Annotated in this window: 51 protein-coding genes (1 of these 51 only partly in view); 32 read left to right on the forward strand and 19 right to left on the reverse strand. The window is 62.3% G+C overall.

The features are described 5' to 3' along the window. Positions 1–239: 239 nt before the first annotated feature. Both C6558_RS09560 and C6558_RS09565 read left to right on the forward strand, forming a co-directional pair. Positions 240–1,637, forward strand: a complete 1,398-nt coding sequence (locus C6558_RS09560) for a PLP-dependent aminotransferase family protein (RefSeq protein WP_107027169.1) — start codon at positions 240–242, stop codon at positions 1,635–1,637. A gap of 400 nt (positions 1,638–2,037) precedes the next feature. Beyond that, complete coding sequence (locus C6558_RS09565) at positions 2,038–3,081, forward strand: glutamine synthetase beta-grasp domain-containing protein (protein ID WP_057208895.1); 1,044 nt, start codon at positions 2,038–2,040, stop codon at positions 3,079–3,081. A 185-nt stretch (positions 3,082–3,266) separates the two neighbouring features. Here the strand turns inward: C6558_RS09565 and C6558_RS09570 are convergent, their stop codons facing one another. The 7 genes from C6558_RS09570 to C6558_RS09600 form a co-directional block, all read right to left on the reverse strand. Next, positions 3,267–4,175 carry an ABC transporter ATP-binding protein gene (locus C6558_RS09570; RefSeq protein ID WP_107027170.1) on the reverse strand — a complete coding sequence of 303 codons (909 nt, stop codon included), beginning with the start codon at positions 4,173–4,175 and terminating at the stop codon, positions 3,267–3,269. Beyond that, positions 4,172–4,975: an ABC transporter ATP-binding protein gene (locus tag C6558_RS09575; RefSeq protein ID WP_025428414.1), complete on the reverse strand. Its 804-nt coding sequence runs from the start codon at positions 4,973–4,975 to the stop codon at positions 4,172–4,174. Before C6558_RS09575 ends, C6558_RS09570 begins: the two co-directional genes overlap by 4 nt. Continuing rightward, positions 4,972–5,862 (reverse strand): ABC transporter permease, encoded by an 891-nt coding sequence (locus C6558_RS09580; protein WP_025428415.1) that lies wholly within the window; start codon positions 5,860–5,862, stop codon positions 4,972–4,974. Before C6558_RS09580 ends, C6558_RS09575 begins: the two co-directional genes overlap by 4 nt. 1 nt (position 5,863) lies before the next feature. Continuing rightward, positions 5,864–6,841 carry an ABC transporter permease gene (locus C6558_RS09585; RefSeq protein WP_025428416.1) on the reverse strand — a complete coding sequence of 326 codons (978 nt, stop codon included), beginning with the start codon at positions 6,839–6,841 and terminating at the stop codon, positions 5,864–5,866. A gap of 164 nt (positions 6,842–7,005) precedes the next feature. Next, positions 7,006–8,652, reverse strand: coding sequence for an ABC transporter substrate-binding protein (locus tag C6558_RS09590; RefSeq protein WP_025428417.1), 1,647 nt, complete (start codon positions 8,650–8,652; stop codon positions 7,006–7,008). Between the two features lie 35 nt (positions 8,653–8,687). After that, the gene (locus C6558_RS09595; RefSeq protein WP_107027171.1) at positions 8,688–9,710 is read right to left on the reverse strand and encodes a glycoside hydrolase family 3 N-terminal domain-containing protein; all 1,023 of its coding nucleotides are present in this window, start codon (positions 9,708–9,710) and stop codon (positions 8,688–8,690) included. 24 nt (positions 9,711–9,734) lie between these two features. Continuing rightward, the gene (locus tag C6558_RS09600; protein WP_057208907.1) at positions 9,735–10,214 is read right to left on the reverse strand and encodes a GNAT family N-acetyltransferase; all 480 of its coding nucleotides are present in this window, start codon (positions 10,212–10,214) and stop codon (positions 9,735–9,737) included. Between the two features lie 545 nt (positions 10,215–10,759). Here C6558_RS09600 and napE point away from each other — a divergent pair. The 6 genes from napE to C6558_RS09630 are packed head-to-tail and all read left to right on the forward strand — an operon-like array spanning position 10,760 to position 15,359. Further along, positions 10,760–10,927 carry a periplasmic nitrate reductase, NapE protein gene (napE, locus tag C6558_RS09605; protein ID WP_038577795.1) on the forward strand — a complete coding sequence of 56 codons (168 nt, stop codon included), beginning with the start codon at positions 10,760–10,762 and terminating at the stop codon, positions 10,925–10,927. Between the two features lie 8 nt (positions 10,928–10,935). Further along, positions 10,936–11,430, forward strand: coding sequence for a ferredoxin-type protein NapF (napF, locus tag C6558_RS09610; protein WP_107027172.1), 495 nt, complete (start codon positions 10,936–10,938; stop codon positions 11,428–11,430). Further along, the gene (locus C6558_RS09615) at positions 11,423–11,710 is read left to right on the forward strand and encodes a chaperone NapD (RefSeq protein WP_107027173.1); all 288 of its coding nucleotides are present in this window, start codon (positions 11,423–11,425) and stop codon (positions 11,708–11,710) included. Before napF ends, C6558_RS09615 begins: the two co-directional genes overlap by 8 nt. Continuing rightward, a complete protein-coding gene (napA, locus tag C6558_RS09620) occupies positions 11,685–14,189 on the forward strand; it encodes a periplasmic nitrate reductase subunit alpha (protein WP_107027174.1) in 2,505 nt (834 codons plus the stop codon). Before C6558_RS09615 ends, napA begins: the two co-directional genes overlap by 26 nt. Further along, on the forward strand, positions 14,159–14,659 hold the full coding sequence (locus C6558_RS09625) for a nitrate reductase cytochrome c-type subunit (RefSeq protein WP_038577799.1): 501 nt from the start codon (positions 14,159–14,161) through the stop codon (positions 14,657–14,659). Before napA ends, C6558_RS09625 begins: the two co-directional genes overlap by 31 nt. A gap of 4 nt (positions 14,660–14,663) precedes the next feature. After that, the gene (locus C6558_RS09630; RefSeq protein ID WP_025428425.1) at positions 14,664–15,359 is read left to right on the forward strand and encodes a NapC/NirT family cytochrome c; all 696 of its coding nucleotides are present in this window, start codon (positions 14,664–14,666) and stop codon (positions 15,357–15,359) included. A 40-nt stretch (positions 15,360–15,399) separates the two neighbouring features. On the opposite strand, the gene C6558_RS09635 is transcribed toward C6558_RS09630, so the two are convergent. Together C6558_RS09635 and C6558_RS09640 are read right to left on the reverse strand one after the other, a co-directional pair. After that, complete coding sequence (locus C6558_RS09635) at positions 15,400–15,768, reverse strand: YbaN family protein (RefSeq protein WP_025428426.1); 369 nt, start codon at positions 15,766–15,768, stop codon at positions 15,400–15,402. 19 nt (positions 15,769–15,787) lie between these two features. Continuing rightward, positions 15,788–16,489: a DUF2161 domain-containing phosphodiesterase gene (locus tag C6558_RS09640; protein WP_057208940.1), complete on the reverse strand. Its 702-nt coding sequence runs from the start codon at positions 16,487–16,489 to the stop codon at positions 15,788–15,790. Positions 16,490–16,733: 244 nt separating this feature from the next. Between C6558_RS09640 and C6558_RS09645 the strand changes: the two genes are divergently transcribed. Together C6558_RS09645 and C6558_RS09650 are read left to right on the forward strand one after the other, a co-directional pair. Beyond that, the gene (locus tag C6558_RS09645; protein ID WP_025428428.1) at positions 16,734–18,098 is read left to right on the forward strand and encodes a nodulation protein NfeD; all 1,365 of its coding nucleotides are present in this window, start codon (positions 16,734–16,736) and stop codon (positions 18,096–18,098) included. Between the two features lie 26 nt (positions 18,099–18,124). Next, entirely contained in the window at positions 18,125–18,898 is a 774-nt protein-coding gene (locus C6558_RS09650) for a slipin family protein (RefSeq protein WP_025428429.1), read from the forward strand. Positions 18,899–18,920: 22 nt separating this feature from the next. Here the strand turns inward: C6558_RS09650 and C6558_RS09655 are convergent, their stop codons facing one another. The 4 genes from C6558_RS09655 to C6558_RS09670 form a co-directional block, all read right to left on the reverse strand. Next, positions 18,921–19,733, reverse strand: coding sequence for an inositol monophosphatase family protein (locus tag C6558_RS09655; protein WP_025428430.1), 813 nt, complete (start codon positions 19,731–19,733; stop codon positions 18,921–18,923). A gap of 122 nt (positions 19,734–19,855) precedes the next feature. Further along, positions 19,856–20,917, reverse strand: coding sequence for an ABC transporter ATP-binding protein (locus C6558_RS09660; RefSeq protein ID WP_107027175.1), 1,062 nt, complete (start codon positions 20,915–20,917; stop codon positions 19,856–19,858). Then, positions 20,914–23,151, reverse strand: a complete 2,238-nt coding sequence (locus tag C6558_RS09665; protein ID WP_057208918.1) for an iron ABC transporter permease — start codon at positions 23,149–23,151, stop codon at positions 20,914–20,916. The genes C6558_RS09660 and C6558_RS09665 overlap by 4 nt, the downstream gene beginning before the upstream one ends. A 136-nt stretch (positions 23,152–23,287) precedes the next feature. Next, positions 23,288–24,316 (reverse strand): ABC transporter substrate-binding protein, encoded by a 1,029-nt coding sequence (locus C6558_RS09670; protein WP_025428433.1) that lies wholly within the window; start codon positions 24,314–24,316, stop codon positions 23,288–23,290. A gap of 192 nt (positions 24,317–24,508) precedes the next feature. On the opposite strand from C6558_RS09670, the gene C6558_RS09675 reads away from it, so the two are divergent. After that, the gene (locus tag C6558_RS09675; protein WP_025428434.1) at positions 24,509–25,510 is read left to right on the forward strand and encodes a substrate-binding domain-containing protein; all 1,002 of its coding nucleotides are present in this window, start codon (positions 24,509–24,511) and stop codon (positions 25,508–25,510) included. Positions 25,511–25,549: 39 nt separating this feature from the next. On the opposite strand, the gene C6558_RS09680 is transcribed toward C6558_RS09675, so the two are convergent. Further along, complete coding sequence (locus C6558_RS09680; RefSeq protein ID WP_057208920.1) at positions 25,550–26,347, reverse strand: phosphatase PAP2 family protein; 798 nt, start codon at positions 26,345–26,347, stop codon at positions 25,550–25,552. A 277-nt stretch (positions 26,348–26,624) separates the two neighbouring features. Next, on the reverse strand, positions 26,625–27,113 hold the full coding sequence (gene fabZ, locus C6558_RS09685) for a 3-hydroxyacyl-ACP dehydratase FabZ (protein ID WP_025428436.1): 489 nt from the start codon (positions 27,111–27,113) through the stop codon (positions 26,625–26,627). Between the two features lie 354 nt (positions 27,114–27,467). On the opposite strand from fabZ, the gene C6558_RS09690 reads away from it, so the two are divergent. The 4 genes from C6558_RS09690 to C6558_RS09705 all read left to right on the forward strand — a co-directional run bounded on the left by C6558_RS09690 (position 27,468) and on the right by C6558_RS09705 (position 31,090). Continuing rightward, positions 27,468–28,163, forward strand: a complete 696-nt coding sequence (locus tag C6558_RS09690; RefSeq protein ID WP_025428437.1) for a response regulator — start codon at positions 27,468–27,470, stop codon at positions 28,161–28,163. Further along, positions 28,160–29,332 carry an ATP-binding protein gene (locus C6558_RS09695; protein WP_171521349.1) on the forward strand — a complete coding sequence of 391 codons (1,173 nt, stop codon included), beginning with the start codon at positions 28,160–28,162 and terminating at the stop codon, positions 29,330–29,332. Before C6558_RS09690 ends, C6558_RS09695 begins: the two co-directional genes overlap by 4 nt. Positions 29,333–29,548: 216 nt before the next feature. Continuing rightward, positions 29,549–30,553 carry a DUF535 family protein gene (locus tag C6558_RS09700; RefSeq protein WP_234908102.1) on the forward strand — a complete coding sequence of 335 codons (1,005 nt, stop codon included), beginning with the start codon at positions 29,549–29,551 and terminating at the stop codon, positions 30,551–30,553. 144 nt (positions 30,554–30,697) lie between these two features. Continuing rightward, a complete protein-coding gene (locus C6558_RS09705) occupies positions 30,698–31,090 on the forward strand; it encodes a GFA family protein (RefSeq protein WP_025428440.1) in 393 nt (130 codons plus the stop codon). 25 nt (positions 31,091–31,115) lie between these two features. Here C6558_RS09705 and C6558_RS09710 read toward each other — a convergent pair whose 3' ends face one another. From C6558_RS09710 to C6558_RS09720, 3 genes are all read right to left on the reverse strand, one after another. Further along, a complete protein-coding gene (locus C6558_RS09710) occupies positions 31,116–31,745 on the reverse strand; it encodes a LysE family translocator (RefSeq protein WP_025428441.1) in 630 nt (209 codons plus the stop codon). Positions 31,746–31,748: 3 nt separating this feature from the next. After that, entirely contained in the window at positions 31,749–32,198 is a 450-nt protein-coding gene (locus tag C6558_RS09715) for an Lrp/AsnC family transcriptional regulator (RefSeq protein ID WP_025428442.1), read from the reverse strand. Positions 32,199–32,287: 89 nt separating this feature from the next. Further along, a complete protein-coding gene (locus C6558_RS09720; protein WP_057208922.1) occupies positions 32,288–33,346 on the reverse strand; it encodes a LacI family DNA-binding transcriptional regulator in 1,059 nt (352 codons plus the stop codon). A 242-nt stretch (positions 33,347–33,588) separates the two neighbouring features. On the opposite strand from C6558_RS09720, the gene C6558_RS09725 reads away from it, so the two are divergent. From C6558_RS09725 to C6558_RS09760, 8 genes are all read left to right on the forward strand, one after another. Continuing rightward, on the forward strand, positions 33,589–34,581 hold the full coding sequence (locus C6558_RS09725) for an autoinducer 2 ABC transporter substrate-binding protein (RefSeq protein WP_025428444.1): 993 nt from the start codon (positions 33,589–33,591) through the stop codon (positions 34,579–34,581). Positions 34,582–34,764: 183 nt separating this feature from the next. Beyond that, positions 34,765–36,279, forward strand: coding sequence for a sugar ABC transporter ATP-binding protein (locus tag C6558_RS09730; RefSeq protein WP_025428445.1), 1,515 nt, complete (start codon positions 34,765–34,767; stop codon positions 36,277–36,279). Beyond that, positions 36,272–37,273 carry an ABC transporter permease gene (locus C6558_RS09735; protein ID WP_107027176.1) on the forward strand — a complete coding sequence of 334 codons (1,002 nt, stop codon included), beginning with the start codon at positions 36,272–36,274 and terminating at the stop codon, positions 37,271–37,273. Before C6558_RS09730 ends, C6558_RS09735 begins: the two co-directional genes overlap by 8 nt. Then, positions 37,270–38,268: an ABC transporter permease gene (locus C6558_RS09740; protein WP_025428447.1), complete on the forward strand. Its 999-nt coding sequence runs from the start codon at positions 37,270–37,272 to the stop codon at positions 38,266–38,268. The genes C6558_RS09735 and C6558_RS09740 overlap by 4 nt, the downstream gene beginning before the upstream one ends. A 2-nt stretch (positions 38,269–38,270) precedes the next feature. Then, positions 38,271–39,119 carry a sugar phosphate isomerase/epimerase gene (locus tag C6558_RS09745; protein WP_025428448.1) on the forward strand — a complete coding sequence of 283 codons (849 nt, stop codon included), beginning with the start codon at positions 38,271–38,273 and terminating at the stop codon, positions 39,117–39,119. 93 nt (positions 39,120–39,212) lie between these two features. Further along, a complete protein-coding gene (locus C6558_RS09750) occupies positions 39,213–40,658 on the forward strand; it encodes an FGGY-family carbohydrate kinase (RefSeq protein ID WP_057226875.1) in 1,446 nt (481 codons plus the stop codon). Between the two features lie 20 nt (positions 40,659–40,678). Continuing rightward, a complete protein-coding gene (locus C6558_RS09755; protein ID WP_057208924.1) occupies positions 40,679–41,374 on the forward strand; it encodes a class II aldolase/adducin family protein in 696 nt (231 codons plus the stop codon). A gap of 93 nt (positions 41,375–41,467) precedes the next feature. Next, complete coding sequence (locus C6558_RS09760) at positions 41,468–42,040, forward strand: gluconokinase (RefSeq protein ID WP_162254190.1); 573 nt, start codon at positions 41,468–41,470, stop codon at positions 42,038–42,040. A 370-nt stretch (positions 42,041–42,410) separates the two neighbouring features. Here C6558_RS09760 and C6558_RS41400 read toward each other — a convergent pair whose 3' ends face one another. Continuing rightward, positions 42,411–42,533 carry a hypothetical protein gene (locus C6558_RS41400; protein ID WP_025428452.1) on the reverse strand — a complete coding sequence of 41 codons (123 nt, stop codon included), beginning with the start codon at positions 42,531–42,533 and terminating at the stop codon, positions 42,411–42,413. A gap of 620 nt (positions 42,534–43,153) precedes the next feature. Here C6558_RS41400 and bcsN point away from each other — a divergent pair. The 9 genes from bcsN to C6558_RS09805 all read left to right on the forward strand — a co-directional run. Next, positions 43,154–44,131, forward strand: coding sequence for a cellulose biosynthesis protein BcsN (gene bcsN, locus C6558_RS09765; protein WP_025428453.1), 978 nt, complete (start codon positions 43,154–43,156; stop codon positions 44,129–44,131). A gap of 112 nt (positions 44,132–44,243) precedes the next feature. Further along, complete coding sequence (gene bcsA, locus C6558_RS09770; RefSeq protein WP_107027177.1) at positions 44,244–46,424, forward strand: UDP-forming cellulose synthase catalytic subunit; 2,181 nt, start codon at positions 44,244–44,246, stop codon at positions 46,422–46,424. Continuing rightward, a complete protein-coding gene (locus C6558_RS09775; protein ID WP_025428455.1) occupies positions 46,421–48,769 on the forward strand; it encodes a cellulose biosynthesis cyclic di-GMP-binding regulatory protein BcsB in 2,349 nt (782 codons plus the stop codon). The genes bcsA and C6558_RS09775 overlap by 4 nt, the downstream gene beginning before the upstream one ends. Next, a complete protein-coding gene (locus C6558_RS09780; RefSeq protein ID WP_025428456.1) occupies positions 48,766–49,821 on the forward strand; it encodes a glycosyl hydrolase family 8 in 1,056 nt (351 codons plus the stop codon). The genes C6558_RS09775 and C6558_RS09780 overlap by 4 nt, the downstream gene beginning before the upstream one ends. Continuing rightward, the gene (locus C6558_RS09785; protein ID WP_025428457.1) at positions 49,818–52,028 is read left to right on the forward strand and encodes a hypothetical protein; all 2,211 of its coding nucleotides are present in this window, start codon (positions 49,818–49,820) and stop codon (positions 52,026–52,028) included. Before C6558_RS09780 ends, C6558_RS09785 begins: the two co-directional genes overlap by 4 nt. Before the next feature lie 283 nt (positions 52,029–52,311). Next, positions 52,312–53,475 (forward strand): isovaleryl-CoA dehydrogenase, encoded by a 1,164-nt coding sequence (locus C6558_RS09790; RefSeq protein ID WP_025428458.1) that lies wholly within the window; start codon positions 52,312–52,314, stop codon positions 53,473–53,475. A 53-nt stretch (positions 53,476–53,528) separates the two neighbouring features. After that, positions 53,529–55,136 (forward strand): carboxyl transferase domain-containing protein, encoded by a 1,608-nt coding sequence (locus C6558_RS09795; protein ID WP_025428459.1) that lies wholly within the window; start codon positions 53,529–53,531, stop codon positions 55,134–55,136. A gap of 10 nt (positions 55,137–55,146) precedes the next feature. Then, positions 55,147–55,530 carry a RidA family protein gene (locus C6558_RS09800; protein WP_057208934.1) on the forward strand — a complete coding sequence of 128 codons (384 nt, stop codon included), beginning with the start codon at positions 55,147–55,149 and terminating at the stop codon, positions 55,528–55,530. Between the two features lie 16 nt (positions 55,531–55,546). Further along, a protein-coding gene (locus C6558_RS09805) for an acetyl/propionyl/methylcrotonyl-CoA carboxylase subunit alpha (protein ID WP_107027254.1) crosses the window boundary here: on the forward strand, positions 55,547–56,844 show its 5' portion. The gene runs 691 nt beyond the window's last position; the window shows 1,298 of its 1,989 coding nt (coding positions 1–1,298); its start codon is at positions 55,547–55,549; the stop codon falls past the right edge of the window.

Below are 56,844 nucleotides of genomic sequence, written 5' to 3' on the forward strand. Positions count from 1 at the left end.
GGCAGTCATGCTTCCAACTCCCTTGTTGAGATCTTCGAAACCCCAATAAGGTAAGCCGAAAGGCCGGAAGCGTGACTGTCCCTCGATCATCATTGGCATCTCACTGATCCGTTCTCTCAGCGGGGGCGGCCTCTTTCATGCCACCTCCTTTTCCACCTGTATCGGCTGGGGACGCTGGTTCTTCCAGAGACAATGCGGTACAGTTGCGCCAAACTGTCCTGTGCGAAGGTCCAATACAGATGGCGTTTCAACAAACGGAGATCGGCGGCGAAACCTTGCTCGACGGGGTCATGGGCACGATCCGGCAGCGCATTGCCAGCCGGTCGTTGACGCCGGGCGCCAAGCTTCCGTCCATTCGGGCGCTTGCCAGGACGATGCGGGTTTCCAAATCGACGGTTGTCGAGGCTTACGAGCGTCTGGCGGCCGAAGGCGTGATCCGGTCGCGGCCCGGCTCCGGCTTTTTCGTGTCTGCCCCCCTGGCGCCGTTGTCGCTCACGGAAGTCGGACCGCGGCTCGACCGCGCAGTCGACCCTCTCTGGGTTTCGCGTCAGGCGCTTGAAACGGACGCCCACGTTCTGAAGCCCGGTTGCGGCTGGTTGCCGGCGTCCTGGATGCCGGAAGCAGCGCTCAGGCGGGCGCTGCGCTCGCTCGCGCGCACGGATGCCGCGAGCCTGACGGATTACGGCACGCCGCTCGGCTTGCGACCGCTGCGGCAGTTGCTGTCGCGAAGGCTGGCCGAGCATGGTGTCGAGGCATCGCCCGATCAGATCATCCTGACCGAGTCAGGCACCCAGGCGATCGATCTTCTCTGCCGGTTCCTGCTCGAACCGGGCGACACCGTCATCGTCGACGATCCCTGCTACTTCAATTTCCAGGCGCTGTTGCGGGCGCATCGTGTCAATGTCGTCAGTGTGCCCTATACGCCTGTCGGCCCCGATCTCGAACGTTTTGCCGAGGTCTTGGAGATCCATCGTCCTCGCCTTTACATCACCAATTCCGCCGTCCACAATCCGACCGGCGCGACACTTTCTCCCGTGATTGCGCACCGTCTGCTGCGGCTTGCCGAGCAGGCGGGATTGACTGTTGTCGAGGACGACATCTTCGCCGATTTCGAGCATGTGCCGGCGTCACGGCTTGCCGCCTTCGATGGCCTCGACCGTGTGGTGCAGATCGGCAGCTTTTCCAAGACACTCTCCGCGTCGGTGCGCTGCGGCTATATCGCCGCCCCCCGAGGCTGGATCGAGGGGCTGACCGATCTCAAGATCGCGACCACGTTCGGCGGTCCTGGTCTTGCCGCCGAACTGGTGCTGACTCTTTTGCGCGATGGCAGCTACCGAAAACACATGGAGGCGCTGCGGCTGCGGCTGACGCGGACGATGACCGAGACGGTAGCGCGCCTGGCCACGGTCGGGATCACGCCCTGGATCGAGCCGCAGGCCGGCATGTTCCTCTGGTGTCGGCTCCCGGAAGGTCTTGATGCCTCGGAGCTGGCCCAGAAGGCGCTGGCTCACGATATTGTCCTCGCCCCCGGCAATGCCTTCAGCCATTCGGGTTCGGCGGCAGGATTTCTGCGCTTCAACGTCGCCCAATCGATTGATGAGCGGCTCTATCGCGTGCTGGCTGAGATTGCTCGATAACCACTCATATCCATAGCGGCCGATTATCCATAGCGGCCGATTTGAGCGAGCCGCGAGACGGTGCTTGTTCTTCGAGCAACCCTTTTGACGCAGGTTGTTGTCGACCGCGCGGCCGCGCCGCTTCTATTCGCCGGTGTTTACGGCACTCCGCCGGGCCTATGCCTCAAACCGCGGCGTTCGATGCCTATTTTGTGTGCAATTCGCTTCATCCTTAATCTCGACACGTCTTTCGATCCATCGCGGGGAATGTTGCCGGCATTGATTTTTCGATCTTTGGCGGCGCAAACGCAAACTGGCACGATTAATGCTTTCTTGTGAGTACCGGTTGTTGGGCAGCTGAATTGGGTTGCCGGGCCGCTTCGGAACTTAGCCAGATCATGGCGCCATGTGAGAGAACGCAATGACAAAGTATAAGCTCGAGTACATTTGGCTCGATGGGTACACACCGGCCCCGAACCTCCGCGGAAAAACCTTGATCAAGGAATTCGATGCATTCCCGAAGCTGGATGAGCTTCCTTTCTGGGGCTTCGACGGAAGCTCGACGATGCAGGCGGAAGGCAAGAGCTCGGACTGTGTCCTGAAGCCTGTCGCCGTCTATCCCGACAGCGAGCGTAAGAACGGCGTTCTGGTGCTCTGCGAAGTCATGATGCCCGATGGCAAGACGCCGCATCCGTCCAACACCCGCGCAACCGTCATGGAAGACGATAGCGCCTGGTTCGGCTTCGAGCAGGAATACTTCTTCTACAAGAACGGCCGTCCGCTCGGCTTCCCGGAAACCGGCTTCCCGGCACCGCAGGGCCCGTACTACACCGGTGTCGGCTACAGCAATGTCGGCGATATCGCCCGCCAGATCGTCGAAGAACATCTCGACATCTGCCTGGCGGCCGGCATCAACCACGAAGGCATCAATGCCGAAGTGGCTAAGGGCCAATGGGAGTTCCAGGTCTTCGGCAAGGGTTCCAAGAAGGCCGCCGACGAAATCTGGCTGGCGCGCTACCTGCTGCAGCGCCTGACTGAAAAGTACGGCATCGATATCGAGTATCACTGCAAGCCGCTCGGCGACACCGACTGGAACGGCTCGGGCATGCATGCCAACTTCTCGACCGCCTTCATGCGCGACGTCGGTGGCAAGGACTACTTCGAAAACCTGATGTCGGCTTTCGAGGACGCCCGCGCGGATCACATCGCCGTCTACGGACCCGACAACCATATGCGCCTGACCGGCAAGCACGAGACGCAGTCGATCCACCAGTTCAGCTACGGCGTGGCTGACCGCGGCGCTTCGATCCGCGTCCCGCACAGCTTCGTCAACAACGACTACCGCGGCTACCTCGAAGATCGCCGCCCGAACTCGCAAGGCGACCCCTACCAGATCGCTTCGCAGATCCTGAAGACGATCTCGACGGTTCCGACCGATGTCGAAAACCAGATGAAGGCGGCCTGAGCATGTGTCATGGCGTGCTGTAGCGGCACGCCATGCACGCTCTGTCTCCAAGCATATGCAATCGCTAACGGTTGCAAAGACAAAACGCCCCGCTTTCGAGCGGGGCGTTTTGTCTTTTGCTGTCCTGGGAGGATAGCTTCGGGGAGGGTGGGTGCCGGCGGCAATGCCGGCGGCGGCGCCGCGGTTCAGGCGGTGCGAACGAAGTGGTCCGTATCCACTTCGACGATGCGGTCCTGCGTCATCGCGGATTTGCGCCGGATCTCTTCGACATCCTCCGGACGCAGCCGAACGCTCGGGTCGTCGAAGCGGATATCCGGGTCAGGCACGGCAGAGAGCAGCAGCTTGGTGTAGAGGTGAGCGGGGTTGTCGATCACCTTGCCGACATTGCCCCATTCGACGATCTGGCCGGCATACATGACGGCGATATCCTCGGCGACATAACGGGCGGTGGCGATGTCGTGGGTGATGTAGAGCAGACCGAGCTTCATCTGCTGCTTCATCTCGCTCAAGAGATTGAGCACGCCGAGGCGAACAGAGACGTCGAGCATCGACGTCGGCTCGTCGGCGACGATCACTTCCGGCTTGGCGGCAAGCGCGCGGGCGATATTGACGCGCTGGCGCTGGCCGCCGGAAAGCTCGTGCGGATATTTGGGCGCGACGAGGTCGGGGTCGAGTTTCACCTGTTGCAGCAGCGCACGAACCGTCGCGTCGATCTCGGAACGCTTGATATCCGGGCGGTGCAGCAGCAGCGGCCGCTTCAAATGATAGGCGATGGTATGAGCCGGGTTGAGCGAGGCGAACGGGTCCTGGAAGATCATCTGCACCGCGCGTCGGTAGAGGACCGTCTCGGCCGGGCTGGCGCCGTCGACCGGCTCGCCCCTGAAGAGGATCTTTCCCTCCGTCGGCATATATTCGCGCATCGCCATACGGGCGCAGGTGGTCTTGCCGCTGCCTGACTCGCCGACGAGGGCGAGTGCGCGGCCTGCATGCAGCGAAAACGAGATCGAGCGGGCCGCATGGACTGCGCCCGGACCGTGGCCGAATGTCTTGGTGACCCTGTCAAGCGCAAGGATCGGGGTTGGCTGGGCGGTCATAGCAGGACACCTCCATGGAGCGACGGGAAGGAGGTCCAAAGTTGTTTTGTGTAGTCGTGCTGCGGCGATCCGTAGATCGCCTCCGCCGTGTTCTGCTCGACGAGCTTGCCGGCGAGCATGATGCCGATCCGGTCGCAGAACTGCACCATCAGCCCGAGATCGTGGGTGATGAACAGAACGGCGAAGCCGAGGGTTCGCCGCAATTCGTTGATTCGCTGGAGGATTTCACGCTGGACGACGACGTCGAGCGCCGTCGTCGGTTCATCCATGACCACCAGCCTCGGATCGAGCGCCAGGCAAATGGCGATGACGATGCGCTGGCGCATGCCGCCGGAAAACTGATGCGGGTAGTCGCGCATGCGGTCGGGCGCGATATCGACGAGTTTCAGCATTTCGGCGGTGCGGTCGCGCGCCTGCGCACGGCTCATGCCTTTGTGGGTCTTCAGCACGTCGTAGAATTGCTGCTCGATGCGCAGCACCGGATTGAGCGAGTTCATCGCGCTCTGGAACACCATGGCGACCTCGCGCCAGCGAAAATCGCGCAAGGCCTTGTCATCTAGGTCGAGCACGTTGCGGCCATTGAGCAGAATGGTGCTTTCCCTCCTGATCAGCGCTGGTGGCTTGTGTAGCCGGCTGATGGCAAAGGCAATGGTGCTCTTGCCGCAACCGGATTCGCCGGCAAGGCCGAAGACCTCGCCGGGAGCGACGTCGAAGCTGACATTGTCGACGGCGCGAAAGTCCTTTTCCTCGCCGATATAGTCGATCGTCAGGTTTTTGACGGATAGCAGTGGCGCGGTCACAGGCGACCCTCCCCGGATCGGATGAGTGCGGACCAGCGACCGAGCCGATTGCCGGTGCGCAGCCGCGGGTTGGCGATCTCGTCAACGGCGAAGTTCAGAAGCGACAGGCCGATGCCGAGGAAGGCGAGCGCAAAGCAGGGCGTGAGAATGTCCCACCACGCGCCGACCGAAAGCGCCGACGCCTTCTGCGCGGCATAGAGCATGGTGCCCCAGGAGACGACCTTCGGGTCGCCAAGGCCGAGAAACTCGAGCGTCGCCTGGGTGATGATCGCGAAAATGACGCTGCCGATGAAGTTGATGCCGACGATCGAGATCAGGTTGGGGAAGATCTCGAAGGTCATGATGCGCCAGCGCGGCTCGCCCATCATCTCCGCCGATTTGACGTAGTCCTTCTGCTTGACGGAAAGCGTCTCGGCGCGGGTGACGCGGGCGCCCCAGGCCCAGGAGGTTCCGCCGAGGATCAGCGCGATGACCCAGGGGCTGGCCTGACCGATGAAGGCGGCGAGCACCAGGAGCAGCGGCAGGTTGGGAACCACTAGCACCATGTTGGTGAAGAAGCTGATGACTTCGTCGACCTTGCCGCCGCGATAGCCGGCGAGAATGCCGAGCGCCGTGCCGACGATTGTTATGAGCAGGCCTGCGCCGAAGCCGACGGCAAGCGAGGTGCGGGCGCCATAGATCAGCCGCGTGAACACATCCTGGCCGATGCGGGTGGTGCCGAGCCAATGGGCAAACGACGGCGCCTGATGCGGGCGGCCGACGCGGGCACCCGGATCGTAAGGGGTAAGCAGCGGTGCGGCGATCGCCACGATGAGGATGAAGGCGATGATGGCGACGCCGACCAGAGCCTTGCGATTGCGGATCAATCCGAAGGGTTGGGTCTTCATCTCACGCCTTCTTCAGTCGGGGGTCGAGCAGCACATAGCTGACGTCGACGATGAAATTGGCAACCAGCATGGTCGCAGTCATGATCAGCAACTGCCCCTGGATAACGGGATAATCACGGGCGAGGATCGCCTGATAGAGGATGTTGCCGAGACCCGGATAGTTGAACACGACTTCGGTGACGAGCGAGCCGCCGAGGATCGTGCCGATGGCGATGGCAAGGCTCGACACGGTCGGCAGCAGCGCATTGCGCGCCGCGTACCAGAGCATCACATGGCCGTCCGACAGACCCTTGGCGCGGGCCATGACGATATAGTCCTCGCCGAGCAGGTTGATCATGTTGTTGCGCATGGTGACGGCGAAACCGCCGGTCAAGACCGTGCAGAGCGTCAGCATCGGCAGAATGCCGTGATAGAGGACGCTGCCGAGATATTGCAGCGTAAAGGCCGGGTCGAGCGCCGGATCGGCAGCGTAGCCCGTCGGGAACCAGTTCAGCGTAAAGCCGAAGAAGAAGACGACGATCAGCGAGGTGACGACGGCCGGAACCGAGGTCGCGAAGATCGCACCGACCGAAACGATGACATCGAAAAGGCTGCCGCGGCGCCAGGCGGCGAGAATGCCGAGGAAGGTTCCCAGCGTGAAGCTGATGATGGTCGCCGTGCCCATCAGGCCGACCGTCCAGACCAGCGCGTTGCCGAGAACCGTCGTCACCGGAAGCGGGAAATATTTGATCGAGCGGCCGAGGTCGCCGCTGAAGATGCTGCCGAGATAGGTCAGATATTGCTGCCAGAGCGGGCCATCGACGAAACCGAAGGTGAGCTTCAGCGCCTGCAGGCTTTCGGGGGGAAGCTCCGCGCCCGCGCTCGAAAACATGATCTGCACGGGGTCGCCGGGCATCAGCCGTGGCAAAAAGAAGTTGATCGTCGCCGCCGCGACGAAGGCTGCCAGATAGAAGCATAGGCGGCGAAGCAGGAAAGCCATGGGGACTCCATCGACTGCGCCCTGGCCCTGTTACCGGCAGGAAAGGCGGCAGAAACGCTTTGAAATGGCGCAAGCCTTTAATCGCGGAGCTATTGTGCTCCCGAGGCCGGCGCGAAAGCGGGAGCGGCCCGGTGATGAGCCACTCCCGCCAGTCCTGGGGGTGTTTAGTTGACCGGTTCGAGTGCCAGCAAATGCAGCAGGCGCGCCGGGTTGGTCCGCGAGATCGACGGATTGACGAACGGGGTCTCGGCCGTCACCCAGCCTTTGAAGCGCTTGGTGTTGTACTGGTACCAGTTTGGATTGTTGAAGACCGGCATCATCGGCAGGTTCTCGGCGACGATGCGCTGAGCCTTATTCATGGCTTCCTTCTGCTTGGCGAGGTCAGCCGTGTGGGTGAACTCGGTCAAAAGCTTCTCGACATCGTCATTGAACCAACGCTGCGCGGTAAAGCGCGTCTTGCCCTTGTCCGAAGCACTGAAGGCGCGCTTGTACGGATAGTAGGGCGAGGCGGAGGCCGGCAGGCTGTTGATCGCCGCGTCGAACGTGCCGTTGATGAGATTGCCGGTCCAGACCGCTTCTTCCGGCGTCTCGATCTTGGCATCGAGGCCGACGGCTTGCAGGCCCTCGACGGCGATCGTCACCGTGTCGATCCAGTCGGTCCAGGAGCTCGGCACGATGATCGAGAAGGAGATCTTGCTACCGTCAGGATTGTCGCGGAAACCGTCGCCGTCCTTGTCGACATAGCCGGCCTCGTCGAGCAGAGCCTTGGAAGCATCGGCGTCGTACTTGCCGTAGGTGCCGAAGTCGGTCGCGACCGACGGATCAGCCCAGCTCTTGTAGAGTTCGCCCATGCCGGCCGGATCTTCGTTGAGCGTCGGATAGCCGTAGCCGGCAACGTCGACCATGGTGCCACGGTCGAGCGCCATGCTGGCCGCACGACGGAATTTTACGTCGTTGAAGGCCTTGCGGTTGTTCTCGTTGGCGGTTTCCTGGTTGAAGAGGAATGCCACCATGCTGCTCGGCGAGTACCAGAAATGGAAGTGCTCCGGATCCTTGGCGACGTAGACGTTCTCGATATCCGGGATGAAGGAAACGCCCCAGTCGAGCGTGCCCGACGCGGTCGCGGTCAGGATCTGGTTGTTGTCGGCGAGCTGCGGGAAGCGCATGCAATCGACCTTGAGCGCGGCGTCCCAATAGTGCGGGTTGCGGCACTGGTCGTAGGTCTGGCCGGTGAAGCGCGGGATCTCCGTCATCGGGCCGCTGCCAACAGGTGTTTCGTTGGCGAAGGTCACCGGTTCGGCGACATCCTTCCAGACATGCTCCGGCACGATCGGCAGCTGGGCAAGCTGTTCGGCAGCAAGCGAGCTTGGATTGGCGAGCGTGAAGCGAACGGTCTGGCCGTCGACGGCCTCGACGCCGGTGATGAAGGTCCAGATGCTGACGAAGTCGAGCGCCGGGAACTTCTTCAGGTAGTCGTAGGTGAACTTGACGTCAGCAGCCGTCAGCGGCTTGCCATCGGACCATTTCAGGTTTGGGCGCAGCTTGAACTCGATGCTTTTCAGATCGTCGGCAAGCTTGAAGCTTTCGGCAAGCCGGAAGACCGGTTTGTTGTCATCGAAGCGATTGAAGACGACCAGCGGCTCGTAGATGAAGTCGAGCGTGCTTTGGCGCGCCGACGTCTGGTTGAACGGGTTGAAGTTGCGAACCCAGGTCGTGGCCGGCTCGATATTGACCGTCAGGATCGACTGCGCCATGGCCGGTGCAGCGAAAAGGGTCAGCGCGGTCGCTGCCCAGAGAATGGATTTTTTCATTGTTTCTCCCCTCTTGATTTGTGAGTGGCGTCTCGTCAGGCGACGAGAACGCTCTTGAACATCTCTTCGACTTCGGCGTGGGCCGCGCGAATGTCGACCTTGAGCTTGCCGAGCCGGCTCTGGCCGGCGGCGATGCGCTTCTGGGCGGCCTCTGTCAGCGGACGGGCGGCCTTGGCGGCAGCCTCGCTCTCGGCCAGATCGCCGTGGCTGTGAAGTGCGACGTCGGAGCCGGCGTCGAGCACCTGCTTCACACGCTCGGGCAAGGTGCCACGCAGCGATTCCATGAAGATGCAATCGGACACCAGCACGCCCTCATAGCCCATGTCGTTGCGGATCACTTCATGCATCGTCGGCGAGATCGAGGCTGGCAGCTCGCTGTCATAGGCGGAGTAGACGACGTGAGCGACCATCGCCCAGGGCGTGTCCTTGAGGGCAACGAAAGGCTTGAAGTCGGTCGCGACGAGCGTTTCTCGCGATGCATCGACGACCGGGCGCTCCTTGTGAGAGTCGCGTGTGGCGCGGCCATGACCGGGGATGTGCTTCATGACAGGCATGTTGCCGGTCTCAAGCAGGCCATCGACCACCTCGCGGCCGAGGGCGGCGATGAAGTCCGGATCCGAACCGAAGGAGCGCGCACCGATGACGGCGCTGGTCGTTTCGAACACGAGATCGAGGACCGGCGAGCAGCCGCTGGTGAGGCCGAGTTCGCTCATCATCGTGCCCATTGCCTGGGACGACAGGCGAAGCGCCTTCTTGCCGAGCGCAAGGTCATGGCGCGCCAGTTCGGCAAACTGGCCGAAGCTGCGGAAAAGCGGCCAGGGACCGGCGTCGAGATGCTGGACGCGGCCGCCTTCCTGGTCAGTGAAGACAGGTGCGTCTTCGCGCCCGACCGCCTCGCGGAAGCGCTCGATCAGGATCTTGACCTGGCCGGGCTCGCGCAGATTGCGCCGGCCGACGAAGAGGCCGAGCGGGTTGGTTTCGCGAAACAGGGCGAACTCGTCGTCCGAGAGTGTTGGGTTTGGTAGGCCGACGAAGAGGGCGAGCGGTGTCGATGCCATTGGAGAGCTCCGATGTTCAGATGATTATTTGGATGGATTACGAAGCATGCCTTCGTAGATGCCTTTGTCGGCGGCGGGGATGGCAACGGCGCCGATGGTCTTGGCGTAGAAATCGACCGGGCCGGCATCGCCGATAAAGGCATAGGCATGGCCGAGCGTCTTCATGGTCTCGAGCGATGCCGTCAACAGATCGACGCCAATACCGCGCCCACGGCTCTCGCCGGCGACCCCGGTTGGGCCGAAGAAGCCGCGCGCCGTCGTGTCGTAGCAGGCAAAACCGAGCAGCTTGCCACCTTCCACCGCGATCAGGCAGGCGATTGGCTGGCGGGAGAAGGCGACCGAAACCTCGCTCGCCCAATTCTCACTGAAGTTCTGCCTTACCCAGTCGACGACGACATGCATTTCCGGCGGCAGCGCCGGGCGAATGCGAATGCCGGTCGTGTCGGTTTTCCGCTTGAGATTGGCGAGCGTCGGCGAATACAAGCTCACAAGCAAGTCCGGCACCCCTAGTCCTCCGTATATTCCCTTATTAAGGAAGCGATCCCTTTGTAATGCAATATGTGTCCTCATCTCCGGCGGGTTGTCAACCGGCAATCGTGGCGATGGGGTGGGAGGGTTGACGCTTCACCATGACGGCAGCGAGAACAGTCGGCTGCGCATAGTATTATCGCGCCACAGAGCCTTGGCTCCGGCGAACTCGTCGGCGGTCAAACGACGAATCATCGAGTTGCCTTCAAAAACCAATGGCTTCGAGACTGAACATGCGCGCACTGGCAACACATGCGCCAAGCTGTCGCCGCCGCTCTTCGTTCTCTTGTTGTTCTTTTCATATTGTAATTTACAAAAATACTAAGTTTGATTTTCGCTGTTTTTTTCAAGGAACCACTGCAATTCCCAGGGCAAATATCTCATTGAATTGACAGATGTTATTTTTATTCTTGATTGCAAAAGTAGAGTTTGTTCCGCTTTATTTTCTGTCACGGATTGTTACTATGCTTTCGGTTCAACGAGCCCGGGAGCCAGGCGTGTCAGAGTTACCTCCACAGCACTTGACTGAGCAGGAGCCGCGATCTCGCCGGCGCCAAGAGCTTTTGACATTTCTTGTTCTTGCCTTTGGCATCTGGCCGTTGGTCGCCGTCGGCGTGGTCGGCGGTTACGGCTTCATCGTATGGATGCTGCAGATCGTTTACGGCCCGCCCGGCCCGCTTGGGCATTGAGGTGATCCATGGGGGCGATGACAACCAGACGAGGATTGTTCCTGGGCCGGCAGGCGGAGCGGAGGCGCGTCCTGCCGCCGGGCGTCACGCTTGAAAGCCTGACGGCATGCACCGGTTGCGGCCGATGTGTGGAAAGGTGTCCCACCCACATCATCGCGCTGCTGGACGAGCGTCCGTCGCTCGACTTTTCAGGCGGCGAATGCACGTTCTGCGGCGATTGTGCACGGGCCTGTCCGGAGCCGGTATTCGCAGCAGAGGCCGTAACGCGGCTTGCCCATGTCGTTGCGATCGGCGACGGCTGCCTCGCGCGCAACAACGTCGCCTGCCAATCCTGTCGCGATGCCTGTCCCCAAGAGGCGATCCGCTTTCGGCCGCGGACCGGCGGGCCGTTCCTGCCGGAGGTGGACGTCGACAGCTGCACCGGATGCGGTGCCTGCATCGGCGTCTGTCCTGTCGGTGCAATCGGCATTGCGGATCGGGTTCAGGAGGGCGTCCATGCCTGATCTCTCCCGGCAATATCATATCTCAAGCGCCGTCGTCGTCGCTCTTCCGGCGATGAAGGATGCTGTCCTTGCCGCGCTGGCGCGCATGGCAAATGTCGAGGTTTACGGCCATGAGGGCGGCAAGATTGTCGTCGTCATCGAGGGAACGAGTACCGGCATGCTTGGCGAATGCCTGTCGACGATCTCCACGCTCGAGGGCGTGGTAGCGGCCAATATGGTTTTCGAACATGTCGAAACGGAAGGAGTGACGGACGATGACCACCGAACTGACGCGGCGTGATATCCTGAAGGCGCACGCGGCCGGCATCGCCGCCGCCACCGCCGGCATCGCACTGCCCGCCGCCGCTCAACCGGTGCCCGGCGGTATCAGCGCGCTCGAAATCAAGTGGTCGAAGGCGCCCTGTCGCTTCTGCGGCACCGGCTGCGGCGTCATGGTCGGCGTCAAGGAGGGGCAGGTCGTTGCCACCCATGGCGACATGCAGGCCGAGGTCAACCGCGGCCTCAACTGCATCAAGGGCTATTTCCTCTCCAAGATCATGTATGGCTCCGACCGGCTGAAGACGCCGATGCTGCGCAAGCTGAACGGCGCCTACAGCAAGGACGGCGAGTTCGAGGCGGTGAGCTGGGACGAAGCCTTCGACGTCATGGCCGAACAGTGCAAGAAGGTGCTGAAGGAAAAGGGGCCGACGGCGGTCGGCATGTTCGGATCCGGCCAGTGGACGATCTTCGAGGGCTATGCTGCGACGAAGCTGATGCGCGCCGGCTTCCGCTCGAACAACCTCGACCCCAATGCCCGCCACTGCATGGCCTCGGCGGCCTACGCCTTCATGCGAACCTTCGGCATGGACGAGCCGATGGGCTGCTATGATGACTTCGAACATGCGGACGCCTTCGTGCTCTGGGGCTCGAACATGGCGGAGATGCATCCGATCCTGTGGACCAGGCTTGCTGATCGTCGCCTGGGCCAGTCGCATGTGAAGGTGGCTGTTCTGTCGACCTTCACCCACCGCAGCATGGACCTCGCCGACATTCCGATGGTGTTCAAACCCGGCACCGACCTGGTGATCCTCAACTACATCGCCAATTACATCATCGAGAAGGGCCGGGTGAACGAGGACTTCGTTCAGAAACACACCACCTTCATGCGCGGCGTCACCGATATCGGCTATGGCCTGCGTCCGGACAATCCCATCGAAGTTAAGGCGGCCAATTCATCCGACCCCGGCAAGATGGAGCCGATGGACTACGAGGCGTTCAAGGCGTTCGTCTCGGAATACACTCTGGAGAAGACCGCCGAGATGACCGGTGTCGACCCGGCGTTTCTGGAAGAACTCGCCGAGCTCTACGCCGATCCGCAGCGCAAGGTGATGTCGCTGTGGACCATGGGGTTCAATCAGCATGTGCGGGGCGTCTGGGCCAACCAGATGGTCTACAACATTCACCTTCTGACCGGAAAGATCTCGGAGCCCGGCAACAGCCCGTTCTCGCTGACCGGCCAGCCGTCAGCCTGCGGCACCGCGCGCGAGGTCGGCACCTTCGCCCACCGTCTGCCTGCCGACATGACCGTCACCAATCCGGAGCACCGCAAGCACGCCGAGGAGATCTGGCGCGTTCCGCATGGGATCATCCCGGAAAAGCCCGGCTATCACGCTGTCGAGCAGGATCGCATGCTCAAGGATGGCAAGCTCAGCTTCTACTGGGTTCAGGTCAACAACAACGTCCAGGCCGCCCCCAATACCAGCAACGAAACCTACCAAGGCTATCGAAACCCGGAGAATTTCATCGTGGTCTCGGATGCCTATCCGACGATCACGGCCATGAGCGCCGACCTCATCCTGCCGGCGGCCATGTGGGTGGAAAAGGAAGGCGCCTACGGCAATGCCGAGCGGCGGACCCATGTCTGGCACCAGCTGGTGCAGGCGCCGGGCGAGGCGCGCTCGGATCTCTGGCAGATGGTCGAGTTCTCCAAGCGCTTCATAACCGACGAAGTCTGGCCGGCCGAAATCCTCGCTGCCAACCCAGAGTTCAAGGGCAAGAGCCTGCATGACGTCCTGTTCCAGAACGGTGAGGTCAACCGCTTCCCCTTAAGCGAAGTCAGCGGCGACTACGCCAACAACGAGGCCGAAGCCTTCGGCTTCTACCTCCAGAAGGGGCTGTTCGAGGAATATGCCACCTTCGGTCGCGGCCATGGTCACGATCTCGCGCCCTACGACCGGTACCACGAAGAACGCGGTCTGCGTTGGCCGGTGGTCGACGGCAAGGAGACGCGCTGGCGCTATCGCGAGGGCTACGACCCCTACGTCAAGGCCGGCGAGGGCGTGAAATTCTACGGCCGCCCGGATGGCAAGGCGGTCATTCTTGCGGTGCCCTACGAGCCGCCGGCGGAATCGCCCGACGAGGAATTCGATCTCTGGTTGGTGACGGGTCGCGTGCTCGAACACTGGCATTCGGGTTCGATGACGATGCGTGTGCCGGAGCTCTATCGCGCCTTTCCGGGCGCCCGCTGCTTCATGAATGCGGATGACGCCCGCAAGCGCGGCATCAATCAGGGAGCGGAGGTGCGGATCATGTCGCGGCGCGGCGAGATCCGCTCACGCATCGACACGCGCGGACGCAATCGCATGCCGCCCGGCGTGATCTTCGTGCCGTGGTTCGATGCGAGCCAGTTGATCAACAAGGTGACACTCGACGCAACGGATCCCATCTCCAAACAGACGGATTTCAAAAAATGCGCAGTCAAGATCGTCTCAGTCGCTTGAAGCGACCAGAATGGGTGGTCGTTGCCATCGGCCTCGTCATGTTTGTCACGACGACGGCGATTGCCCAGGTCGTCCAGCAAATGGTGCCGCAGCTTGAAGGCCCGACACCACAGATGGAAACCGGGGCTGCCGCGAGCTTGCCGAAATGGGTGGTCGATGACAAACGCAAGATGCGCGCCTACCCGGACCAGCCGCCGATCATCCCGCACTCGATCGAGGGTTACCAGCTTTCGGTCAATACCAACCGCTGTCTCTCCTGCCACAAACGCGAGTTCACGCAGGATAGCGGCGCACCGATGATCAGCGTGACGCACTACATGACGCGCGACGGGCAGATGATCGCCGACGTTTCGCCGCGGCGCTACTTCTGCACGGCATGTCATGTGCCGCAGGCGGATGTTCGCCCATTGGTCGACAATGTCTTCAAGGACATGAGCGAACTCGGCGTCAAGCCGGCCGGAAGCGAGTGAGCCCATGCAGCGGATCCGGAGACTTATCCTGTGGGCGTGGCGGCTTGTCAGCACGCCGGCGGGCACGCTCAGCCTCGGCTTTCTGACGCTGGGCGGCTTCATCGGTGGCGTGATGTTCTGGGGCGCCTTCAATACGGCGCTGGAGATCACCAATACCGAGAAGTTCTGCACTTCCTGTCACGAGATGAAAGACAACGTCTATGAGGAACTGACGCGCACGATCCATTTTTCCAATCGTTCCGGCGTGCGCGCCTCCTGCCCGGATTGTCACGTTCCGCATCAGTGGACCGACAAGATCGCCCGCAAGATGCAGGCGTCGAAGGAGGTCTGGGGCAAGATCTTCGGCACCATCAACACCCGCCCCAAATTTCTGGAAAAACGGCTTGAACTGGCCCAGCACGAATGGGCGCGGCTGAAGGCCAACGACAGCCTGGAATGCCGCAACTGCCATTCCTCTGTTGCCATGGATCTGCAGAAGCAGACGGAGCGGGCCGCCACCATTCACACGCGCTACCTGCTATCGGGCAAGGCGACCTGCATCGATTGCCACAAGGGCATCGCGCACGAACTGCCGAACATGCAGGGTATCGATCCCGGCTGGAAGATGCCGAAGGAGCTGGAAGGCACAAGCACCTCGGGCATGACGCCGATCGACGATCTTCGCCGCGCGATGATGGAGCTTCACGCCAGCAATCTCTGATCGTCGCTTCCGGTAAATGCGCCGCGAAGTGGGTGACCCCTCAGGCGGTCGGCCTGGTGATGATAAAAAGGGCCGGGAGCAGCATCGCCCCGGCGACAACCGACGCAAGCGGCAGGCTCGGTTTGCTGACGATGCAGAAGAAGGCGAAGCTCGTAGCCATCAGCGAAATGGCTATGATCTTTGCCCGTGCCGGTATCGCACCTTTTTCCCGCCAGAGCCGCAAGGATGGACCGAAGGTCGGGTGTTCCAGCAGCCAGCGCTCAAGTCGCGGCGACGCGCGAGCGAACAGGCCGGCCGCCAGGAGAAGAAAGGGCGTGGTTGGCAAGATCGGCAAAAAGATGCCGGCGACGGCGAAACCGATCATCAGCCATCCAAGACCAAGACAGAGCAGCCGAAGAGGAAGGTTCATAGCTGGTCTCCAAGCCGGGTCAATCTTCGGAACATGTCGACATCGCCGCGGTATCATTCTCACCCGATACTCGGCCTTGCGGCCAGCGCCGAAGTGCTTCAGCTCCCATTTCGGTCAGCGCATAGATGCCGCGGTCGACCCGTTCGAACCAGCCATAGACATTGCCTTGCAGGATCTTGGCGGCATCGGGTGCGGCCTCACGCAGGTCGCGAGGACGTAGATTGCCATCCTGCAATGCCGCCGCGCAGGCGAGGGCCTGCTGGCGATAGGCGGTCATGATCGGCGCGCGCGTGCTGCCGCCGAGCGTCGGGTCGCCCTTGCGACGGCGGTGTTCCTTGATGAGACGCGCTCGCTTTTTCAGGTTCCTGCGCGGCATGGCGGCCGATGCCGCAACAATCACGTCGACCGTGCCGTTGTCGGCAACAGCGAGCATGCCGAACCCGAGCCGGCGGCAGAGATCGCGAAAGCGGCGGTCGCTCTCCCGCCCTTTGCCCTTGGCCGAGACACGCGCTGCGATCCAAACTTCGTCACCGGCATTGGCGCGATCCACTGCCTGCAGCACCAGTTCCAGATTGAACGTCAGCTTCAGCTCGCAGATAACGACGAGCGGCGGCTCGTCGTCGCTGAGCGCAAGGATATCGCAGCCCCCGACCTCACCTTTGACGGAGTATCCCGCCTCTTCGAGGAAGCGCTTGATCGGAAGATAAAGTGTTGTCTCCAAGCGGATGGGTTCCTGTCGAGATCGAAGGCGGTTCGTCTTGGCAAGTGCCGCCATGGTCGTTTGTTACGCGAGCCGGGGCAATTGTTCTGACATGCAGATAACCCCGATCCGGGGCTTTGTCATCCGGTTGTCCGGTCGCAGCTCGGTGGTGCGTTGTGCTTCGTCTTAACTTTATGGTGTGTTAATATTGCTGCGTGGGCGGCCTTCGCCGGAGGGCGCCCGGTATCCGAGGCTTTGACGACAGATGTTGCGAGTCCTCACCCTGTTGCTGTCGCTGATATCAGCATTCGTGTTTCCCGCCGCGTCCGCGCCAGAAACCGAGAAGGTTGTTTTGGTGCTGTCTTTGAAGGGGGCGATCGGTCCGGCATCGGCTGAATATATCAAACGCGGATTGCAGAAGGCCAATGATCGGCACCTGCCGCTTGTCGTTCTCCAAATGGATACGCCGGGTGGTCTCGATACCTCCATGCGCGAAATCATCCAGGCGATCCTGGCATCATCCGTTCCAGTCGCGAGCTTCGTTGCACCCAGCGGAGCACGTGCGGCAAGCGCTGGCACCTACATCCTCTATGCAAGCCATATCGCTGCCATGGCGCCGGGAACCAATCTCGGGGCGGCAACGCCGATCGCTATCGGCGGAGACATGTTCGGCGGCCAGAAGGACGAGCGTCCCGGCGAGAACGACAAAGATACTGCTGCCCAATCTCGGCCAACCCAGACGACAATCGAGGCCAAGCTCATCAACGATGCCGTCGCCTATATCCGCGGACTGGCCGAGTTGCGCGGGCGCAATGCCGATTGGGCCGAACGGGCTGTGCGCGAGGCTGCGAGCCTGTCTGCGGCTGCTGCCGTTCAGGAGAAAGTCGTCGATTTCACTGCCGCTTCCATCGACGATCTGCTGAAGCAGGCGCAGGGGCGAATTGTCCGTGTCGGGCAGGCGGATATCACGCTTGAAACGACTGGGCTTGGCGTGGAGGCTTTTGTGCCCGACTGGCGCACGCGCCTGCTTGGGGTGATCACCGATCCGAACATCGCGATCATTCTGATGATGATCGGCATCTATGGACTGATCTTCGAGTTCCTGACCCCCGGATCGGTCGTGCCTGGCACCGTCGGCGGGATCTGCCTGCTGCTCGGTCTCTACGCACTGGCCGTTTTGCCGGTGAGCTATGCCGGTCTCGGTTTGATCCTGCTCGGCGTCGGCCTGATGGTTGCGGAGGCGCATTCGCCTTCTTTCGGTGTACTCGGTGCCGGCGGCGCCCTGGCGCTGGTTCTCGGCGCTGCGATCCTTTTCGATACCGACACTCCGGGGCTGCAGGTCTCATGGGCGATGCTTGCCGGCGTCGGCATTGCCAGCCTCGGTTTCAGCCTGCTCGTCGCCCGTCTCGCCTTCAGCGCGCGGCGCCATGCGGTGGTGACCGGCGGCGAGCAGATGATCGGGCTGGCGGGCAAGGTCGATAGCTGGGCCGGCGCCAGCGGCTATGTGATCGCCCACGGCGAACGGTGGCAGGCTGTCAGCAGCCAGACGCTGGATGCGGGAGAAAATGTGAAGGTTGTCGGCCGCAACGGGCTGACGCTCGAGGTCGCGCGCGACGAGGCAAAAGCCTGACGCATGCGGTAGAAGGAGTAAAGATCATGGACATACTTGGGAGCCTCGCTCCCTATCTCGCGATCCTGTTGTTCCTCCTGATCGTCATTGCCTATGCGATCAGGATCCTGCGCGAATATGAGCGCGGCGTCATCTTCACACTCGGTCGCTTCACGGGCGTCAAGGGTCCGGGGCTGATCCTGCTTCTTCCCTATGTCCAGCAGATGGTGCGGGTCGATCTTAGAACCCGCGTGCTCGATGTTCCAAGCCAGGACGTCATCTCGCACGACAACGTGTCGGTCCGCGTCAGCGCGGTCATCTACTTCAGGGTGATAGATGCCGAAAAGTCGACGATCCAGGTCGAGGATTTCATGATGGCGACGAGCCAGCTCGCCCAGACGACATTGCGCTCAGTACTCGGCAAACACGACCTCGATGAGATGCTGGCAGAACGCGACCGCCTGAACGAAGACATCCAGAAGATCCTCGACAGCCAGACCGATGCCTGGGGCATCAAGGTTGCCACGGTCGAGATCAAACATGTCGACATCAACGAAAGCATGGTCCGCGCCATTGCCCGCCAGGCAGAGGCCGAACGGGAACGTCGTGCCAAGGTCATCAACGCCGAAGGCGAGCAGCAGGCGGCGGCCAAGCTGCTCGAGGCCGCCGAGATCCTCGCCCGGCAGCCCGAAGCCATGCAGTTGCGCTATTTGAGCACCTTGAACGTGATCGCCGGCGAAAAGAACTCGACGATCGTGTTTCCGTTCCCGATGGAGCTCGTCAACCTGCTGTCGGCCAAGGTCGATAAGTCGACGAGCTGATCACGTTTGGGGTCTCGATGTTTCAGGCTGCTTTGCGTTCGAGTTGTGCGACCTTGAGCAGGTCGTCGATAGCACCGGGCGCTGCGACCAGAACAGCGCTTCCCCGGGTCAGGGCTTCGCCCTGTGTCGGGAAGGGCAGCGACCAGCCGCCTGCCTCGTTGACGAGGCAATAACCGGCCAGGCAATCCCAGGCATGCATGTAGGGTTCGTAGTAGCCGACGAGCCGACCGGCGGCCACATAGGCGATCATCAGCGCGCCCGAACCGTTGCGCATGAAGTTGCCGCCGGCGGCAAGAAGGCGCTCGACGATCCCCGCGACTTCGGCCGGCGTCACGTGATTGTTGGCGCCAAGTCCTGTCACGGCATCGCGGATCGTCCGTGTCGCATCGAGGCGCAGGGTCTTGCCGTTCAGTGTCGCGCCCAGTCCGGAAGCAGCCGCATAGAGCTCGTCGTGACACGGCGACTGGATCACGCCGATCACGGGTTTGTCGGCATAAAGCACGGCGATCGAGATGCACCAGTTGGGCATGCCGTTGACAAAGGGCGTCGTTCCATCGATCGGATCGATCACCCAGGTGAAGCCCGAAGTGCCACTGACAAGGCCGTGTTCTTCGCCGAGCACACCGTCGTCCGGGAACGAGGCGCTGATGCGATCGCGGATCAGCGTCTCGACGTTCCGGTCGGCGATTGAAACAACGTCATGGGCGTCGGCCTTGGTTTCGATGACCAGAGTCTCGCGCTGCAGGAAGTAGTCATGGGCAAGCCGTCCGGCTTCCTCGGCAATGGTCTTGGTGAGCGCGAAGCGAGCTTCAAGGCCCGCGATTGGCGAAGTCATGCAATAGTCCTTCCTGTGTCGATCTCAAGACATCATACGCTACAGAGGCGCGTGTCAGTTGGGCGCGCAAAAGATGCTGTAACGCTCTAAATTTGCTGCATAATGTTCCCGGGTTTAAGGAGTTATGCAGTAATCAAAGCAAGGCCGCGGTTGCGGAAGCCGATGGCGACTTCGGTCGAGGGAGATAACATCTCCTCGATCGCATAATCAACCACGAATAGCAATCCATTCTGTGTTTCAACTTCATACTCGATGTGGCCGCCGAGATAGGCGGCGGTACTGATCGTACCGGGCAGTGCTGCACCAGTCGCCGGCGTCAGCGTCACGGCATTGGGGCGCACGGCAAGCTTCGATGGGCCGGGCCGAGCATCGCGCGATGGCAGCCTGTGTTCGAGGCCGCCGACACGGATGGTGGCAAGGCCGGCGTCGGATGCGGTGATCTCGCAAGGCAGCACATTGGCCTCGCCCATGAAGTCGGCGATGAAGGCCGATGCCGGCGCCTCGTAGAGTTCGCGCGGCGCCCCCTCCTGGGCGATCTCGCCATCCTTCATGACGATGATCCTATCGGAGACGGCAAGCGCCTCGTCCTGGTCGTGCGTGACGTAGACGGCGGTAAAGCCGAGCCGTTGTTGCAGCTCGCGGATTTCGGTGCGGACGCGCCGGCGCAGCCGCGCGTCAAGGTTGGAAAGCGGTTCGTCGAGCAGCAGCACCTGCGGCTCGAGCACCAGCGCGCGGGCGACGGCGACGCGCTGCTGCTGCCCACCGGACAATTCGGCCGGCAGCCGCTGGCCAAGGCCGCCGAGGCCGACGAGCTTCAGGCCTTCCTCGGCCCGATCGCGTGCCTCCTTCTTTTTCATGCCCGAGGATTCCAGGCCGTAGGCGACGTTGTCGAGCGAGGTCATATGCGGGAACAGCGCGTAGGACTGGAACACCATCGACACATCGCGCTCGTTGGCCGGTAGCATGGTGACGTCCTTGCCGCCAATCAGGATCCGGCCGGCGGATGGATGCTCCAGGCCGGCGAGCATGCGCAGCGTGGTGGTCTTGCCGCAGCCGGATGGCCCCAGCAGGGTGACGAGAGTGCCGGGTTCGATGGTCAGCGACAGATCGTGGATGGCGGTGAAGGCGCCGAACTGCTTGCGCACGTTCTGGAAGACGACCGAGCCGGTGCGTGGGGTGCTCATGCGGGGTTCTCCTGGGAAAGGGTCTTGGTGGCAGCGCGGGCCGGAGCCGCGCCGAAGACGCGGTTCTCCCGCCGAAGCTTGCGCTCGCCGACAAGCAGTTGCAGGCCGGTGATGACAGTGATCATCACCACGATGAGGGCCGACGAATAGGCGATCGCCACGCCGAACTCGCCGTTTTCGACGAGGCCGACGATATAGGACGTCGCCATGTTGTATTCGGCGCTGACGAGGAAGACGACGGCGCTGATCGACGTGATCGCCCGGACGAAGGAGTAGACGAGGGCGGCGACGATCGCCGGACGCAAGAGCGGCAGGATGACCTTGCGCAGCGTGCGGAAGCTGGTTGCCCGGAGCGTCAGCGATGCCTCGTCCAGGCTTTTGTCGAGCTGGCTCATCGCCGCGATGCCGCCGCGTACGCCCACCGGCATGTTGCGGAAGACGAAGCAGGCAACGAGGATCAGTGCCGTGCCGGTCATTTCGAGTGGCGGCAGGTTGAAGGCGATGATGTAGCTGATGCCGATGACCGTGCCGGGAATGGCAAAGCTCAACATCAAGGCGAATTCGAACACATCCCGCCCGGCAAATCGCTGCCGGACGATCAGGTAGGCGGTCAACAGCCCGACGAGGGCCGTCAGTGGCGCTGAGATCAGCGCGATTTCCATCGTCGTCCAGAATGAATTCCAGGCGACGCCGGTCCAGGCGATGACGCCGTCGGTGACCGAGAACGAGAAGGCCTTGATATAGTGCTCAAACGTCAGCGAGTTATCGAGACCCCAGGTTTTCACGAAGCCGCCAAACAGGATCATGCCATAGACCACGACCGTGAAGATCATCCACGGGATCACCACGGCGTGGACGCCGATCGACAGCGAGCGGGGCAGAGCGATATGCGAGCCGGAATCGCCCTTGCCGGTGACGGTGGAATAGTTCTTGCCCGCCAGCCAATAGCGCTGGGCGAGGAACGCCGACAAAGTGAAGCACAAGAGGATGATCGCGAGCACGGCGGCGCGTGACGGGTCGTTCTGCGCGCCGACGACGGCAAAGAAGATTTCCGTCGAAAGCACACCATGGCTGCCGCCAAGCACGAGCGGATTACCGAAATCGGCCATGCTCTCGATAAAGCCGATCAGGAAGGCGTTGGCGAGGCCCGGCTTCATCAGCGGAAGCGAGACGTTCCAGAATGTCCGCCAGCGGTCGGCCCGCAACGTCTGCGATGCCTCTTCCATCGAAGGGCTGACGCCCTCGACGACGCCGATCAGTACCAGGAACGAGATCGGGGTGAAGGACAGCACCTGCGCGATCCAGATGCCGGTGAGGCCATAGAGCCAGCGCCCCGGCTCGATGCCAAAAGCATCGGACAGGAACTCGGTAATGACGCCGGCGCGACCGAAGAGCAGGGTCAGCGCCAGGCCGATGACGAAGGGCGGCGTGATGATCGGCAGCACCGTCAGCATGCGCATGCCCTTCTTGAAAGGGAAGCGGGTGCGGGTTGCGACGAGCGCGAAGGCAAGGCCGAGCAACGTCGAGCCGGAAGCGGTCATCAGCGCCAGCCACAGCGTGCGCCAGGCGACGCCGCAGCGCTCGCCCCCGGTGACGCAGCCAAGGCTCCAGATCGAGCCGTCCTGGATGTTGCGCAGGAAACCGTCAGGTTTGAACGAACCGTCGAAGTCCTGGACTGAAGCCGCAAACATGCTGCCGACGGGATAGAAGACGAAGACGACGACGAGGCAGACGAGCAGCGCGATGGAGGCGACGATGAAGGCATCGCCCTTCATGACGCCGCGCTCCGCCAGCCCAAATGCGAAGATGAGGATGAAGGCGAGGGAGGCGAGAACGGCGCCGGCGCCCATCGAGGGCTGTCCGTCGGCAAGCGGGCCGAACAGGGTTTCGCTGATCGTCCAGGTCCAACCGGTAAAGCCGATCGCCAGACCCTGGGCAGCGATGAAGAGAAGGCCGAGCGCGCCGGCTACCGCCAACACCAGGCCGCGGCGGGCCGGATCGCGGACGAACCGGGCAACTGCGCAGATGCCGAGCAGGACGAGCGCGACGACGAGCCATGAACGCCCGTGGGCAAAGATTTGCGCAAGGCCGGGTGCCACGGCAGCATCGGAGGGGAAGCCGGAAAGCCAGCCAAGCCCGAAGAAGCCTCCCTCGATGCGGTACCAGGGCACAGCCAAGAATGCGGCCAGCCCGAGCCCGAGTGTGAGGTCGAGCCTACGGTTGCGATGTTCCATCACGGTCCTCGCGTCTCTTCAATATTGGAATGTCGATTTGTTGCAGGGCCGGCTTTCGGCCGCCGGAAACGCCTGCGGTCTTTCGAGATGTGATCGACCGGATCGTTCGATCCGGCCGATCGTAAACCGAATGGCGTCAGTTGGCGCTGGCGCCGACGTCGCGGTCCCAGCGCTCAAGCAGCGCCTTGCGCTTTTCGGAATCGCCGTAGGTGGCGAAGTCGTAGTCGATCAGCTTGATGTCCTCGAACTTGGGTGCTTCCTTCGGCACTTCCGCACTCTTGTTGGACGGCAGCTGGAAGGACTTGGCATCCTTCATGCGCGACTGAACGTCTGCCTTCAGCGCCCAGTCGTACCACGCCTTGGCATTGTCAAGGTTCTTGGCGCCGCGGATGATCGACATCGAACCGATCTCGTAGCCGGTGCCTTCGCAAGGGGCGATCGCCTTGATCGGGAAGCCTTCGGCTGCCTGGGCGACGGCATCATGCATGAAGACGATGCCGAGGCCGGCTTCGCCGCGGGCGGCCGACTTGACCGGCGCCGAGCCGGACTTGGTGTATTGCGCGACGTTGGCGTTGAGCTTCTTCAGGTAATCGAACGCCTCGTCTTCGCCCATGATCTGCACCAGCGATGCAAGCGCCGTATAGGCGGTGCCCGACGAGTTGGGGTTTGCCATCTGGATCTCGCCCTTCAGCGACGCGTCCAGCAGGTCGGCCCAGCATTTCGGCTCCTTGAAGCCCTTCTTCTGGAAGATCTCGGTGTTGTATCCCCAGCCGAGCGCGCCGGCATAGACGCCGACGGTGCGATAGCCGGAGCCTTCGGCCTGCTTCTTTGCCCAATCCTGGAGCTGATCGAGCATTGGCGACTTGTATTCGAGCGTCAGCCCGTCGGATGCGGCCTGCAGATGCGGGTCGCCGGTGCCTGCCCACCAGATATCGGTCTTGGGGTTGCGTGCCTCGGCACGAACCTTGGCATAGGTCTCGCCGGAAGACAGGCGAACCATGTTGACCTTGATCCCGCTTTCCTTCTCGAAATCGGCGGTCATCTGCTCGCAAATGACGACGTCCGCCGAGCAGATTAGATTAAGACTGCCTGCCGCCTGCGCCTCAGACGCCGCGAATGCTAGGCCGGTTGCGGCGAGCGCAACCGAAATGGATACAGCTTTCATAACTTCCTCCCAATGATGCGATGCCTCCACACCGCAGTAATGCAAGCGCGTGCAAGGTGTCACATGGATTGGAATGTTGTCAATCCGAGTCCAAACAAAAGCGGAAAGTTTAATCTGTTGGGTTTGATCGAGCTTGCACAGGTCTGCGATTTGTTGCAAGAAGTTTGCAAGGCCGTGCAAGATTGGTTCCCGATGAGCGACAAGATATTCGTCAGTGCCGAGGAAGTAGCAAGGAAGGCCGGCGTTTCCCGGTCCGCCGTTTCACGCGCGTTTACAGCGGGTGCAAGCATTGCGCCGGAGACACGCCGCAAGGTTATGGAAGCGGCCGAGGTGCTCGGCTATCACGTCAATCATCTGGCCCGCGGACTGATGCGCAACGAAAGCGGCATCGTCTGCCTCGTCGTTTCCGATATGGGCACGCCTTATCGTTCTGCGCTGATCAAGGCGCTGACGCAGCAACTGCAGAACGCCGGCAAGATCGCGATGCTCGTCAACACCGACCGCTCCGACGAACGTGTCGATATGGCGTTGCGGCAGGCGATCCGGTACCGGGCCGATGCCTCGATCGTGCTGTCCGGCATGCCGGACAAGTCGCTCGTCGACCTCTGTGTCAGGAATGGCCAGCGGTTGGTTCTGATCAATCGAAACGACGAGCATCAGGGACCGCTCCGGATAAACCTCGACGAGGACGACACGGCGCAGAGCGTTGTGACGGCGTTCCTGCGGGCTGGCTGTCGCCGTCTCGCCTTTGCCAATTCGGAGGCGGGAACGCCAAGCCTCATGGCGCGCGAAGTGGGCTTCGTTGCCGCCGCGCGGGAGCAGGGGCTCGATGTGACCGTCGAGCGCTTCGGCCCGACGGGTTACGAAAGCGGCAAGGTTCTCGCTCAGCGACTGATGACCCGCCGCGAGCGCCCGGATGCGGTCTTCTGCGTCACCGATCTCGTGGCTCTCGGCTTCATGGACGCGGCCCGACATCAGTTTTCGCTGTCGATCCCCGACGATCTCTGCGTCGTCGGCTTCGACGACATTCCGCAGGCGGCCTGGAACTCCTATGACCTGACGACATTTGCCCAGCCGATCGAGGAGATCGCGGCAGCGGCGGTCGCGTGGCTGATGAGTGATGATGTCGGGCAATCGCAGTCGCTGCGGCTCAACGCCCCCTTCGTCTGGCGCCGGTCCGTGCGCAGCGCCTGAGTAAGCAGAAACCGACCGGCAGCGAGGCTGCCGCCGATCTCATGTTTCGAGATGGCGTCGGCCGCGTGTCAGAGCGGCATCGATGCGCGTGCCGTGGGCTGCAAAGGCCGACCATAGCCACAGCATGATCCAGAGCATCAGCAACCAGGCGAGCACAACATCCGAGAGAAAATGGGCGCCGAAGGCGATGCGATTGAGCGAGAAGGCGAGCACGACGGGGATCAAGGCGATTATCGTCGTCAAGCGCCATCGTGTTGGTAGAAAGACCACCAATGCAATCAACGCAATTGCTGTCGCCGCCTCGCCGGAGGCAAACGAACAACTGCGCGAACAGGCGCCGGACACCTGCCAGGCGGGCGTAAACGGCAGGGTTCCGCCGAACTCGATGATTTCGGAGGGGCGGGCGCGACCGACCAGTCTTTTCAGAAGCTGGATGGCAAGGCCCGGGCCGGCCGCATAGAAGGTCAGGAAAAACAACATTTTGTGCGGGCGTGGCAGCCAGGCGCGCGGCGCGCGCATCTGCACGGCTAGCGTGACTGCTACGGCAGGCAGGATCAAAATCGGGATCAGACGGTTGAAATCGCGCAGCAAACGCAGCGCGTGTTCTCGCGATAGCGGAAAATCCGCGTCACCGGCCGCCGCCCAGCGAGACACGGCAAGATCGATGCCGGGAAACGCCATGAAAATGAAGCCTACGAAGATCGTTGCCGATGCGGCTGCCTGGACCGGCTGTTCCTGGACGTAGGCGTAGCATCGCGCAAGCCATGTCTGGGGATTGGCAGCCTGCCACCGGCGGCCGGCGGCAGGTGTGATGGTGGATCGCAGGAAGCTGGACATTCCGAATGCTCGCGATGAAAAAATCTGAGGAGGTGCGAGCGGGAGAGTTGCGGTTGTCTGTCAAGGAAGGGCGGGGAACTCGAGAAGGCTCGGAGCGCACGGAAAATCAACCATTCGAAGTGGTGCTTAGGGCCGCTGGGGCAGGCATTCCTCCCCACGCGGCGCTGGGCAAGGCTGCGCCACCGCGAGCGCCAAAGTGACTGCTAAGCGGTTAACGCAAGCATCGATAAGAAACGGACGACCCATCGAATCGCCACGCGTGGCTGTCATGGCAAGCTCAAGCCGCCGCCACGGGTTGCTTCCCTTCGGTCTCCAGGTATGCCGAAATCTCGGCCTCGGCAACGAGCGCGCCGTCGACCAGGGCCTCGCCGCGGTAACGCCAGATATTGCGGCGATAGGCGAGCTTGGTCATGTGATAAGCGATGGCGTCGCCAGGGCGGACGGGCTTGCGGAACCGTGCCTTGTCCACCGTCAGCATGTAGATGATTTTGGGCGTCAACCCTTGCGCCAGCTTGGAGGCGGCACACATGACGCCTGCCGTCTGCGCCATGCCCTCGATGATGAGCGCTCCGGGAAAGACCGGATTGCCGGGGAAATGCCCTTGAAACTGCGGCTCGTTGATCGAAACATTCTTGATCCCTACGCAGCTTTCTTCGCCACGGATCGAGACGAGCCTGTCGACGAGCAGGAATGGATAGCGATGCGGGATGCATTGCAGAATCCTGGCAATGTCGGCCGACGTAAGATGGTTCGTTTCAAGAGGCATGAAAGTTTCCTTGTGGTTTTTAATGGTTGGCCCGCGTCCGGCCATGCGAGAAGAGGTGGCGGTCCGCCATTCGGCCCGATCCGGATGAGCGAGCCAGGCGTGTGCAGTTTCGATCGGTCGTGTTGGATGGGGCCGCAAGTTAGCGTTACCGGCACATGCACCGTGCTCGACAGCTATGGTCCGGGGGCGTCGGCGGGGACACTCTGTTCGATTTGTCAAGAAATGGCGGAGAAACGAAGAACGCTTGATGCGGAACGCTCTGTGATGCTGTCGAGCACTGCTCGGATGAATTGCATGCCGGATTTTTTCGTCCCATAAGTTCGAGACCACAACACATGCGCGAGGAATTTGCAGATGGTCGACAAGGGGCTCATCCTTTTGGTCGAGGACGAACCGGAGATCGCGCAGATCCTCGATGCCTATCTCGTGCGCGATGGCTTCAGGACTGTGCGTGCCGCGGATGGTGAAACCGCGCTTACCCACCATTCCGTGCTTTCGCCCGATCTCATTCTTCTCGACGTGCGCATCCCGCGGCTCGACGGTTTCGAAGTGCTGGCGCGCATCCGTCGCGAGAGCAACACTCCAACGATCATGGTGACGGCCCTTGCCGAGGATCTCGATCGACTGGCTGGCCTTAGGCTCGGCGCCGACGACTATGTCGTCAAGCCGTTCAATCCGCAGGAGGTCGTGGCTCGCGTCAATGCGGTGCTGCGGCGGACGCGAAACGGCGCCGGCGCCACGATATTGCGCTTCGAAAACGTCGAGGTCGACCTCGACGCCCATGCCGCCTTTATCGACGACAGCGGCAAGCGCCGGTCCCTGCCGCTGACGCTCAGCGAGTTCCGTATCCTGGCCCACATGATCCGCCGCCCGACGCACGCCTTTGATCGGGCCGACATACTCGACGCCTGCCTTCCGGATAGTGACGCGCTGGCGCGCACCGTCGATACCCACGTCGCCAACCTTCGGCGCAAGCTTGAGGATCTCGGAGCCTGCGGATTCTTCACCGCGGTTCGCGGCGTCGGCTACCGGTTCGTGGAGCCGAGATGAAAATCAGAATGTCGCGGCTGCCGCTCAGCGTTCTCACCGCCATGCTTCAGGCGGTCCTGCTCGTGGTCAGTGTTTGTATCGTCTATTTCGGGGTCATGTGGGTCGAGTCGGACCTTGAGGAGCGGATGCTCAAGCGGATGCCGTCTGGCGCGGCCCAGGCATATACCGACCTCAATGCCGGCCGCATGCCTCAGGAGGAGCACCTTCGGTCGCTCGTCACCAACATCCCGCAGATTGAGGAATGGGGCAACAACGAGATCGACCTGTCGATCATCACGTTCGGTGTCATCGCTGCGGCAACCTGCAGCCTGATCGGCTATTGGCTTGCCCGCAAAATCAGCCGCCCATTGGAATTGCTCGCGCAGGCAACCGAGGATCTGCGCGCGGGCGATTTCGCAGTCCGTGTTGGATCCGTGCGGAAGGGGGCGAAGGAAGTGGCGACGTTGATCAGGACTTTCGATGAACTTGCGGCGGAACTTGAAAGCATGGAAAGCCGTCTGCGCTTCAACACGATGGCCGTCGCCCACGAACTGCGCACACCGCTGACGATATTGCAGGGCAATCTGCAGGGCATGGCCGACGGGGTCTTTCCGCTGGAACAGGAGCGTGTGCGGCAGCTCCTCGTGCAGGTGGAAGGGTTGTCCGCCCTGGTCGAGGATCTGCGCACACTCTCGCTGGCGGCGGGCCAGAAGCTGGTCACCCAGCTCAGCGCCGTCGATCTTTCTGCCGAGGCGACACAGGTGCTCGGCGCCTCCCGCACCATTCTGGCATCCGCAGGCCTCTCGCTTGAGGCAGCGCTCGAACCAGCGGTCGTGTCGGGCGATTCCCAGCGCCTGCGCCAGGCCCTGCTCGCGCTCGTCGAAAATGCCTGCCGCTATGCGGCCTCCGGTGGCGTGCTTCGCTGCGAAACCGGTGCGCGTGGAGCCGATGAAGCCTTCATCCGCGTGCTCGATCGCGGGCCAGGGCTCCCGGACGACGTGTCGACCCATTCGATCGACCTGTTCTGGCGCGGCGATGCGTCACGATCGCGAGCAACCGGCGGAACAGGCCTTGGCCTCTCCGTCGTGCAGGCGATTGCCAAGGCCCACGGCGGCCGGCTGGAGTTCGCAGCGCGCCCCGGCGGCGGAGCGATGATCACCATAATGCTGCCGCGCGAAAGCGCCGCCTGATCACTATCAGAATGACCTTGAATAGGGCCGGGTCAGGTCCTGTGCAGCGTTCGGCGAAAGCCGAGCGGCGATTTGCACGCGGAGATGGATGCGCCACAAACGGCGCTCAATTCCCGATCACATCTCCGCATTCCCTTGACAAACAGAAGGCAAACCCAGCGGCGCCGGATATCCCGGCGATGCTTGGACAAGCATTTGCTTTCAAGGAATTGCATCATGTCCCTGGAAGGTCGTTTGCAGGAATACAGCGCTCGATCGGGTTTGCCATCGCTCCCCTTAGATGGCGGTGACACAGTAGAGGCCCTGCCGCCATCGGTGGGCTTTGTCGCTGCCGCCAATATGCCGGAGCGCGGTCGCTCGGGCCGGCAGATCCTGTGGCAGGTCCTCAAACTCGGCGGGCGGCTCACGTTGAAGCGAGCGGCCGTGTTCTCGATGCGCCTTTTGCTTCAGCCGGTGCTGACGACGCGCTGGCTCGCCTTTCTCGGCGCGTTCGGCGATCGCTACAAATTGGGGCTTCCGCATGACGATCTCATCCGCAAGTCGGTCCCGACCTTTCTGCTGCATGGCGCGTCCTCGCGGCGGCGTCTTGAACTGTTGATGGACCACTTCGATGTGGCGAGCGAAGTCCTGTCCCGCCGCTCGCTGATGGCGCTTTGGCGCGGCACACCGATGGAAATGGGCACCGTTGGCGGGCGCGACGAAAACTATCGCATCCAGTTGCTGCTGGCCGACCACTGCGGCGGCCGCCATGAGGGCGCCTTTGCGATCAGGCTCAGCCGGCAAAGCGATCGCTATGCGCTGTGTACCGTCAGTTTTGCCTTCGTGCGCTGCGGTGAAGGCGCCTATAGCCTGGCGATCGGCGGTATGCAGGGGCCGCGCGGAGGCGATGCGAAACGTGCGTTGATTACCGCGACCCGCGATCTTGGTGGTTTGCGGCCCAAGGACGCCGTTTTGCTGACGCTTCAGGGGCTCGCCTCCGAGGGCAACGCTCCGCACGTCTATGCCGTCTCCAACGAAAGGCATGTGATCAATCGCAGGCGGCGCAAACGCCGCCGGATGATGATGGCCGATCTCGATGCCTATTGGCGCGACAGGGGAGGCGAGCCGTCTGATCCGTTCGGCTTCAGTCTTCCGACCGGCGAGGGCCAGGCCGCGCAAGGCGGAAACAGGCGCGACCAGAGCAAACGTGCGTTTCGCGACATCGGCGCGTGGTTCTACTGACCGCCGGCGCATGACTGCTCTTTTCCTGGACCTCTGACGGAGTGTGTCAATACAGCGCTACGCCAAGTTGCGTGCTGCACGCTATGTTGTGCGAATCGAAACTGCAACTGAGGGTAAAGAGTGACAAGAGCCGTGACCAAGAGGATGAAACCACATACTGGTGGATGCCTTTGCGGGGCGATCCGTTTTGAGGCGCAGGGGCCGGCTGGAAAGCCGCACACGTGCTCCTGCAAACTGTGCCAGCGGCATTCGGGTGCACTGACCGTCGCCTGGGTTGAATTCCCAACGGAAGCTGTTGCCTGGATCGGGCCGGGCGGTGCGCCCTCGACCTATCGCTCCTCGGACTATTCCAGTCGCGCCTTCTGCGCCACGTGCGGGAGCACGATCGGTGCGCTCGATGACGCACCCGTCGTGGCATTGGTGCTCGGCTGTTTCGACAAGACCGGTGCCATTGATCTGATCCCGGTCTCGCATAGCTACCGCGGCGGACGACCGAAATGGTGGCATGTCGAATGCGTTAAGCCGACAGCCGGATAGCCGCCGACAGCTGTTGGCGTAGCTCTTAATCTGAGGCGAGGTTCACAACGACCGATCCGATGGCTATCGCACCGAAGGCAATCAGGACGATACCCGAAAGGCGTGAGACCCAGCTGACAAAACGGTCGGGCAGGCGTTGCCGGGCAAGGGCGATCCCGCCGCTCAAAAGCATCCACCAGGCGAGTGAACCGAGGAATACGCCGGCAACGACGATGGCGGCGTTCGCAAGCCCACCGGCTTTCGCCAGGCCGAGGACGGCGAAGAACGCGGCAAAGGACAGGATCGTCAGCGGATTGGCGATCGTCAGCGCGAAGGTCGCCGCGGTTGTCTGGATGAGGTCGCGCGCACCGACCTGGGCCGCGGCTGTGACCGGGCTCGGTTGAAGCCCACGCCAGCCAAGCCAAATCATGAAGGCGCCGCCGAGCAGGCTGAGCGGTGTCGATACCGTGGCGAGCAGGGTCGCAAAGGCAGCAAAGCCGGCGGCCGCTAGCAGCGCATAGCTGGCGTCAGCAAGCGCCGTGCCCAAGCCGCCGGCGACACCGGCCCAGAAGCCGCGCTCGAGCGTGCGGTTGATGCATAGCACACCGATCGGGCCGAGCGGGGCAGCAATGGCCAGGCCGAGCAACAGGCCTTTTCCAAACAGCAATGCAGACATGGATCAGCGCTCCGGGCTGGTGAACTGGGTTTCCCTTACAGTCGACAAGGCAATCACCGTCTCGCTACGAGCCAGGAAGCGGCGGTGCTTGAGCTCTGCCAGGAAGGGCTCGATATCGCCGAGCGATGGCATGCGTACCTTGACGCAATAGGACCAGGCGCCGGTGACGTGATGGCACTCCGCCACGCAAGGGTGATCGGCCATGAAGGTGCGAAACGCGGCTTCATCCGCATCGGGGGATAGTCCGACCCAGACATAGGCGAGCACGTCGAGCCCGAGCGCGCTATGGTCGGCGTCGATGGTGAAGCGGCGGATCACCCCGCTAGTGACGAGCCGGCGGATACGTTCGTTGACCGAGGAGGGCGAAAGCTCGACCGCAGCACCAATGTCGGTCAAAGACCGGCGGGCGTCCTGCGCGAGAATTCCAATGATTTTTCTGTCTATTTCGTCCATATCCAATGAATACATGGAAATAGAATAGATGTACAGAAAAATCATCGGTGGAAATATTGCGCAGCCGAAAAATCAACGGAGATCGTAGCTCAGTCGATGTCCTTGAGGGCATCGAGCGGGCCAGTGAGCGCCGTGCGCGGTTGGACCAGCTCGGGGCTGATCAGGTGAATGCGTGGCTGGGGCCGCCCTTCTTCGATGACCTCGAACGCCTTGGCGATCATGCCTTCGACGTCCTGCCGGATCATGATGACCGGGAAGGGCAGGAAGGACGCGAAGGGGTCGTAGTCATAGCAGCCGACGGTGAGGTCGGCGAAGTTCTCGTGCGGATGACCGGCCATGAAACGCAACAGGCCCTCGAAGTTGATCGAGGAGTTGACGAACAGGGCGCGCGGCAGCTTGCCGTGTTTTTCGTAGAAGGCTTCGAAGGCGAGCCTGGCATTGTTGGGAGCGTAGCCTGTCGGCTGGATGCAGCCGTCCGGATCCTCTCCCAACAGCTCGCGTTTGACGGCGCGGAAGCCACGGATGCGCTCACGGCTGGCGTGGTCGTCGCGGCCACCGAAGAGGTAGAGCTCATCCGGCCGCAGTGGCTGATCCGCCGGGAAATGGCGGATGATCGCCTCGGTCAGCATCCGGCCGCCTTCGTAGTTGTCGCTGATGACGGACGGAACCTTGGTGCCGGGTAGGTCGATATTGATATGCTTCAGGCCCACGGTCTCGCAGACTTCGTGCACGCCGTCCGGGTCTGTCGCTCCGCAGATGAATAGCTCGTCGATCGAGTAGGAGATCAGCGTCTCTGCAGTCCGGCGCTCTTCTTCCGGGTCGCGACTGGCGCTGACGACGATCGGGCATTGTCCCTTGCTTCTGACATGCGCTTCGAAGGTCTGCGCCATCGAAGAGAAGTAACGGTTGTCATGGACGGGCAGCAGCAGGCCGATGAGGCCCGAGCGCGAACTGCGCAGGCCGCGTGCCTGGCGGTTGGCGGTGTATTGGTGGGTTTCGGCCAGGTCGCGGATCAGCGCCGCCGTGCTCTCCTTGATCCGCCGCTTCTGCCAGGTTCCATTCAGAACCGCACTCACGGTTGAAGGCGAACTGCCTGATAGCACCGACAAGTCGTAGATCGTCGCCTTCTTCTTGCTGCTCTTCGTCATCCACGTGCCTCCCTCATCGTCTTAGTGCCGATTTCCCCTTGACGAAAGATTAAGTCTGCACAATAGTCTTTGCACCATCGATTGTGCAAACAAGAAATATCGATTGTGCATGCGATGGTGTCGTCTGAGGAGGCGGCGATCAGGGAGGCGGGAATTCGTTCCCAGCCAGTTGCGATTTGAAACTGGAGGCCGGCGCTTTTGCAGCCGGGCGTGTCCCCTATGGGGGCGAGTGGAGGAGAGACATGATCAAGAAAATTCTGGTCGCCGCCCTGGCGACATCGCTGTCGCTTGCCGGTGCGGCTGCCGCATTCGCTCAGGACGCCGGAAAGGTCGGCGTCGTGGTCAAGATTGGCGGTATTCCGTGGTTCAACGCCATGGAGGCCGGTATCAAGGAACGTGGCCAAAAGCTCGGCATCGACGCCTTCATGGTCGGCCCGACGAGCGCCGACCCGGCGCTGCAGGTACGCGCCATCGAGGATCTGATCGCCCAGGGCGTGAAGGTCATCGGCGTCGTGCCCAACGATGCCAAGGTTCTGGAGCCGGTTCTGACCAAGGCGAAGGAAAAGGGCATCATCGTCATTACGCATGAATCGCCGAGCCAGAAGGGCGCCGACTGGGATTTCGAGCTGGCGTCCTCGACCGGCTTCGGCGAAGCGCATGGCAAGCTGCTCGCCGAGAAGATGGGCGGCAAGGGCGAATATGCCGTCTTCGTCGGCTCGCTGACCGTGCCGCTGCACAATGCCTGGGCCGATGCAGCGATTGCCTACATCAAGAAGAACCACCCGGATATGACGCTGGTCGGCGAACGCTACGGCGTTGCCGAAGACGTCGACAAGAGCCGCTCGACCGCGCTCGACCTGATTTCCGCCCATCCGGACCTCAAGGGCTTTCTTGCCTTCGGCAGCCAGGGACCGATCGGGGCAGGCCGCGCCGTGGAAGAGCGCCGCAAGGTCGGCGAGATCTTCGTGCTCGGCCCGTTCTCGCCGGGCCAGGGGCAGAAGCTGGTGAAGTCGGACGCGATCTCCGGCGGCTTCATGTGGAATCCGAAGCAGGCGGGCGAAGTGTTCGTGACGCTCGCCGACAAGCTGATGAAGGGTGAGGAAGTCAAGGACGGCGACGAGATCGAAGGTCTCGGCAAGGTCAAGCCGGACTTCGAGAACCACAACATCATCGTCGATCAGCTCGTGCCGATCAACAAGGATACAGTCGCGGACCTTGCGGCCATGGGTCTCTGACCCGCTACAGCGTCGCACGTCCTATTGGACGCGCAAAGACCGCTGTAACGCTATGAATTGTTGCATGTTTTATCCCTAGATCAGCAGCGATTTAAGGAAACATGCAGTGGGTTCTCCCGGCTGCTGGGCCGGCTTCGGCCGGCCTGGCACGTCCCTTCAAAACGGTATTCGGGGCACACGTTCATGCATCAGCTTGCGACCGCGGGAGGCAGCGAAATGCCGCTTCTGTCCCTGCACGACATCAACATGACTTTCGGTGGCGTCAAAGCGCTCAAAAATGTGAGCTTCGACGTTCGTCCGGGCGAGGTCCATTGCCTCGCGGGCGAAAACGGTTGCGGCAAGAGCACCCTGATCAAGATCATTACCGGCGTCTACCGCCCGGCCGAAGGCGCCTCGATCGAATATGACGGCGAGACCTATTCGCACATGTCGCCGGTGACCGCTCAGGATCGCGGCATTCAGGTCATCTGGCAGGACCTGGCGCTTTTCCCCGAAATGAGCGTCGCTGAAAACATCGCCTTCCAGACCGTTCTCGGCCGCTGGCCGAAGCTGGTCGATTATGGCCGCATGCGCAAGATCGCGACGGATGCGCTTGAGCGCCTCGGCATCACGCTCGACGTCGACCTGCCGCTCAAGGAATATGCGATTGCCCAGCGCCAGATCGTGGCGATTGCCCGCGCGCTCGTCGGCGAAGCGAAGCTCGTCTTCATGGATGAACCGACCGCATCGCTGACCCAGTCGGAGACCGATCATCTGCTCGACATCGTTCGTGGCCTTTCGGCCTCCGGCGTCGCCGTCGTCTTCGTCAGCCACCGCCTTGCGGAAGTGCTGGAAATTTCAAGCCGCATCACCGTGCTGCGCGACGGTGCGCTGGTCGGCGTCTATCCCGCCGCCGGCATGACGCAATCGCGCATCACCGAACTGATGACCGGCAAGACCTTCGACCAGCAGGTTCGCGCCAAATCCGGGCAGGATCAGCCCGTCGTGCTGGAGGTAAAGGGCCTGAGCCGCCCCGGCCAGTTTGATGACATATCGCTGACCGTCAGGCGCGGTGAGACGCTGGGGATTACCGGTCTTCTCGGCGCCGGTCGAACCGAACTCGCGCAGACGCTCTTCGGCATGCTGCAACCGGTGGTCGGCACGATTACGCTCGAGGGCAAGCCGGTCCGTTTCGCCTCCAATCGCGATGCCATCAAGGCGGGCGTCGCCTATCTCTCCGAAGACCGGCTGTCGCTCGGCCTCATCCAGCCGCAGTCGATCGCCGACAATCTCGTCATCAGCTCGCTCGGCAAGATCGTTTCGGGCGGCTTTCTTTCGGATGAGCGCAAGCGCAAGCTCGTCGCCGGCTGGATTGCCGATCTCGGCGTCAAGATCGGCCTGCAAGGCGACGCGATCTCGACGCTGTCAGGCGGCAATCAGCAGCGTATCGCCATCGCCAAATGGCTGGCGACCGATCCGAAGCTGCTCATCCTCGACGCGCCCACCGTCGGCGTCGACGTCGGCGCACGCGCCGGCATCTTCGACATCGTCGCCAAGCTCGCAGAGACGGGGCTCGCGATCATTCTGATCTCCGACGAGGTTCCGGAGGTCTATTTCAACGCGGACCGCGTCCTGCACATGGCGCAGGGTCGCATCGTCGGCAGCTATGATCCCCGCAGCGTTCCGCTCGCCGAAATCGAGGGGGCGGTCTATGCATAGTTTCGCCCGCACCCACGCGACGGAAGTCGCGCTGCTCGCCGTCATCGCCGTCATCTGCACGGTGCTGTCGTTGGCGACGGCCAATTTCTTCTCGCTCGGCAACGCCTTCGATCTCCTGAACACCAGTTCGGTCAACATCATCTTTGCCGTCGGCCTGCTGGTCGTGCTCATCGCCGGCGGCATCGACATCTCCTTCGCTGTTGCCGCCTCGGTGGTGCAGTACGGTACGGCGATCGCGCTTGGCTGGATCGGCGGCGGCGGCTGGATCTCCGGCCTGATCATCGCCGGATCGATCGGCATATGCCTTGGCGCCATCAATGCGCTGCTGATCCACCGTTTCCGCATCATTTCGATCGTCGCGACGATCTCGACCTTCAATATCTACTTCGGCCTGCTGATGTTCTTCACCAAGGGCGTTTCGATCTACGACCTGCCGGAATGGCTGACGGATCGCGTCGTGCTCTTCGAGCATGAAATGGCCGACGGCAGTTGGATCGAGATCACCCTTCCGGTGCTGGTAATGGTGCTGTGCGTCATCGCCACTTGGGTGCTGATCACGCGCACGACCACCGGTCGCCAGCTCTATGCCTTCGGTGATAATCCGGAAGGCGCGCGCCGCTTCGGCATCAACATCGGTGCCATGCAGTTCATCGCCTTCGGCTGGCTCGGTCTGATGGCCGGCATCGGCGGGCTGGTGCAGGCACACTATACGCAGGAAGTGGTGCCGAACGCGCTCTACGGACGCGAACTCGATGTCCTCGCTGCCGTCGTTCTCGGCGGTGCAAGGCTCGGCGGCGGCAAGGGCTCGGTGCTTGGCTGCGTGCTCGGTGTGCTCTTGATCGCGATCACCCAGAACGGGCTGAACCTGATGGGCGTTTCCCCCTTTGCGTTCAAGATGATCGTCGGCGCCATCATCCTGATCGCCATCACCCTTTCCAACACCAGCATCGAACGGCTCCTGCCCTTCGCCAGCCAGAAAGGTGCACGCCGATGACAAGGTTTTCGGATCGCCTGAAGGCATGGATCGGACCAGAGATGGCAGGCCCAGGCTTGGCGCTGGTTGCCGTCATCCTGGTGTTCGGCCTGGCGTCGCCTCAGTTTCTGAGTGCCGCGACCTTTGGCTCGGTGGCGTTCCAGCTGCCCGAACTTGGGTTGCTGACCCTGGCGATGCTGCTGCCGATCCTGACCGGTGGCCTCAACCTTGCCGTAACCTTCACCGCCAACATTGCCGGGCTGACGCTTGCCTGGGTGCTGCAGGCAAACGGTGGCGCGGATGCCGGTGCCGGTGCCTTTGCGCTCGGCTGTGTGCTCGCTGTCACAGTCGGGGCCGCAAGCGGCGTCGTGATGGGCCTGGTCATCGCCTTTACCCGCGCACACCCGATCCTCGTCTCGTTGTCGATGATGATCTTCCTGCGCGGTCTCGGCGAATTTCTGACGCGCGGTGGAGACGTTTCGGGTTTTCCCCCATTCATCGGGCCGCTCGGCCATGGTTCGATCGCTGGCGTACCGGTCCCGTTGATCGTCTTCATCGTCTGCGTGCTCGCCTGGCATGTGCTGCTGACCCGAACCAGGCTCGGCTTCAACACCTACATGATCGGCTCAAACCTTGAGGCAACGCGCTATTCCGGTATCAACACCCGCAAGGTGATCGTGCTTGTCTACACGCTCTCGGGCGCCATGTGTGCGATTGCCGGCATCATCATGCTGGCGCGGTTCAACTCGGTGCGCATCGGCCATGGCGAATCCTATCTGTTGATCACCGTGCTCGCCTGTTTCCTCGGCGGCGTCAATCCGTTCGGCGGCTTCGGCCGGGTCATTCCGGTGTTCGTGGCGCTCGTCGTGCTGCAGCTGCTGTCGTCCGGTCTTAATCTCATCGGCGCCAATCAGCACCTCGCCACGGCGGTCTGGGGATTGCTGCTCGTCGGCGTCATGGTGCTGCGCTTCGCCGCCTCCAAGTTCAAGATTTCATTTGTCAGAAAAGGAACGTGATCATGCAGGGTTTTGGCGTCCATACGAGCATGTGGACCATGAATTGGGACCGGCCCGGTGCCGAGCGTGCGGTCGCAGCTGCGGTCAAGTACAAGGTGGATTTCATCGAGATCCCGATGCTCAATCCGCCGGCCGTCGACACCGCCCACACCAAGGCGCTGCTGGAGAAGAACAAGCTGCGCGCGGTCTGCTCGCTCGGTCTTCCTGAACGCGCCTGGGCTTCCGTCAGGCCAGATGCGGCGATCGAGCACCTGAAGATCGCGATCGACAAGACGGCCGATCTCGGCGGCGAGGCGCTGTCCGGCGTCATCTATGGCGGCATCGGCGAGCGTACCGGCGTACCGCCGACCGAAGCCGAATACGACAATATCGCCCGCGTGCTGACGGCGGCGGCAAAACACGCCAAATCGCGCGGCATCGAACTCGGCGTCGAGGCCGTGAACCGCTACGAAAACCACCTGATCAACACCGGCAGGCAGGCCGTCGACATGATCAAGCGCGTCGGCGCCGACAATGTCTTCGTGCATCTCGACACCTACCACATGAACATCGAGGAAAAGGGCATCGGCACCGGCATTCTCGATGCGCGCGAGCACATCAAATACATCCACCTATCCGAAAGCGATCGCGGCACGCCGGGCTATGGCAATTGCGCCTGGGACGAGATCTTTGCGACGCTTGCGGCGATCGGCTTCAAGGGTGGCCTTGCCATGGAGAGCTTCATCAACATGCCGCCGGAAGTCGCCTATGGCCTCGCCGTCTGGCGCCCCGTCGCCAGGGACGAGGAAGAGGTGATGGGCAACGGCTTGCCGTTCCTGCGCAACAAGGCCAAGCAATACGGGCTGATCTAGAGCGTTTCCGGGCCTCGTTTAAACCGGAAACGCTCAAATTGGGCGGCGATCCGATCCTTGGCGGCCGGGCATGTGACGGGAGGTGCGGACATCATGCCAACACCATCACGCAACGAGCAGGGCACGATCGCGGTGCTCGACGTCGGCAAGACCAACGTCAAGCTCAATGCCGTCACGGCAGATGGTGTCGTGCTTGAGACGCTCAGCATCCCCAACCCGGTGCTGCCCGGACCACCCTGGCGCCATCACGATCTCGGCGCCATTAGCGAGTGGGTCTTTTCCGGCATCGGACAACTCTGCCGGCGTCACCCACTTTCGGCCTTCGTTGCCTCCGGACACGGTTCCGGAGGCGTCCTTGTTGGTGACGATCCCGAGATCGGCGAGGGCGCCACCCTGCCGATGATCGACTATGAACAGCCGCTGCCGGAGGCGATCAAAGCCGGTTATGTCCCGCTGTCCGGATCGTTCTTCGACCGCGGCAGCGCGACGATGCATGCGGCAACCCATCAGGCCCGGCAGCTCTACTGGATGCAGGAGTGCGAACCGGAAGCCTTCTCGCGGGCGCGCTGGTATCTCGGTCTGCCGCAATACTGGGCATGGCGGCTTTCGGGCGTGGCGACCTCGGAGGCGAGCCTGCTTGGCGCGCAGTCGCATCTCTGGAACGTGGCGGAGCGGCATTTCGCACCGATCGTCGCGGCGCGTGGCTGGGGCCGGCTGATGCCGCCCTTCGCCGACGCCTGGCAGGATCTCGGGCCGGTGCGCGCAGATTTGGCGCGGCGTCACGGCTTGCCGCAGGGGCTTCGTATCCTGGTCGGTGCGCATGACAGCAGCCTCAACCACTACCGCTATCATGCCGCCGGACTGCACGAGTTCACCGTCATTTCCACCGGCACCTGGATTGTCGGTTTCTCCGGTCAGACCTCGATCGACAAGCTCGAAGAAAACAGGGGCATGACCTTGAACAGCGACGTCTTCGGCAATCCGCTCGGTGGCGTGCTGACCATGGGCGGGCGAGAATTTTCGCTGGTGGCCGGCCCCGGGCAACCAAGCGACCCTGTGCCCGAACAGATCGTCCGGCGATTGATCGCCGGCAGAACGATGGCGCTGCCTTCCTTCGGCGACGACAACGGCTTGTTTCCGGGCAGCGCCGGGCAGGGACGTATATCAGGGCCGAAGCCGGAGACTGCCATGGAGCGGAAGGCGGTGGCGCTCGTCTATTGTGCGCTCTTGACCGCCGAATGCATCGAGGCCCTGGGGGCGGGATCTCTGGTCGTTCTCGACGGCAGCTTCCTGGGCGACCCGCTTTATGCCCGCCTTGTCGCCGCACTGCTGCCGGACCGACAGGTCCGGTTCAATCTCGATGCCTACGGCGTTGCATCCGGCGCGGCCCTGCTTGCCGGCCAACATTCCCGCAGGCGGCCAGCGCCGCTTTCGCTGGCCGAGGCCAGCGATGTCGCATCACTCACGGCTGCGATCTCCGACTACGCGACTGAGTGGCGTGCGAGGGCGCGTCAGCCAGCCGAACCCGTTTTCCACTGACACTTCGAAAGGAACGACTGATGAACCAGCCCGATGTACTCTCCCTTCGCCGCGAGATGGTGGATATCTGCCGCCGGATGAATTCGAGCGGCATCAACCAGGGGACGGCCGGCAACCTGTCGGTGCGCATCGGCGATGGTTTCCTGGTCACGCCCTCGTCGCTCGCCTATGAGACGATGCAGCCGGAAGATCTGGTCGAGATGGATTTTAAGGGCAACTACACAGGCCTTCGACCGTCATCCGAATGGCGTTTCCATCGCGATATCCTGCGCGAGCGCACGGATATCAACGTGGTTCTTCATTGCCACTCTATCTATGCCACCACGCTTGCTTGCCACCACAAAACCATCCCCAGCTTCCACTATATGACCGGCATTGCCGGTGGCACGACGATCCGCTGCGCCGAATATGCGACGTTCGGGACCCAGGCGCTGTCCAACAACGCGCTGGTGGCGCTCAAGGACCGCACCGCCTGCCTGCTCGGTCAGCATGGTCAGATCTCGCTCGGCAAGACGCTGGAATCGGCATTGTGGATGGCGATCGAAATCGAGACCCTCTCGCGCATGTATGTCCAGGCCCTCACGCTCGGCGAGCCGCCGGTTCTGCCCGACGACGAGATGCAGCGGGTGATCGCCCAGATGCGCCGGATGAGTTATGGCCAGGCACCTGATGATGAGGGCGTCAACGATCTCGCTCGCCCGCGGGCCGCCAGTTGACAGCAGCCGGGCTTGTGTCGTTGCTGGTGCAGCGCTATCAGCGACGTCGCGATTAGGCACCGGAGAGACGAGCGATCCATGGCGAGCCCCGATATGTCATCCCGTAGTCATGCGCCGAGGTTCCGTTGCTCGATTGTCGTCATGGGCGTTTCCGGCAGCGGCAAGACTTCTGTCGGCGAGGCGGTGGCACGGGGCTTTGGCTATCGCTTCATCGAAGGCGATGCTTTGCACCCGCAAGCCAATATCGCCAAGATGTCAGCCGGCATCCCGCTCACCGATGAGGACAGATGGCCCTGGCTCCGTGAGATCGGAAAGCAGCTTTCCTCGAGCGCCGACCCGCTCGTCGTTTCGTGCTCGGCGTTGAAGCGGAGCTATCGCGATCTGTTGCGCGAGAATGCAGGGGGAGATCTGGTCTTCGTCTATCTCCATGGCAGCCGCGACGTTCTCGCCGGCCGAATGCAACACCGCGAGGGGCATTTCATGCCGGCGTCACTGCTCGACACGCAGTTGGCGACGCTTGAAGAGCCGATCGGCGAGCCGCTCACGGTCGTCGTCGATGTCGATCAGCCCACGGTCGACGTGGTCAAGGCAACGCTTGCCGCACTCGACGGCCTGGGTTTGTCGAACAATGCTGCGTCATCTGATACCGCATTCGGATCGCGCTAGACCCGTCATCATCTGGATCTCCAGCAATTGCTGTGTCAGCTCCGACCGGGTGTCGGAAAGGCACCGCAAGTGCAGCAGTGCCGACCGTGAAACCGGCAGTACCGCTATTGATGACCGTCTGGATGCTAGCAGCCCTGTCTATCGGTCTCCCCGGCTTTTGTTCAGTGCCACAAACGGATTTGATCAAAGCCGGCACATCGGGCGTGAGAGCGATAGGCGTGGCTGGCCGCGCCCATGGGCTTGACATCCGATGGTTCCGATCATGGCGTTGTCCAAGCGGCGTTGAAGCCAGAAACGCGGCGTGCCTTGCTGTTCAAGGTGTGGCTGCAGACGCAGATCGCATAAACAGGCCTGCTGTTGGTGCGCCTCGCTAGAGGATGCGACCAAACAAGGAGCCGTAGGCGATGACGGCGATCGCGAGAGTAAACCCGGCACCCACGAAGATGGGGGTGAAATCGTAGTCATGGAAACGGGCGGGAAGTAGGCTTCGCATGGCGAGCTCCAATTTTCACTCTGCTTGCGACGGCCGCCGGACGGTGCGGGCAGCACGCTGCGATGACGAAAATGCCTCAAAGGAACCCGCAGCAGAGGCTTTGGCTCGTTCAAGAATTCGATCAGGTGGATCAAATCTATTTCAGCGTAAATCTCGGCGCAGATTTTTGTTGAAGATGAGCTTCACCAAAGATTTTGTACGCAGAAAGTTTTTCTATCCTGCGCTTCGGATATTAATAAGTAAACGTCTGGCTGCGGCAAATCTTCATGGATTGCATCGCTTCTGATGTTTTCTATTATTACCTGTTCGGCGAAAGAATTTATTTGAGTATTTTTCCGATTTTCACCCGGTCTTTGTATGTGAGGCGCGATAGCTATGCGCCTGTAGCGCCGTTTATGTCGCCTTTTTCAACATAGCGGCGGGCTCGCGGCGGTTGATCTGAAATGGCTCTGTAGGTTGCGCCGGATTGCCCGAGTTGGCGACCGCTGATGGACGCGTTTTCGCGGGGCTACTGTGCCAACTGCAATAGCTGCAACGGTCACCCCGCCACCAGAGCTCGAAAAGCCATCCCCTATCCTTTGCGGGTTTGCGAAATTGCCTGAATCACCTAATGCTCGGGCATGGCAGGACGATTTTTCAGCAGGCGATTCGACGTATCGGACGACCGCTCCACGATCACCAACAAGCCGCTGGGCGTGGTCGCGCCTACAGCTCTGCTTGCGGCAGGCCTCCTCATGTCCGGCTGCGCGACGCACAATGACGTCGGTACGCCGACCAATGCGACGATTGTTCCGGCCGAGAATGCGCTGATCCTGCCGCCGCCAGGCGGGCCCGCCGTTCTGAATGTGGTCGAGCGGCGAAGAACCAACGCCATCGAGCAGGATATCTACCTCTACACTTCGGCCGCGACGCCGGGGCAGAACTTCCTGCGCGCGCAGTTCTTCGGGCCGATGGAGACCAGGTTCGACCAGCAGAAGAGCAGCGGCTACGTTGCGGTCAGGAGCTCCGAGATGATGCGGCAGGCGCGGCGTGCGCTTCCCGGTGTGTCGTTGGAGCAGTCGTCGGACTTTCTGCAGAACAATTACGGGCCCTTCGGTTATGCTTATGGCCGTGGCCGCGGCGACGACGCCTGCATTTTCGCCTGGCAGCAGATACGCGGGGCGGAAAATCATCGTTCTCCCCTTAAAGGCTACGGCACCATTCAGATCCGCTTCCGCTATTGCGCAACTGGCGCAAGCGAAAACGACCTTCTCGCACCCGTCTATGGCTATACGATCGTCGGCACATTCGGCGATCCCGCCTGGAACCCTTACGGCGCCCCGCCGCCGCTGGAGGCGGGCATCGGCCGCGTTGGCAACCCGATTTACCGCAAGGAGCCGGCGCCCACTGACACGCGACCCGTGACCGTGATGACGGCGCCTGCGCCGACCAGGCGCGTGGTCCGCGTCGAGCAACCCGCGCGTCAGCAGCCAGTCGCCGTGCCGGCGACGGCGAATTCGATCAGGTTGCCGGAACCGGGTGGCGCGGCAAAGACTGGAGCGACCGTGATTGTGCCGTTACCTGCCTGCGATGCACCGGCGGGGGGCAATTGTCCTTAATCAGCTCCTAACGATCGTTTGGTATGGGCTCGTATCGGGCTTGCAAAAGCCCAGATGAAGTCAGGTCAAGCGATACCAGTGGCATGATGCCGAATGCTGGAAGGCAGAATGAATGAGCAAGATCGGTCCCGTTGCAGCGTGGGCGTTTTTCTCCCTTTGCGTCATTGCCGTCATCACATTGCCGGTCAATCTTCAGACCCAGCTGATCGTGAGCGTGCTCGTCGTTACGTTCATGGCGATACTGAAGCTCATCAAGGCCGAAGGTCGCTGGCGCCTGATCGCGCTCGCCTTCGGAACGGCTATCGTGCTTCGCTATGTCTACTGGCGCACGACCAGCACGCTGCCGCCGTTGAACCAGCTTGAGAACTTCATTCCCGGCTTCCTGCTCTACCTCGCCGAAATGTACAGCGTGATGATGCTGTCGCTGAGCTTGTTCGTCGTCGCGATGCCGCTGCCGCCGCGCAAGGCAAAGGCCATCTCGCCGGGGGCGTTTCCGAAGGTCGACGTCTTCGTGCCGTCCTATAACGAGGATGCAGGGTTGCTGGCCAATACGCTGGCTGCCGCCAAAGGCATGGATTACCCGGCCGACAAGCTGCAGGTCTGGCTGCTTGATGATGGCGGCACCCAGCAAAAGCGCTACTCGATGAATCTGGTGGAGGCGCAGCGCGCCTCGGCCCGGCATATGGAATTGCAGGCTCTCTGCGACGATCTCGGTGTGCGCTACCTGACCCGCGAGCGCAACGAACATGCCAAGGCCGGTAATCTCAACAACGGCATGCTGCATTCAGACGGCGAGTTGATCGCCGTCTTTGACGCCGACCACGCGCCAGCTCGCGATTTCCTGTTGGAAACGGTGGGCTATTTCGAAAGCGACCGGAAGCTTTTCCTGGTGCAGACGCCGCACTTCTTTCTCAATCCTGATCCGCTCGAGCGCAATCTGCGAACCTTCGAAAAGATGCCGAGTGAGAACGAAATGTTCTACGGCATCATCCAGCGCGGCCTCGACAAGTGGAACGCGGCCTTCTTCTGCGGCTCGGCTGCCGTGCTCCGGCGCAAGGCGCTCGATGATACCGACGGCTTCAGCGGCATGAGCATCACCGAGGACTGCGAAACGGCGCTGGCGCTGCACGGCCGCGGCTGGAACAGCATCTATGTCGATCGGCCGCTAATCGCCGGGCTGCAACCGGCAACCTTTGCCAGCTTCATCGGCCAGCGCAGTCGCTGGGCGCAGGGCATGATGCAGATCCTATTGTTCCGTTTTCCGCTGTTCAAGCGCGGGCTGTCGATCCCGCAGCGGCTTTGCTACATGTCGTCGACGCTGTTCTGGCTCTTCCCGGTGTCGCGCACGATCTTTCTGTTTGCGCCGCTGTTCTATCTGTTCTTCGACCTGGAAATCTTCACCGCGTCGGGTGGTGAGTTCCTTGCCTATACGCTCGCCTACATGCTCGTGAACCTGATGATGCAGAACTATCTCTACGGCGCCTTCCGTTGGCCGTGGATCTCGGAGCTCTACGAATATGCCCAGACCGTGCATCTGCTGCCGGCGGTCATCTCGGTCCTGATGCGCCCGAGCCGGCCGACCTTCAAGGTGACGGCCAAGGACGAGTCGATCCTGGAGAGCCGCCTGTCGGAAATCAGCCGACCGTTCTTCGTCATCTTCGCCGTGCTTTTCATCGCCCTTCTGATGACGGTCTACCGGGTCTACACCGAGCCCTACAAGGCTGACGTAACCCTGGTCGTGGGAGGTTGGAACCTCCTCAATCTGATCATGGCGGGCTGCGCGCTCGGCGTGGTCTCGGAACGCGGGGAAAAGGCGTCATCGCGGCGCGTGAAGGTCAGCCGGCGCTGCGAATTCGGTGTCGCAGATCAATGGTATCCGGCAACGATCGAAGACGTATCGGCCAACGGCGCCCGAATTCAGGTCTATGGCGTCGATGCGGCGACGCTACCCGTCGACACGGACGGGCTCATTCGCTTCGAGCCCTATAGTGGCGATGGCACCTCCGAGACCTTGCCGGTCGCGATCAAGAACAAGGAGAGTGCCGGCGACATCACCACGATCGGCTGCCGTTATCTGCCGCAGGTCGCGCGTCACCACAGTCTGGTGGCGGATCTGATCTTTGCGAACTCCCAGCAATGGAGCGAGTTCCAGAAGGCGCGGCGCGGAAACCCAGGACTGGTCGCAGGCACGGCCTGGTTCCTGTGGCTGGCTTTCTATCAGATGAGCCGCGGCCTGATCTATTTCGCGCGCAGCTTGCGCTCCTCCGACAGGCAAGCGGAGGCGCGGCGATGAAGCGGATGCCGGTTGCCCTCCTCATCATGTTCCTTGCCGCGACGACACAGACGTTCGCGCAGTCGAACCCGTTCGACATGTCGCCGGAGCGGCCGGCCGTCGAGCCGTCTATCGAACTGCCGGAAGGGACGGATGAGGGCCAGCCGACCAGCGAGCCCGGCGCGGACGCAAGCAGTCCCGCAGCGGTTGGCGGCGGGCCCGATGGTTTCAGGCGGTACATCATTCCCTTCAGCGCGCTGTCGCTCACCGGTGAGGTCGATGAACGCGCCTGGTCGATGTATCTGACGCCGGCCCAGGCACAATCGGCTGCAACGTTGAATTTCGGTTATCAGAATGCGATCGTGATCGCGCCGGAGGCTTCGTCCCTTTCGGTTTTCGTCAACGGCGAGCTGGTCGGCGAGGGGCCGATCAAGGCGTCGGGCACCGCCGAGACCCGGAGTTACGCACTGCCGGCCGGTCTGCTGCGGGCCGGTTCCAATGACATCAGGTTTCGGGTGCAGCAGCACCACCGTACCGACTGCACCATCGAATCCACCTATGAACTCTGGACCGAAATCGCGCCGGAGACGGCTTTCATCAGCTTTGCGGATGCGCAGAGCGCGGCATTTGCGAGCGTGGACGATATCCGCGCCGTCGGTCTGGACGACAGGGGACACACGCAGTTCAATCTTGTCGTTCCGGGAATGCAGCAGCCGAGCCGCGCTGCGGGCCTGATGCGGCTTGCACAGGGGTTGGCCCTGCGCGGCCATATGCCGGCGCAGCGGGTCATTCTCAGCGAAGGACTGCCGGAGCTGGGCAAGCCCGGCGAGTTGACCGTGATTGCGGGCACCGTCGATGAGGTATCGCCGCTGCTCCCTTCGCTGCCCGATGGCGCTGCCAGTGGGTCGGTTGCGGCCTTCGTCCGCGATGGCGAGACGAATGCGCCGGTTCTGGTTCTCAGCGGCCCCGACTGGCCGGCCGTTCAGGCCGCGATCGAGGCTATCGCCGAGCCAATGGACCGGCCGAGCAATGTCCCCCGCGACGTCATCAACACCGAACGTTGGCTTTTGCCGGAAACACCTGTCGTTGCCGGCAACACGCGCTTGCGTTTCTCCGAGCTCGGCGTCGAGACCAGCGAATTCACCGGTCGTCGCTTCCGGTCCCGGTTTTCGGTGGCAGTCCCGTCGGATTTCTATGCGGACGCCTATGGCGAGGCGACGATCCTGCTGGATGCGGCCTATACCGAGACGGTGCGGCCCGGCAGCCGGATCGACATCTATGTCAACGGCAACATCGCCTCGACGGTCCCGTTCGATTCGGCGACCGGCGGCATCCTGCGGCATTTGCCGATCAATGTGACCATGCGCCATTTCAAGCCCGGGCCCAACCTGATCGAGCTCGAGGCCGTGCTTTTGACGGAGCAGGACAAGGCCTGTGCGCCGGGTGCGCCAGCCTCGACGGATCCGCGTTTTGCACTGTTCGACACGTCCGAACTTCATATGCCCAACTTCGCGCGGATCGGTCGGCGGCCCAATCTCGCCGCGATGTCGGGCGCGGCGGCACCCTATCGCAACAGCGCGGGCGTGATCCCGCTCTTCATTGACCGGGCCGATGCCGACACCTTGTCGGCCGCTGCCACGTTCCTGGCACGGTTGGGGGTGGCCGGCGGGCGGCCGATCGCGGTCGAGATGATTGCCTCGCCTTTGGCCGCTGGCACGCGCAATGCGCTCTTCATCGGTACGTTGCCCGAATTGCCGAAAACTGTGCTGACGCAAGTCGGTATCGATCCCAGCCGCCAGATGTCCTGGGGCAGCGCACAGGCCGTCGGGCGCGGCGCGGATACCCAGAAGGCGATCGATGAATGGCAGACGCGCCTGAGTGGCGGCGCCTGGCGCACCCAGATCACGGCTCTTCAGGATTGGGTAAAGCAGGAGTTCGACATCTCCCTGAGTTCGCTACGCATTCTGCCGCAGGAACAAAGCGATTTTGTCCCTCCGGAAACGGCAACCTTGCTCCTCGCTCAAGGGGCAAACCCCACGGATGACGCCACGTGGACGCTGGTTGCAGCGCCGTCCGCCAAACAGTTGAGCGATGGGGTGTCGGCACTTGCCGACATCGATCAATGGCGAGAGATCGCCGGGCACATCTCGACCTACGAGCCGGCAACCAACGCCGTCAAGGTGGTGCCGGTCGCCAATTTCAGTTTCGTGCAGACAAGGCCGGCCTCGTTTGGCAATTACCGGCTGATCATTGCCAACTGGCTGTCGAGCAACATTCTTTTCTACGCCGTGCTGCTCGTAACACTATCGGTGCTGCTGGGCCTCGCCACGTCATCCATGCTCAGTCGGCTCGGGCGCCGCCCATGATCTGGCGCACGGTTCTTCTCCTCACCCTGGCTCTTGTCGTCGCTCTGCCTCAGACGCGCGCGGCAGCCCAGGGACGGGGCGAGACCGTGAGCGCCGAGGATTGGCAGAAGTATAAGACAAAGTTCCTCGATCCCGGTGGGCGCATTATCGATGACGGTAACGGCGGCATCAGCCACAGCGAGGGACAAGGTTATGGTTTGTGGCTGGCGGTGCTTGCCGGCAGCGCTGCCGATTTCGAGCTGATCTGGTCCTTTACCCGTCGCGAGCTGCTTTTGCGCGACGACGGACTTGCCGCCTGGAAATGGAGCCCGAGCGAAAAGCCGCATGTGATCGATATCAACAATGCGACCGACGGCGATATCCTGATCGCCTATGCGCTGACGCTTGCCGGCGAACGGTGGAAGCGAAAGGACTACCTCTCGGCGGCCTCCAAGATCGCGAAAGCAATCCTCGACCGGACCGTGATCGACTACGGCGGCCGAACCTTGCTGCTGCCGGGGGTTGCCGGTTTTTCCGCAACCGATCGCGAAGACGGTCCCGTCGTCAACCCTTCCTACTGGATCTTCGAGGCCTTCCCTGTCCTTGATCGCGTCGCGCCTTCGCCGATATGGGCGGCGCTGGCGAATGATGGTCGCAAGATGCTTGATCAACTGCAGCTCGGCCCGCGAAAGATGCCGGCCGATTGGATCAGCGCCAAAACGCGCCTGAAGGCGGCGCAGGGCTTCCCGGCGGAATTCGGCTACAATTCGCTGCGCATTCCGCTCTACCTGGTTCGGGCAGACATCGATGACGCCGAATTGCTTTCAAGATTGCGGCAGGGCATGCTTGGTGCCAATGGCGAATTGCTCATCAGCGACGTAACGACAGGGGCTGTTCGGGCGACGCTGACGGACCCCGGTTATCAATTTGTTAACCATATTCTGGCCTGTCTCATGGAGCGGGCTCCGTTGCCCGACAGCGTCAAGGTGTTCAGCCCGACGCAATATTACCCTTCGACACTGCACCTCCTCGGGTTGTCTTATGCGAAGGAGAAGCGTCCGGAGTGTCTATGAAGTCCTCAACCGTTGTCATCGCCGGAATCATCCTCACGGCGGTCGGGATTGTCGGATTTACCGACGATGGGCTTCTGCGCAAGAATTGGGCCGGCAACGCCGGTGCGCCAGCGACGGGCCCTGACGGAGGCGCGCTTCCCGACGAGGCGTCGTTCGGTGTCGTGGACAGAGGTTCGAGAGGCGCAGCGCCTGAGTTTCGGCAGGTCACGCAGAATACGCAGCCCGCCGATGCGAGGCGGTCGCAGGCAACGGCGCCGGTGGTAGACGAATCGGCACTGCGCTACTTCGCCAGCAAGGGTGATACCGCTCGACTGCAGGCCGAGATATCACGGCTGAGGGCGCTCTATCCCGATTGGACGCCGCCCAAGGACCCACTTGCGGTTCCGCGTAACAAGGATGTCCAGCTCGAAACGATGTGGCAGCTCTATTCGGAGGGGCGCTACGCCGAGGTTCGAAAGGCGATCGCCGAGCGCCAGGCAAGCGAGGCCGCCTGGAAACCGCCGGCCGATCTGCTCGAGCGGCTGAACGTCGCCGAAGCACGGGCGCGCCTGGTGAATGCCTCCGATCTCAAGCAGTACGAGACGGTCATCGAGGTTGCGGCGAGCACACCGAGCCTGTTGACGTGCTCGGAAGTGGATGTGCTGTGGCGGGTGGCCGATGCCTTCACCGAGACCAAACGTCCCGATCGCGCCCGAGACGCCTATCTCTACGTGCTGAAGAATTGCGAGAACGCTCCGGAGCGGCTGGCGACGGTGCAGAAGGCGGTTTCCGGACTGCCCTATGAGATGGCGCAGGAGATTTTGGCCCACGAACGGACAGCACCTGGAGGCGCTGCCGAGTTCGAAAGCATTCGCGACGACCTGGCGCGCCGCTTCGTTGCGGAAGGCGACGCGGATGGCAAGCTGGCGGTCGATCCCAAATATATCCAGCGCCTCGAACGCCTGGTCGAAACCGAGGGCATGGCGAGTGACGCGCTGCTCCTGGGCTGGTACCAGCTTCGCCGGGAGAATATCAGCGCGGCCGAACAATGGTTCCGTCGCGCCCACGACAAGGAAGATTCAGCCTCCGCGTCGCAAGGCCTGGCGCTGACCTTGATCGCCCGCAAGGCGCATGAGGATGCGGAAAAAGTACTGTATCCCTGGCGCGATACGTCGACCGATGCCAAGGCGACCTATTTTGCCGCGACGGCAAACCTGCTGGCGATCGAGCCACCGGTCACGCTGAGCGAGGAAGTACTGACCCGGATCGCGCAGGAGACGACCAAAGGGCGTGATCCGGCCACGGCGCAGCAGTTCGGCTGGTATGCCCGTGCCATGGAACAACCGGCGACGGCCGCACAATGGTTTGCCACCGCGCTTCGCTGGAAGCCCGATGACGAACCTTCGGCCTATGGCCTGGCGCTCAGCCGCAACCAGCTGGGCGATGCTGCCGGCGTCGCCGAGATCCAGCGGCTCTGGGCGGGGCGCTCGGAGCGCATCGCCCTCCTCGGCGAGACCGAGGAGGAACGGCGCGACGCCATCGCCCGGCAACAACAGCCGCTTGCGCGAGAGCCGGCACCGATAGCTGATGCGGAGCGAAGGTCACCTGCAGTCGTGACGGAGGCCGCGCCACGAACGACGACACGCTATGTGGTCGAGCAGCCGGTTGCCGTTGCTCGCCGACCACAAGCGGCCGGCAGGGCGGTAACGGGATGCCGGACGACCATCAACCCGGCGCGGCTGTCGCCGCAGGCGGCGCTGACGCGCGGCTGGTGCCTGATGGATCTGAACCGCCCGCTGGAAGCGGCCGAATCCTTCGAGGTCGCCCTGCAGGCACCAGCATTGCAAATGCGCGAAGATGCCGCTTATGGCCAGAGCCTCGCCTATCTCAGGGCCGGGCTGACCAACAAGGCTGCGGTCGCCGCAACGAAATCAACACAGAGCCGTGGTCGGGCCGAAGAACTCCAGAGCGCGATCCTCGCCGACCGGGCGATTGCCGCTTTCGATGCCAAACGTTATCGCGAGACGCTGATTTTTCTCGATCAGTTGGGGCAGATCTCGACGCAGCGGTCCGACCTGATGGTGCTGCGCGGTTACGCCTATCTCAGTCTCAAGTATTACGCCGAAGCCCGACGTATCTTCGAGGCAGTCGCTGCCACCGGCAATCGTGAGGCGCAGCGCGGCCTTGCCGATGTCGGCAAGGCGCAGGAGATCTGGCCGAACAAGTAAACGCTTCGCAAGCGATTCCGTCGCGACACGACAGTTGCCGCGAGCCAGATTGGCCGAAGCACCTTCACGCAGCGGATGTATCGCCAAACGTTCCTAAACTTTGCAGATCGTGCTTCCCGGATTTCCTCTTTGGAAGGAAATTAGCGGGACGCGGTGTTATCGTCGCTCGACATCGCGGCGTTGATATCATTGCAATCGCCGCGTTGCGCGTAGAGGATGGAGCGCAGACCGGCCAGTTGGTGGTGAGGAGATCACTGATAGGGTCGAGGGGAGGAGACGAGAGATGTTTCAGGGCGGATTGAGCTTCGCGCTCGGCGAGGACATTGACGCGTTGCGCGATAGCGTGCGCCGTTTTGCGACTGAGCGTATCGCGCCGCTGGCGGCGGAAACCGATCGCAACAACGCTTTCCCGACGCCACTCTGGCGTGAGATGGGAGATCTCGGGCTGCTCGGCATCACCGCCGACGAGGCCTATGGCGGTGCGGGCATGGGCTATGTCGCCCATTGCGTCGCCATGGAAGAGATCAGCCGCGCCTCCGCCTCCGTCGGCTTGAGCTACGGCGCCCATTCCAATCTCTGCGTCAACCAGATCAGCCGCAACGGCAACGAGGCGCAGAAGGCGCGCTACCTGCCGAAACTGATCTCCGGCGAACATGTCGGCGCACTCGCCATGTCCGAACCGGGAGCGGGCTCCGACGTCGTTTCCATGACGCTTCGGGCCGAGAAGCGCGGCGACCGCTACGTTCTCAACGGTGGCAAGATGTGGATTACCAACGGCCCGGATGCGGACGTGCTGGTCGTCTACGCCAAGACGGACCCAAGTGCCGGTCCGCGCGGAATTACCGCCTTCCTCGTCGAAAAAGACTTTGCTGGCTTTTCCACCGGCCAGAAGCTCGACAAGCTCGGCATGCGCGGCTCGAACACCTGCGAGTTGATCTTCCGGGATTGCGAGGTGCCGGCGGAAAATATTCTCGGCAACGAAGGCGGCGGTGTCCGAGTGCTGATGTCGGGCCTCGATTATGAGCGTGTCGTCCTGTCCGCCGGACCGCTCGGCATCATGTCCGCTTGCCTTGACGTCGTCGTCCCCTATCTCCACGAGCGCAAGCAGTTTGGCCAGGCGATCGGCGAGTTCCAGCTCATGCAGGGCAAGCTTGCCGACATGTATGTGACGGCGAACGCGGCGCGCGCCTATGTCTATGCGGTGGCTGCAGCCTGCGATCGTGGTGAGACCACCCGCAAGGACGCGGCCGGCTGTATTCTTTATGCGGCCGAGAAGGCAACGGCGCTGGCGCTCGAAGCCATCCAGGCGCTCGGCGGTAACGGCTACACCAACGACTATCCGGCCGGGCGGCTGTTGCGTGACGCCAAGCTCTACGAGATCGGTGCCGGAACCAGTGAAATCCGCCGCATGCTGATCGGCCGCGAGCTGTTCACCGAGACCAGATAGACGCCAGGGTAGACCTCCGAAGCCACAATCAGGCTCGATCGAATGAGGACTTCATGACTGTTCTGAAATCTCACATCTCGCCCTCGTCCGACGTGTTCAAGGCCAATCAGGCGGCGATGGCGGAGGCGATTACGACTGTGGAGGACGCCGTCAAGATGGCGGCCGGCGGTGGAGGCGAGACGGCGCGCGAGCGCCATGTCAGCCGCGGCAAACTGCTGCCGCGCGACCGCGTCGCCTCGCTGATCGACCCGGCAACGCCCTTCCTCGAAATCTGCTCGACGGCCGCACACGGCATGTATAACGGCGATGCGCCGGCAGCGGGTCTCATCACCGGTATCGGCCGGGTGTCCGGCCGCGAATGCATGATCGTTTGCAACGACCCGACCGTCAAAGGCGGGACCTATTATCCCATGACGGTCAAGAAGCATCTGCGTGCGCAGGAGATTGCCGCCGAGAACCAGTTGCCGTGCATCTACCTGGTCGATTCCGGCGGCGCCAACCTGCCGAACCAGGACGAGGTCTTTCCCGACCGGGAGCATTTCGGTCGGATCTTTTACAACCAGGCCAACATGTCGGCGGCCGGAATTCCGCAGATCGCCGTTGTCATGGGATCGTGCACCGCAGGTGGCGCCTATGTGCCGGCCATGTCGGACGAGACGATCATCGTCGAGGGTCAGGGCACGATCTTCCTGGCCGGCCCGCCGCTGGTGCGCGCGGCGACCGGTGAAGTGGTCTCGGCCGAGGACCTTGGCGGCGCCGACGTGCACACGCGTCTCTCCGGTGTTGCCGACCATATGGCGCGCGATGATGCGCATGCGCTGGCGCTTGCCCGCCGTGCGGTCGCCGCACTCAACCGCCGCAAACCGACGTCGGTGGAATTGCAGAGCCCGGAGCCGCCGCTTTACGATCCGCAGGAGATCGCCGGCATCGTGCCGGCGGACCTGCGCACGCCCTATGACATCCGCGAAGTCATCGCCCGACTTGTCGATGGCTCCCGCTTCGACGAGTTCAAGGCGCGCTACGGCACCACGCTCGTCTGCGGTTTCGCGCATGTCCACGGCGTTCCCGTCGGCATCATCGCCAACAATGGCGTGCTTTTTTCGGAATCGGCGCTGAAGGGTGCGCACTTCGTCGAGCTTTGCGCCCAGCGCAAGATCCCGCTGGTGTTCCTGCAAAACATCACCGGCTTCATGGTCGGCCGCAAATATGAGACCGAAGGCATCGCCAAGCACGGCGCCAAGCTGGTCACGGCCGTGGCGACGGCGCAGGTGCCGAAAATCACCATGCTGGTCGGCGGATCGTTCGGTGCCGGCAACTATGGCATGTGCGGTCGCGCCTTCTCGCCGCGGTTCCTCTGGACCTGGCCCAACAGCCGGATTTCTGTAATGGGCGGCGAACAGGCGGCCGGCGTGTTGTCGACGGTGCGCGGCGAGGCGCTGAAGCGCGCCGGAACGCCCTGGAACGAGGAAGAGGAAGCCAAGTTCCGGCAGCCGGTTCTCGATCTCTTCGAGCGCCAGAGCCATCCGCTCTATGCCTCGGCCCGGCTCTGGGACGACGGCGTCGTCGACCCGCGCAAGAGCCGCGACGTTCTCGGGTTGTCCCTGTCGGCGGCGCTCAATGCGCCAATAGAAGATACGCGTTTCGGCCTGTTCAGAATGTAGGGAGATCGCGATGAAGCGCGAAAACGTCAACGCCAAGAATGCGCCGCAACCCCGTGGCGGCTATTCGCAAGCCGTGCGGCTCGAGAATTTCGAGCGACTGGTTTTCGTCAGCGGCCAGGTGCCGCTCAATTCCGACGACGTGCTGCCCGACGGCTTCGAGGCACAGGCGCGCCAGGTCTGGCTGAACATTGACGCCCAATTGAAGGCCGCCGGCATGAGCAAGGCCGATATCGTCAAGGTGACGGCCTTTCTCGCCGATCGCAACCACACCATGGCCAACCGCGCGGCCCGTGCCGAATATCTCGGTCCGCTCGCGCCGGCGATGACGGTGGTGATTGCCGGCATCTTCGATTCCGGTTGGTTGCTCGAAGTCGAAGTGATCGCGGCACAATAGGGCGGGCCATATGCCGATGTTTTCAAAGCTTCTGATTGCCAACCGCGGTGAGATCGCCTGCCGCGTCATCCGCACGGCCCGGCGCCTGGGCATCCGCACTGTCGCCGTTTATTCCGATGCCGATGTCGACGCTTTACATGTGACGTTGGCGGACGAGGCGATCCGCATCGGACCGCCAACAGCCTCCGAGAGCTATCTTTCGATCGAGCGGATCGTGGCTGCGGCTCGGTCCGTCAACGCGGATGCCATTCACCCGGGCTACGGTTTCCTGTCGGAAAACGCCAATTTTGCCGAGGCGGTCGAGGCCGCGGGCATGACTTTCGTCGGCCCGTCGCCGGACGCTATTCGCGCGATGGGGCTGAAGGATGCGGCCAAGGCGCTGATGCAACAGGCCGGCGTGCCCGTTGTCCCCGGTTATCACGGTGACGAGCAGGAGCCATCCTTCCTGGCGGACCGGGCGGCTGACGTCGGCTTTCCCGTACTCATCAAGGCGCGCGCAGGTGGCGGCGGCAAGGGGATGCGCAAGGTCGAGCAGCCGCACGAGTTTGCTGCGGCCCTTGAAGCAGCGCGCCGCGAAGCCGAAGCCGCCTTCGGCGACGGCGCGGTGCTCATCGAGAAATACCTGACCAAGCCGCGTCACATCGAAGTCCAGGTCTTCGGCGACGGCCACGGCAATATCCTGCATCTGTTCGAGCGCGACTGCTCGCTGCAGCGCCGCCATCAGAAAGTGATCGAGGAGGCGCCGGCGCCCGGCATGACGGCGGAGGTTCGCCGCGCCATGGGCGAGGCCGCGGTCAAGGCTGCGCGCGCCATCGGCTATGTCGGTGCGGGCACGGTCGAATTCATCGCCGATGTCACCAACGGGCTCTGGCCGGACCAGTTCTATTTCATGGAAATGAACACCCGGCTTCAGGTGGAGCATCCGGTCACCGAGGCGATCACGGGCATTGACCTCGTCGAGTGGCAGTTGCGCGCCGCTGTCGGCGAGGCCTTGCCAAAGCGACAGAATGAAATCGCCATTGATGGCTGGGCGTTCGAGGCACGGATCTATGCCGAGGATCCGGCGCGCGGCTTCCTGCCGGCAACCGGGCGGCTCGCAACGCTCGATTTTCCTGTAGACGGCGTCCGCGTCGATGCCGGCGTCCGGCAGGGCGACGTCATCGCCCCCTACTACGACCCGCTGATCGCCAAGCTGATCGTACACGGGCCGAGCCGCTCGTCGGCGCTGGCGCGGCTGGAGAGCGCCCTCAAAGCCTGCCGTATCGGCGGTACCATCACCAATCTCGATTTCTTGGCCCGCCTCGCTGCAGAGCC

Source organism: Ensifer sp. NM-2 (assembly GCF_003024455.1).
Lineage (GTDB): Bacteria > Pseudomonadota > Alphaproteobacteria > Rhizobiales > Rhizobiaceae > Ensifer > Ensifer canadensis.

Excerpts from the sequence above, each read along its gene's own strand:
- C6558_RS09560 (WP_107027169.1), top strand. The coding sequence starts at position 240 with ATGGCGTTTCAACAAACGGAGATCGGCGGCGAAACCTTGCTCGACGGG.
- C6558_RS09565 (WP_057208895.1), top strand. The coding sequence starts at position 2,038 with ATGACAAAGTATAAGCTCGAGTACATTTGGCTCGATGGGTACACACCG.
- C6558_RS09570 (WP_107027170.1), bottom strand. The coding sequence starts at position 4,175 with ATGACCGCCCAGCCAACCCCGATCCTTGCGCTTGACAGGGTCACCAAG.
- C6558_RS09580 (WP_025428415.1), bottom strand. The coding sequence starts at position 5,862 with ATGAAGACCCAACCCTTCGGATTGATCCGCAATCGCAAGGCTCTGGTC.
- C6558_RS09585 (WP_025428416.1), bottom strand. The coding sequence starts at position 6,841 with ATGGCTTTCCTGCTTCGCCGCCTATGCTTCTATCTGGCAGCCTTCGTC.
- C6558_RS09590 (WP_025428417.1), bottom strand. The coding sequence starts at position 8,652 with ATGAAAAAATCCATTCTCTGGGCAGCGACCGCGCTGACCCTTTTCGCT.
- C6558_RS09595 (WP_107027171.1), bottom strand. The coding sequence starts at position 9,710 with ATGGCATCGACACCGCTCGCCCTCTTCGTCGGCCTACCAAACCCAACA.
- napF (WP_107027172.1), top strand. The coding sequence starts at position 10,936 with ATGGGGGCGATGACAACCAGACGAGGATTGTTCCTGGGCCGGCAGGCG.
- C6558_RS09615 (WP_107027173.1), top strand. The coding sequence starts at position 11,423 with ATGCCTGATCTCTCCCGGCAATATCATATCTCAAGCGCCGTCGTCGTC.
- napA (WP_107027174.1), top strand. The coding sequence starts at position 11,685 with ATGACCACCGAACTGACGCGGCGTGATATCCTGAAGGCGCACGCGGCC.
- C6558_RS09625 (WP_038577799.1), top strand. The coding sequence starts at position 14,159 with ATGCGCAGTCAAGATCGTCTCAGTCGCTTGAAGCGACCAGAATGGGTG.
- C6558_RS09630 (WP_025428425.1), top strand. The coding sequence starts at position 14,664 with ATGCAGCGGATCCGGAGACTTATCCTGTGGGCGTGGCGGCTTGTCAGC.
- C6558_RS09635 (WP_025428426.1), bottom strand. The coding sequence starts at position 15,768 with ATGAACCTTCCTCTTCGGCTGCTCTGTCTTGGTCTTGGATGGCTGATG.
- C6558_RS09645 (WP_025428428.1), top strand. The coding sequence starts at position 16,734 with ATGTTGCGAGTCCTCACCCTGTTGCTGTCGCTGATATCAGCATTCGTG.
- C6558_RS09650 (WP_025428429.1), top strand. The coding sequence starts at position 18,125 with ATGGACATACTTGGGAGCCTCGCTCCCTATCTCGCGATCCTGTTGTTC.
- C6558_RS09655 (WP_025428430.1), bottom strand. The coding sequence starts at position 19,733 with ATGACTTCGCCAATCGCGGGCCTTGAAGCTCGCTTCGCGCTCACCAAG.
- C6558_RS09660 (WP_107027175.1), bottom strand. The coding sequence starts at position 20,917 with ATGAGCACCCCACGCACCGGCTCGGTCGTCTTCCAGAACGTGCGCAAG.
- C6558_RS09665 (WP_057208918.1), bottom strand. The coding sequence starts at position 23,151 with ATGGAACATCGCAACCGTAGGCTCGACCTCACACTCGGGCTCGGGCTG.
- C6558_RS09670 (WP_025428433.1), bottom strand. The coding sequence starts at position 24,316 with ATGAAAGCTGTATCCATTTCGGTTGCGCTCGCCGCAACCGGCCTAGCA.
- C6558_RS09675 (WP_025428434.1), top strand. The coding sequence starts at position 24,509 with ATGAGCGACAAGATATTCGTCAGTGCCGAGGAAGTAGCAAGGAAGGCC.
- C6558_RS09680 (WP_057208920.1), bottom strand. The coding sequence starts at position 26,347 with ATGTCCAGCTTCCTGCGATCCACCATCACACCTGCCGCCGGCCGCCGG.
- fabZ (WP_025428436.1), bottom strand. The coding sequence starts at position 27,113 with ATGCCTCTTGAAACGAACCATCTTACGTCGGCCGACATTGCCAGGATT.
- C6558_RS09690 (WP_025428437.1), top strand. The coding sequence starts at position 27,468 with ATGGTCGACAAGGGGCTCATCCTTTTGGTCGAGGACGAACCGGAGATC.
- C6558_RS09695 (WP_171521349.1), top strand. The coding sequence starts at position 28,160 with ATGAAAATCAGAATGTCGCGGCTGCCGCTCAGCGTTCTCACCGCCATG.
- C6558_RS09700 (WP_234908102.1), top strand. The coding sequence starts at position 29,549 with ATGTCCCTGGAAGGTCGTTTGCAGGAATACAGCGCTCGATCGGGTTTG.
- C6558_RS09705 (WP_025428440.1), top strand. The coding sequence starts at position 30,698 with ATGAAACCACATACTGGTGGATGCCTTTGCGGGGCGATCCGTTTTGAG.
- C6558_RS09710 (WP_025428441.1), bottom strand. The coding sequence starts at position 31,745 with ATGTCTGCATTGCTGTTTGGAAAAGGCCTGTTGCTCGGCCTGGCCATT.
- C6558_RS09715 (WP_025428442.1), bottom strand. The coding sequence starts at position 32,198 with ATGGACGAAATAGACAGAAAAATCATTGGAATTCTCGCGCAGGACGCC.
- C6558_RS09720 (WP_057208922.1), bottom strand. The coding sequence starts at position 33,346 with ATGACGAAGAGCAGCAAGAAGAAGGCGACGATCTACGACTTGTCGGTG.
- C6558_RS09725 (WP_025428444.1), top strand. The coding sequence starts at position 33,589 with ATGATCAAGAAAATTCTGGTCGCCGCCCTGGCGACATCGCTGTCGCTT.
- C6558_RS09730 (WP_025428445.1), top strand. The coding sequence starts at position 34,765 with ATGCATCAGCTTGCGACCGCGGGAGGCAGCGAAATGCCGCTTCTGTCC.
- C6558_RS09735 (WP_107027176.1), top strand. The coding sequence starts at position 36,272 with ATGCATAGTTTCGCCCGCACCCACGCGACGGAAGTCGCGCTGCTCGCC.
- C6558_RS09740 (WP_025428447.1), top strand. The coding sequence starts at position 37,270 with ATGACAAGGTTTTCGGATCGCCTGAAGGCATGGATCGGACCAGAGATG.
- C6558_RS09745 (WP_025428448.1), top strand. The coding sequence starts at position 38,271 with ATGCAGGGTTTTGGCGTCCATACGAGCATGTGGACCATGAATTGGGAC.
- C6558_RS09750 (WP_057226875.1), top strand. The coding sequence starts at position 39,213 with ATGCCAACACCATCACGCAACGAGCAGGGCACGATCGCGGTGCTCGAC.
- C6558_RS09755 (WP_057208924.1), top strand. The coding sequence starts at position 40,679 with ATGAACCAGCCCGATGTACTCTCCCTTCGCCGCGAGATGGTGGATATC.
- C6558_RS09760 (WP_162254190.1), top strand. The coding sequence starts at position 41,468 with ATGTCATCCCGTAGTCATGCGCCGAGGTTCCGTTGCTCGATTGTCGTC.
- C6558_RS41400 (WP_025428452.1), bottom strand. The coding sequence starts at position 42,533 with ATGCGAAGCCTACTTCCCGCCCGTTTCCATGACTACGATTTCACCCCC.
- bcsN (WP_025428453.1), top strand. The coding sequence starts at position 43,154 with ATGGCAGGACGATTTTTCAGCAGGCGATTCGACGTATCGGACGACCGC.
- bcsA (WP_107027177.1), top strand. The coding sequence starts at position 44,244 with ATGAGCAAGATCGGTCCCGTTGCAGCGTGGGCGTTTTTCTCCCTTTGC.
- C6558_RS09775 (WP_025428455.1), top strand. The coding sequence starts at position 46,421 with ATGAAGCGGATGCCGGTTGCCCTCCTCATCATGTTCCTTGCCGCGACG.
- C6558_RS09780 (WP_025428456.1), top strand. The coding sequence starts at position 48,766 with ATGATCTGGCGCACGGTTCTTCTCCTCACCCTGGCTCTTGTCGTCGCT.
- C6558_RS09785 (WP_025428457.1), top strand. The coding sequence starts at position 49,818 with ATGAAGTCCTCAACCGTTGTCATCGCCGGAATCATCCTCACGGCGGTC.
- C6558_RS09790 (WP_025428458.1), top strand. The coding sequence starts at position 52,312 with ATGTTTCAGGGCGGATTGAGCTTCGCGCTCGGCGAGGACATTGACGCG.
- C6558_RS09795 (WP_025428459.1), top strand. The coding sequence starts at position 53,529 with ATGACTGTTCTGAAATCTCACATCTCGCCCTCGTCCGACGTGTTCAAG.
- C6558_RS09800 (WP_057208934.1), top strand. The coding sequence starts at position 55,147 with ATGAAGCGCGAAAACGTCAACGCCAAGAATGCGCCGCAACCCCGTGGC.